52 protein-coding genes, 1 tRNA gene and 1 pseudogene are annotated in these 48984 nt (G+C 57.5%); 16 read left to right on the forward strand and 38 right to left on the reverse strand.

What is annotated here, in order from left to right; genetic code table 11:
- The first annotated feature begins 68 nt into the window (after positions 1 to 68).
- Positions 69 to 839: a phytanoyl-CoA dioxygenase family protein gene (locus tag OC610_RS00750; protein WP_264426114.1), complete on the forward strand. Its 771-nt coding sequence runs from the start codon at positions 69 to 71 to the stop codon at positions 837 to 839.
- Here the strand turns inward: OC610_RS00750 and OC610_RS00755 are convergent.
- Positions 727 to 1350, reverse strand: a complete 624-nt coding sequence (locus OC610_RS00755) for an SMI1/KNR4 family protein (protein ID WP_264426067.1) — start codon at positions 1348 to 1350, stop codon at positions 727 to 729. The two genes, OC610_RS00750 and OC610_RS00755, sit on opposite strands and share 113 nt — an antisense overlap.
- The gene (locus tag OC610_RS00760; protein ID WP_264426068.1) at positions 1347 to 2387 is read right to left on the reverse strand and encodes a sterol desaturase family protein; all 1041 of its coding nucleotides are present in this window, start codon (positions 2385 to 2387) and stop codon (positions 1347 to 1349) included. The genes OC610_RS00755 and OC610_RS00760 overlap by 4 nt, the downstream gene beginning before the upstream one ends.
- A gap of 112 nt (positions 2388 to 2499) precedes the next feature.
- Between OC610_RS00760 and OC610_RS00765 the strand changes: the two genes are divergently transcribed.
- Positions 2500 to 3075 carry a nucleotidyltransferase family protein gene (locus OC610_RS00765; protein ID WP_264426069.1) on the forward strand — a complete coding sequence of 192 codons (576 nt, stop codon included), beginning with the start codon at positions 2500 to 2502 and terminating at the stop codon, positions 3073 to 3075.
- A 92-nt stretch (positions 3076 to 3167) separates the two neighbouring features.
- Here OC610_RS00765 and OC610_RS00770 read toward each other — a convergent pair whose 3' ends face one another.
- The gene (locus OC610_RS00770) at positions 3168 to 3746 is read right to left on the reverse strand and encodes a GNAT family N-acetyltransferase (RefSeq protein WP_264426070.1); all 579 of its coding nucleotides are present in this window, start codon (positions 3744 to 3746) and stop codon (positions 3168 to 3170) included.
- A gap of 161 nt (positions 3747 to 3907) precedes the next feature.
- Between OC610_RS00770 and OC610_RS00775 the strand changes: the two genes are divergently transcribed.
- Together OC610_RS00775 and OC610_RS00780 are read left to right on the forward strand one after the other, a co-directional pair.
- A complete protein-coding gene (locus OC610_RS00775; RefSeq protein WP_264426071.1) occupies positions 3908 to 4408 on the forward strand; it encodes a DUF3916 domain-containing protein in 501 nt (166 codons plus the stop codon).
- Positions 4405 to 5372 (forward strand): annotated as a pseudogene (locus OC610_RS00780) (DMT family transporter). The gene OC610_RS00775 and the pseudogene OC610_RS00780 overlap by 4 nt, the downstream one beginning before the upstream one ends.
- Before the next feature lie 16 nt (positions 5373 to 5388).
- Here OC610_RS00780 and OC610_RS00785 read toward each other — a convergent pair.
- The 6 genes from OC610_RS00785 to OC610_RS00810 all read right to left on the reverse strand — a co-directional run bounded on the left by OC610_RS00785 (position 5389) and on the right by OC610_RS00810 (position 10513).
- Positions 5389 to 6030 (reverse strand): helix-turn-helix domain-containing protein, encoded by a 642-nt coding sequence (locus OC610_RS00785; RefSeq protein WP_264426072.1) that lies wholly within the window; start codon positions 6028 to 6030, stop codon positions 5389 to 5391.
- On the reverse strand, positions 6027 to 6359 hold the full coding sequence (locus OC610_RS00790) for a type II toxin-antitoxin system HigB family toxin (RefSeq protein ID WP_264426073.1): 333 nt from the start codon (positions 6357 to 6359) through the stop codon (positions 6027 to 6029). The genes OC610_RS00785 and OC610_RS00790 overlap by 4 nt, the downstream gene beginning before the upstream one ends.
- A gap of 218 nt (positions 6360 to 6577) precedes the next feature.
- Positions 6578 to 7534, reverse strand: a complete 957-nt coding sequence (locus tag OC610_RS00795; protein ID WP_264426074.1) for a 2-hydroxyacid dehydrogenase — start codon at positions 7532 to 7534, stop codon at positions 6578 to 6580.
- Positions 7535 to 7564: 30 nt separating this feature from the next.
- Positions 7565 to 8323 carry an SDR family oxidoreductase gene (locus tag OC610_RS00800; RefSeq protein WP_264426075.1) on the reverse strand — a complete coding sequence of 253 codons (759 nt, stop codon included), beginning with the start codon at positions 8321 to 8323 and terminating at the stop codon, positions 7565 to 7567.
- Positions 8324 to 8365: 42 nt separating this feature from the next.
- Complete coding sequence (locus OC610_RS00805) at positions 8366 to 9061, reverse strand: fumarylacetoacetate hydrolase family protein (protein WP_264426076.1); 696 nt, start codon at positions 9059 to 9061, stop codon at positions 8366 to 8368.
- 102 nt (positions 9062 to 9163) lie between these two features.
- On the reverse strand, positions 9164 to 10513 hold the full coding sequence (locus OC610_RS00810; RefSeq protein WP_264426077.1) for an MFS transporter: 1350 nt from the start codon (positions 10511 to 10513) through the stop codon (positions 9164 to 9166).
- Between the two features lie 546 nt (positions 10514 to 11059).
- Between OC610_RS00810 and OC610_RS00815 the strand changes: the two genes are divergently transcribed.
- On the forward strand, positions 11060 to 11992 hold the full coding sequence (locus tag OC610_RS00815; protein WP_264426078.1) for a helix-turn-helix transcriptional regulator: 933 nt from the start codon (positions 11060 to 11062) through the stop codon (positions 11990 to 11992).
- 25 nt (positions 11993 to 12017) lie between these two features.
- Here the strand turns inward: OC610_RS00815 and OC610_RS00820 are convergent, their stop codons facing one another.
- Together OC610_RS00820 and OC610_RS00825 are read right to left on the reverse strand one after the other, a co-directional pair.
- Positions 12018 to 12518: a nuclear transport factor 2 family protein gene (locus tag OC610_RS00820; protein ID WP_264426079.1), complete on the reverse strand. Its 501-nt coding sequence runs from the start codon at positions 12516 to 12518 to the stop codon at positions 12018 to 12020.
- 119 nt (positions 12519 to 12637) lie between these two features.
- The gene (locus OC610_RS00825) at positions 12638 to 13660 is read right to left on the reverse strand and encodes a UV damage endonuclease UvsE (protein WP_264426080.1); all 1023 of its coding nucleotides are present in this window, start codon (positions 13658 to 13660) and stop codon (positions 12638 to 12640) included.
- Between the two features lie 357 nt (positions 13661 to 14017).
- On the opposite strand from OC610_RS00825, the gene OC610_RS00830 reads away from it, so the two are divergent.
- The 4 genes from OC610_RS00830 to OC610_RS00845 all read left to right on the forward strand — a co-directional run bounded on the left by OC610_RS00830 (position 14018) and on the right by OC610_RS00845 (position 16817).
- Positions 14018 to 15487 (forward strand): site-specific integrase, encoded by a 1470-nt coding sequence (locus OC610_RS00830; protein WP_264426081.1) that lies wholly within the window; start codon positions 14018 to 14020, stop codon positions 15485 to 15487.
- A 76-nt stretch (positions 15488 to 15563) separates the two neighbouring features.
- A complete protein-coding gene (locus OC610_RS00835; protein WP_264426082.1) occupies positions 15564 to 15881 on the forward strand; it encodes a hypothetical protein in 318 nt (105 codons plus the stop codon).
- A gap of 53 nt (positions 15882 to 15934) precedes the next feature.
- The gene (locus OC610_RS00840; RefSeq protein WP_264426083.1) at positions 15935 to 16369 is read left to right on the forward strand and encodes a hypothetical protein; all 435 of its coding nucleotides are present in this window, start codon (positions 15935 to 15937) and stop codon (positions 16367 to 16369) included.
- 55 nt (positions 16370 to 16424) lie between these two features.
- Entirely contained in the window at positions 16425 to 16817 is a 393-nt protein-coding gene (locus tag OC610_RS00845) for a hypothetical protein (RefSeq protein WP_264426084.1), read from the forward strand.
- Between the two features lie 272 nt (positions 16818 to 17089).
- On the opposite strand, the gene OC610_RS00850 is transcribed toward OC610_RS00845, so the two are convergent.
- From OC610_RS00850 to OC610_RS00890, 9 genes are all read right to left on the reverse strand, one after another.
- The gene (locus OC610_RS00850) at positions 17090 to 17644 is read right to left on the reverse strand and encodes a tyrosine-type recombinase/integrase (protein ID WP_264426085.1); all 555 of its coding nucleotides are present in this window, start codon (positions 17642 to 17644) and stop codon (positions 17090 to 17092) included.
- A gap of 129 nt (positions 17645 to 17773) precedes the next feature.
- The gene (locus tag OC610_RS00855) at positions 17774 to 17992 is read right to left on the reverse strand and encodes a hypothetical protein (RefSeq protein WP_264426086.1); all 219 of its coding nucleotides are present in this window, start codon (positions 17990 to 17992) and stop codon (positions 17774 to 17776) included.
- Between the two features lie 296 nt (positions 17993 to 18288).
- Positions 18289 to 18684 (reverse strand): Rap1a/Tai family immunity protein, encoded by a 396-nt coding sequence (locus OC610_RS00860; RefSeq protein ID WP_264426087.1) that lies wholly within the window; start codon positions 18682 to 18684, stop codon positions 18289 to 18291.
- 244 nt (positions 18685 to 18928) lie between these two features.
- Positions 18929 to 19972 carry a hypothetical protein gene (locus tag OC610_RS00865; protein ID WP_264426088.1) on the reverse strand — a complete coding sequence of 348 codons (1044 nt, stop codon included), beginning with the start codon at positions 19970 to 19972 and terminating at the stop codon, positions 18929 to 18931.
- A 487-nt stretch (positions 19973 to 20459) separates the two neighbouring features.
- Positions 20460 to 20759, reverse strand: coding sequence for a hypothetical protein (locus tag OC610_RS00870; RefSeq protein ID WP_264426089.1), 300 nt, complete (start codon positions 20757 to 20759; stop codon positions 20460 to 20462).
- 4 nt (positions 20760 to 20763) lie between these two features.
- Entirely contained in the window at positions 20764 to 22968 is a 2205-nt protein-coding gene (locus OC610_RS00875) for a hypothetical protein (protein ID WP_264426090.1), read from the reverse strand.
- Positions 22965 to 23522 carry a hypothetical protein gene (locus OC610_RS00880; RefSeq protein WP_264426091.1) on the reverse strand — a complete coding sequence of 186 codons (558 nt, stop codon included), beginning with the start codon at positions 23520 to 23522 and terminating at the stop codon, positions 22965 to 22967. Before OC610_RS00880 ends, OC610_RS00875 begins: the two co-directional genes overlap by 4 nt.
- Before the next feature lie 112 nt (positions 23523 to 23634).
- Positions 23635 to 23793, reverse strand: coding sequence for a hypothetical protein (locus tag OC610_RS00885; RefSeq protein WP_264426092.1), 159 nt, complete (start codon positions 23791 to 23793; stop codon positions 23635 to 23637).
- The gene (locus OC610_RS00890) at positions 23780 to 24322 is read right to left on the reverse strand and encodes a hypothetical protein (protein WP_264426093.1); all 543 of its coding nucleotides are present in this window, start codon (positions 24320 to 24322) and stop codon (positions 23780 to 23782) included. Before OC610_RS00890 ends, OC610_RS00885 begins: the two co-directional genes overlap by 14 nt.
- 674 nt (positions 24323 to 24996) lie before the next feature.
- Here OC610_RS00890 and OC610_RS00895 point away from each other — a divergent pair.
- Entirely contained in the window at positions 24997 to 25482 is a 486-nt protein-coding gene (locus OC610_RS00895) for a hypothetical protein (protein ID WP_264426094.1), read from the forward strand.
- Between the two features lie 183 nt (positions 25483 to 25665).
- On the opposite strand, the gene OC610_RS00900 is transcribed toward OC610_RS00895, so the two are convergent.
- A tRNA-Ser gene (locus OC610_RS00900) sits at positions 25666 to 25755 on the reverse strand.
- A gap of 307 nt (positions 25756 to 26062) precedes the next feature.
- On the opposite strand from OC610_RS00900, the gene OC610_RS00905 reads away from it, so the two are divergent.
- The 3 genes from OC610_RS00905 to OC610_RS00915 all read left to right on the forward strand — a co-directional run bounded on the left by OC610_RS00905 (position 26063) and on the right by OC610_RS00915 (position 28923).
- Positions 26063 to 26752, forward strand: coding sequence for a crotonase/enoyl-CoA hydratase family protein (locus tag OC610_RS00905; protein WP_264426095.1), 690 nt, complete (start codon positions 26063 to 26065; stop codon positions 26750 to 26752).
- Positions 26753 to 27093: 341 nt separating this feature from the next.
- Complete coding sequence (locus OC610_RS00910) at positions 27094 to 27816, forward strand: lysophospholipid acyltransferase family protein (protein WP_264426096.1); 723 nt, start codon at positions 27094 to 27096, stop codon at positions 27814 to 27816.
- Between the two features lie 135 nt (positions 27817 to 27951).
- Positions 27952 to 28923 carry a magnesium and cobalt transport protein CorA gene (locus tag OC610_RS00915; RefSeq protein WP_264426097.1) on the forward strand — a complete coding sequence of 324 codons (972 nt, stop codon included), beginning with the start codon at positions 27952 to 27954 and terminating at the stop codon, positions 28921 to 28923.
- 90 nt (positions 28924 to 29013) lie between these two features.
- Here the strand turns inward: OC610_RS00915 and OC610_RS00920 are convergent, their stop codons facing one another.
- The 3 genes from OC610_RS00920 to OC610_RS00930 all read right to left on the reverse strand — a co-directional run bounded on the left by OC610_RS00920 (position 29014) and on the right by OC610_RS00930 (position 33203).
- The gene (locus OC610_RS00920; RefSeq protein WP_264426098.1) at positions 29014 to 29748 is read right to left on the reverse strand and encodes an amidotransferase; all 735 of its coding nucleotides are present in this window, start codon (positions 29746 to 29748) and stop codon (positions 29014 to 29016) included.
- Between the two features lie 83 nt (positions 29749 to 29831).
- Positions 29832 to 31973: a 3-hydroxyacyl-CoA dehydrogenase NAD-binding domain-containing protein gene (locus tag OC610_RS00925; RefSeq protein ID WP_264426099.1), complete on the reverse strand. Its 2142-nt coding sequence runs from the start codon at positions 31971 to 31973 to the stop codon at positions 29832 to 29834.
- Positions 31974 to 31997: 24 nt separating this feature from the next.
- Positions 31998 to 33203, reverse strand: a complete 1206-nt coding sequence (locus OC610_RS00930; protein WP_264426100.1) for an acetyl-CoA C-acetyltransferase — start codon at positions 33201 to 33203, stop codon at positions 31998 to 32000.
- Positions 33204 to 33812: 609 nt separating this feature from the next.
- Here OC610_RS00930 and OC610_RS00935 point away from each other — a divergent pair.
- Positions 33813 to 34625, forward strand: coding sequence for a c-type cytochrome (locus tag OC610_RS00935; protein ID WP_264426101.1), 813 nt, complete (start codon positions 33813 to 33815; stop codon positions 34623 to 34625).
- 170 nt (positions 34626 to 34795) lie between these two features.
- Here OC610_RS00935 and OC610_RS00940 read toward each other — a convergent pair whose 3' ends face one another.
- The 12 genes from OC610_RS00940 to OC610_RS00995 all read right to left on the reverse strand — a co-directional run bounded on the left by OC610_RS00940 (position 34796) and on the right by OC610_RS00995 (position 43851).
- Complete coding sequence (locus tag OC610_RS00940) at positions 34796 to 35599, reverse strand: transglutaminase family protein (RefSeq protein ID WP_264426102.1); 804 nt, start codon at positions 35597 to 35599, stop codon at positions 34796 to 34798.
- Between the two features lie 308 nt (positions 35600 to 35907).
- Positions 35908 to 36249, reverse strand: coding sequence for a ribonuclease E inhibitor RraB (locus OC610_RS00945; RefSeq protein WP_264426103.1), 342 nt, complete (start codon positions 36247 to 36249; stop codon positions 35908 to 35910).
- A 202-nt stretch (positions 36250 to 36451) separates the two neighbouring features.
- Complete coding sequence (locus OC610_RS00950; protein ID WP_181287982.1) at positions 36452 to 36688, reverse strand: hypothetical protein; 237 nt, start codon at positions 36686 to 36688, stop codon at positions 36452 to 36454.
- A 136-nt stretch (positions 36689 to 36824) separates the two neighbouring features.
- Entirely contained in the window at positions 36825 to 37433 is a 609-nt protein-coding gene (locus OC610_RS00955; protein ID WP_264426104.1) for an START domain-containing protein, read from the reverse strand.
- A gap of 55 nt (positions 37434 to 37488) precedes the next feature.
- Positions 37489 to 37743, reverse strand: coding sequence for a YkgJ family cysteine cluster protein (locus OC610_RS00960; RefSeq protein ID WP_264426105.1), 255 nt, complete (start codon positions 37741 to 37743; stop codon positions 37489 to 37491).
- 146 nt (positions 37744 to 37889) lie between these two features.
- The gene (locus OC610_RS00965) at positions 37890 to 38366 is read right to left on the reverse strand and encodes a translation initiation factor 2 (protein WP_264426106.1); all 477 of its coding nucleotides are present in this window, start codon (positions 38364 to 38366) and stop codon (positions 37890 to 37892) included.
- Between the two features lie 85 nt (positions 38367 to 38451).
- Positions 38452 to 39894 (reverse strand): aminotransferase-like domain-containing protein, encoded by a 1443-nt coding sequence (locus tag OC610_RS00970; protein ID WP_264426107.1) that lies wholly within the window; start codon positions 39892 to 39894, stop codon positions 38452 to 38454.
- A gap of 200 nt (positions 39895 to 40094) precedes the next feature.
- The gene (locus tag OC610_RS00975) at positions 40095 to 40904 is read right to left on the reverse strand and encodes an OmpA family protein (protein ID WP_264426108.1); all 810 of its coding nucleotides are present in this window, start codon (positions 40902 to 40904) and stop codon (positions 40095 to 40097) included.
- Positions 40901 to 41260, reverse strand: coding sequence for a DUF4398 domain-containing protein (locus tag OC610_RS00980; protein WP_264426109.1), 360 nt, complete (start codon positions 41258 to 41260; stop codon positions 40901 to 40903). Before OC610_RS00980 ends, OC610_RS00975 begins: the two co-directional genes overlap by 4 nt.
- Positions 41261 to 41269: 9 nt before the next feature.
- Complete coding sequence (locus OC610_RS00985) at positions 41270 to 42094, reverse strand: substrate-binding periplasmic protein (protein ID WP_264426110.1); 825 nt, start codon at positions 42092 to 42094, stop codon at positions 41270 to 41272.
- Between the two features lie 75 nt (positions 42095 to 42169).
- Positions 42170 to 43099 (reverse strand): electron transfer flavoprotein subunit alpha/FixB family protein, encoded by a 930-nt coding sequence (locus tag OC610_RS00990; protein ID WP_181287974.1) that lies wholly within the window; start codon positions 43097 to 43099, stop codon positions 42170 to 42172.
- 2 nt (positions 43100 to 43101) lie between these two features.
- Positions 43102 to 43851, reverse strand: a complete 750-nt coding sequence (locus tag OC610_RS00995) for an electron transfer flavoprotein subunit beta/FixA family protein (RefSeq protein WP_007908338.1) — start codon at positions 43849 to 43851, stop codon at positions 43102 to 43104.
- Positions 43852 to 44396: 545 nt separating this feature from the next.
- Here OC610_RS00995 and OC610_RS01000 point away from each other — a divergent pair.
- Complete coding sequence (locus OC610_RS01000) at positions 44397 to 46061, forward strand: electron transfer flavoprotein-ubiquinone oxidoreductase (RefSeq protein WP_264426111.1); 1665 nt, start codon at positions 44397 to 44399, stop codon at positions 46059 to 46061.
- 183 nt (positions 46062 to 46244) lie between these two features.
- On the opposite strand, the gene OC610_RS01005 is transcribed toward OC610_RS01000, so the two are convergent.
- A complete protein-coding gene (locus OC610_RS01005) occupies positions 46245 to 47135 on the reverse strand; it encodes an AraC family transcriptional regulator (protein WP_264426112.1) in 891 nt (296 codons plus the stop codon).
- A gap of 180 nt (positions 47136 to 47315) precedes the next feature.
- On the opposite strand from OC610_RS01005, the gene OC610_RS01010 reads away from it, so the two are divergent.
- Entirely contained in the window at positions 47316 to 48368 is a 1053-nt protein-coding gene (locus OC610_RS01010) for an NAD(P)-dependent alcohol dehydrogenase (RefSeq protein ID WP_030137734.1), read from the forward strand.
- Positions 48369 to 48374: 6 nt separating this feature from the next.
- Here the strand turns inward: OC610_RS01010 and OC610_RS01015 are convergent.
- Positions 48375 to 48984, reverse strand: a 610-nt coding sequence (locus OC610_RS01015) for an IclR family transcriptional regulator (protein ID WP_264426113.1), incomplete at its 5' end; no start/stop codon positions are given.

Raw genomic sequence — 48984 nt, forward strand, 5'->3', positions numbered from 1 at the left:
AGGGTTCAGCGGTTTTCTGATCGGAATACTAACCTTCCAGATGCCCACACATGGACGTCTCGAAAACCATGCCCGACCGCAAACAACTCCAGCGAGAGGGCTACGCCCTGCTCCACCAAGCCATCCCGGCCGAATGGCTGGACCACCTTCGCGCCGTGTTCGATGCAGGTGTGAGGCCGTCGGAGCAATGGCCCGTGCCGCGTGACAGGGATTGGCGCTATTCGATGCTGGACGATGACCCGAAGATCCAGGCCGTGTGTCGGCTGCCCCAGCTTTTGGCGGTCGCGGGCGAGTTGATCGGCGAGCGGTTCTTCCTTTCGCAAGTGGAAGGACGCGAGCCCGTTGCCAATGGCGGCCACCAGCAGTTGCACCGCGACTTGTCGGCCCAGCGGCCAGGCGACATCGCCGTCGCCCTGGCTTTTTTTGACGATTACGGCCCCGAGAACGGCGCGACACGACTCGTTCCTGGCAGCCATCGCCCCGTGTCGGACGCACTACCTTTCGACTTCCACGACGAGTCACGCTCCGTACAGCTTTCCGGCCGTGCCGGTGACATCCTCGTGTTCGATGTCGATCTGGTGCACGCGGGCAGCCTGAACCTGACCGGCAAACGCCGACGCTCCATTCTGATCAGCTATTTCTCAGAGGCGTTATACGCGTCACACCTGGAAACCGTGGGGCTGCGCAATATTCGCATGGACACCCATGAGCGATTCGAACCAGGTTTCAGATCAGCCGATCCACAACCCGCGCATTCCACAACGCCCGATATCGCTCCCGCCACCCTGGACTCCCCTTGTCCAGCCACTCCAATGTCGCCTCGATACTCTCAGGACTGATCATGAAATGATTGATGTGCTCTTCGATCCGCTCTTGCGATAGAAACAGCGAGTCCAGGTAACCGTTGAAAGAATCGGCCAGCACCACGTACTCATCGCCCTGCTGACGGCGCCCAGTCCAGGCAGGCAAGCCCGCCACCATCGCCGCCACGTCCTGACGCCCTTCCCGCAGATCCAGCAGCAAGATACTCGCACCGCCGTCGCGACCGATCGGCAGCAATCCCGTCGTGGGGAAACCGGGCTGAGTGCGCAGTTGCTCCAGTTCAAAGGGGTTGGATTCATACCCTTTGTCCGGATCCAGCCCGTACAGCGAAAAACTGAGCAATTCCTCATCGCCATTGGCCGACCTGGCCAGCACATCGTATTCCAGGTAGGCGCCGTTGCAGATCTTGAGAAATTCGCGATAGTCGCCCGGCAAGCGGGCGCCGAGGCTGGCTTCGAGTTGCGCGATGGCATGTTCGGTGGCGCCTTCACGGGTGTCGTCGAGGATGAGTCCGCGGTAGTCAGTCATTCAACATCTCGCAATGGTGTTGGGGCCCCGCTGTCAGTAATCTTCAGCGCATGCAAGCACTTGCGAGCCGTTTCGACGAAAGGCGTGACAATCAGGCCATAAACCGTCAGGTAGCGCTGCTGGTCCTGTTCTCCAGTGCCGAAACGCAAGGGCTCGGGCTGGAACCGGGTGACGTAGAGCGTGCCGAACATCCAGTCCCACAGCGACAGATTGATGCCGAAATTGCGGTTGAAATGACGAGGGGCATCGCTATGGTGAATCTGGTGCTGGGCCGGGCTGTTCAGCACATGTTCCAGCACGGGTCCAAAGGACAGCCAGACATGGGTGTGACGCAGGTTCGCCGCCAGGCTATTGAAGATGAACACCAGGTACGTCACGCCGAACAACGTGTAGCGGCTGACCTCACCGCCACAAACGTACAGGAAACAACCCGCGAAGAGGCCCAGGCAAGCAATGACGCCAAGCTTCTCGGCGACCTTCTCCACAAAGTGCACCCGACTCGCCGTGGCCGGCACCAACACGGGCGCCGAATGATGCACCTTATGAAACGCCCAGAGCCAGCGCGAGTGAAACGCCCGGTGCACCCAGTAATGGGCGAAATCCTTCACCAGGAAAACACCTAGCCCATAGACCAAGGCGAGCGCAAGATTCTCGCCCAGTCGCGGACGCGCGCCCCACAGGTTGCCGAAGAAAGCCGCGTAGTCCCCGGCGCGCAGGATGTACGGATCGACCAGGTGGACAATCGGCAATACCAAGGCAACCTTGAGAACCGCCCGGATAAGGTAGTAGCGATAGTCCAGCAGCGCCGAACGATGCAGATTCACCCGACTGCCACCAATGAATTGCCAGAACGAACGGGCGTCGGTCAGGCCATGGCGCTTCCTGTAACGGAACAGGCCATAGGCGACACCGTAGGAAGCGCAGAGAAACAGAATTCCGAACCGGCCGTTCAAGTTGAAAATGCCGAGGAATTGCTGGGTGATGGGCCCGATTACCCATGCGCTCAGGTAGTGATAGACAAGGGAGAACGCATCCACGAATGCCAGCCTCTGCCGAAGGAGGGGTATTGTAGATCAGCGGGTTGGGACAGGCTTGGGTTTTCAAATATCTAACGGGTCGCCAGACCAGATCGACTCCAAAAGGATGAATATGACATTGACCGTCGAACGTTTGGTCAGCATAGCCATGACCAATCCAATCAACGCCTGCATCACCGCGCGCCTGCCTTCGCTCGGTTTGAACCAATGCATGCTCACCGCAGGCTGCCTGTTCCAGGCCGTTTGGAATCATCAGTCGCAGCGGCCAACGGCCTGGGGCTTGAAGGATTACGATGTTTTTTACTTCGACGCTGACCTGTCCTGGGAAGCCGAGAATGAAGTGATCAACGCCGCCCAACGTCTTTTCCAGGATCTCGACGTCAACATCGAGGTCAAGAACCAGGCTCGCGTTCACCTTTGGTACGGCCAGCGGTTTGGCAAGCCCTACCCTCAGCTTCAGTCGGCCAAGGATGGCGTTGATCGCTATCTGGTTGCGGGTACGTGTATTGGACTGGATGTTGAAACGGGTGAGGTTTATGCGCCCTACGGCCTGGACGACGTGGAGCAAGGCATTCTTCGTATCAATCCAAAGAATCCACAGCCAGATTTGTTCGATGAAAAGGCGAAGAGTTATCAGGCTCGGTGGCCGTGGCTCAGGATTCTGGAGAAAGGATGCAAATCTCCATAATCTATTAAGACTACGCATGTACTTGCTGCCGCCTTCGCGAGCAGGCTCGCTCCCACGGCAGATCGGCGGCGGATAGCCGCTCCCACCTGGGCTCATTCGGATAAAAACGGGCGTATCTTTTGCGCAGCTTCGTTCCTGGACCACTCCTCACGCGTCAGCTCCCAAACCTCCTTGAGCAACGACCCACAAACAAAATCCCCCTGCTGCGTCCCGATCATGCGCATCCCCTCGCGCTCCGAAATCCTGCGCGAAGCCAGGTTGCCCACCGCCTTCGGCACTCGCATGACCGGACGCTCCAGCGCTTCAAACCAATAGGCATTGATCGCCTCGCAAGCCTCGCGCATGTAGCCTTTTCCCTGCCACTGCGGCGCCAGCCAGAAACCTCGGTTGTTACCTGGCTGGTCGTACAGGCTGATGCTGCCGATGCATTGCGCGGGATCTTCGATAATACGGATCATCCAGTGCCACTCGCGTCCGGCGGCGACAGCAGGCAGCGCATGGTCACGCACGTAGGTCAGCGCGCCGTCATCCGGGTAGGGCCAGGGCACGCGACTGTCGAGGTAGCGGACCACTTCCCAATGTGGGAATAGCCGTTGAATTGCCGGTGCGTCCGTCAGTTCAAGGGGCGTGAGGATGAGGCGGCGGGTTTGGAACGTGGGGATGGGGTCCAAGGCGAATTCCTTTTCTAACGTTATGACGTCCTGTGAGCGGATGCTGCCAGCGTAGGTCCGATAAACCAAGCTGCACATCCAGCCACGGCGAACGCCAATCACATCGTTTCGCGGCCTACACTGGATACGCTCAGTATCATGAACCCTATAAGGACATCGCCTTGCGACAAATTGCCCTCAGCGATAGAAAACTCCGAGGTATTCCCCGCCGTCTCCGCGCGCTGGAGCGCTGGGCCGCGAAATTTGACGGCCAGTTCTACCCTCACGTCCATAAAAGCGAGCGCTACGCGCATTGGAAAATCCCAGTCATCAGTTCACTCGTTCAAGGTCCGCAGGCGCAGATCGAAGTGCAGGCCTTCTGTATTCAACAGTTGCTGGAAGCAGCCGAGCATCTTTCCCGTGCGGCGGATCGCAGCCAAGGCTATTACCGCATCGCCTGCCTGCTGGTTTGGCCCTGGGTCCACCAAAGTGAAGTTACAGTGTTCTACGACCGTGATTACTACTTGAGCTTCCTGGGACAGCACAACTCCCTTGCGCCATTGCGCTTGAGCGACAGACTTGCCTTGGATGTGCCCGAATACTTCATCGAGCATGGACACGATGTAACCCAGAGCGACGATGAAGTCGACGTTCATTGGTGGTGCATCGGGGAGCCTGCCTGACAGTGAAGACACACTCAAACCTCATCGCCGGTTTGACCCTGGCGATAGTCGCGACGCTGAGCTGGGCGTTGAACTTCATTGCGCCCTACGTCACCGGCGCCTACACCATTTATGACCTGCTGATCGTGCGGTTCCTGATGGCCGGTGCCCTGGGCCTGGGTGTGGTGGTGCTCTATCGAGCCCAGCTTCGGCGCCTGCGCCGTAATCAGGTGCTGCTGGCTGCGAGCCTGGGCGTGATCGGATACCTCGGCTATAGCGCATGCATCGCCGCCGGCATCATTTTTGGCGGGCCGGTGCTGACCCCGGCCTTTATTGGAATGGTGCCGGTGTTGCTGGCGCTGTTGGGCAACGCCACGGCCAAACTCTCCCGTGGCGCAAACTGGCAATCCCATTGGTTTTCTTGACGGTTGGACTGCTGCTGTCGAATCTCGGCGCTCTCCATCAACCCGTTGCAGGTGATGGTGCGTGGCTGATGGGTTTGTTGTTTTCAATCGGTGCCGTGATCTTGTGGCTCGCATTCAGTTGGTTGAACCAACGCGCCTTGCTGAAGCTGCCACCCCATGCGTCAGGCGTATGGACCGGCCTCATGATGGCCGGTGCGGGAGTGGGAACCTTGTGCTTGTTACCGACCGTGCATGCGTTGGATCTGCTCAAACTGCCCAGCCGGGGTTTCAGCTTACCCATGGCGGGACAGTTATATCTCTGGGGCTTCGTGATCGCGATGATGTCATCGGTCATCGGAGCCTGGGCTTGGAACGCCGCGTCCCGGCGCCTGCCCATGGTGCTTTCCGGACAATTGATCGCCTTGGAGTCGCTGTTCGCGACCCTACTTGGCTTGTGGTTTCATCATCGGCTGCCGACGCTCCTGGAGGCGTCAGGTCTTGCTGCTGTGCTTATCGGAGTCTTCATGGCGGTGCGGATCATCCTGACGACGCGGGAATCGACACCCGTCCCCGCCCCTTGATCAGCAAGTAATTGCCCTACCCCTTGTCCGGCCCTTTGGCTGCCTTCGTGCGGCCCTTCGAGGTCACGACGTTGTATTCACCGGCACCGGCCTCTTCCACTGAATAGGCGGGCGAAGCGTTCTCGTGCAAAACGTAATGAGCTGAGGTTGTGTTGACGGAAAGCGGGACAGTTTCAATATGAGCCGCCACCTTTGCCGAGGTCGCTGACAAGAAAGCACTCGGCTCCATCCCAAACCGCTCTGCCAGCGCATAAGCCATCTTGTGACTGATAGGCCGATCGCCATTGAGTACTTTGGACACCGCTGTTTTGTCACCGATTTCGGGAAGGTCTGAACCGGTGAGTCCGTGCGTCTCCATCAGGTCCTTGATCAGTTGCACAGGCGTGCAGGTCGCCTCAAAAGCAGCATTCGATTCGCGAAACTGGGCGGAGTCGCGCTGGTAGGCCAGGATTTCGTCCTCAAGCTCAACGAGAATCCGCTCCTCGACCTTGCTCAGCTCGCGCCCGTCGGTGAGTTCATCGAGCAAGTCCGTCGCGCGTTCATAGTCGGCGGGGGTCCTGATGCCGTGTACAAACTCACCGCGCAGGCGATCCAGTACCGCGTGCAGTTCGCCAAGCGTCGCGATCAGGGTTTGGAAGTCGTTACGGGCTGCGCTCATCGTCTTGTCCCTTTGTTTCTTGCATACCAACCGTTGGCAACGTCGTAATCGGCATGGGTGTAGATGTGTTTGACGTAGAACTTCTGCCGGGCATAGTTGACGCCGCCTATCACCCTGAGATTATTGCCGCCTACGTCGATCACCACCCAATTCATTGCGGCCCTGGGCTTGAACAAGTCAACGCCGTGGGTACCGAAAAGCTTTTGCAGGTCCGCAAATGCCTTGGGGCGCGCCATCCTCAAAATGCGCAGGCAACGATCAAGACTGGCCTTGTCGTTCGGGTACCGAATCGCAGCGTCGTCAAAACGTGAAGGCGTGAGTATATCCATGGGCGTCCTTGTCTTTGGGCCGATGGTACTCTAGTTGTGTTTTTTAACAACTCTGATTGATTGGCAGTAGCGGGACGCATGCTGTGGCACTTAGGCGATTCGCGCCGGCTGCATTGGGGCCAGCGGGTTATCGCCTACACATCCAGAGACAAAATGAACCCCGCCGACCCAACCCGCCTGAAAATCTGGCAACCAGCGCCCCTGAAGGGGCAAACCTTTTACCCCGTCACACACCCCTGCGGCACTCTTCCTGCAAAACTGTCCACCAGGCTCGCCACCACCATCTCCCCCATCCGCGTGCGAGTCTGCAATGTCGCACTGGCGCGGTGGGGTTGCAGCACGACTTGTTCATTGCCGAACAATGCCTCAGGCACGTGCGGTTCCTCGACAAACACATCCAGCGCCGCACCGGCGATGTCTCCCGCGGCCAGCGCTGCCACCAAGTCGGCCTCGTCTACCAGTTTCCCGCGTGCAACGTTGATCAGGTAACCGCCCTTGCCCAAGGCACGCAGCACCTTGGCATCGATGATGGCTTCAGCCTTGTCGGCGGCCGCCGCGAGGATCAGGGCGTCGCTGTCGCGGGCCAGTTGCTCCAGGTCAGCCACGAAGGTGTGGTTCACGTCGCCCATGGGCCGCAGGTCGGTATAGCTGATCGGGCAACCGAACGCGGCGGCTCGGGTTGCCACGGCGCGACCGACCCGGCCCATGCCGACGATGCCGATGCGCATGCCGGACACCTGCCGCGCCAACGGCAGCGGTGCCAGTGGCGTCGGGCTATGGGGCCACTGACCGGAGCGCACGTAGCGGTCACCGGTGCATACCCCGCGACACACGGCAATCAACAAGCCAATGGCCAGGTCGGCGACGTCTTCCGTCAGCGCTCCAATGGTGGCTGTCACACGGATTCCGCGATCCCGGGCATAGGCCAGGTCCACCGCATCAGTGCCCACGCCGTTGACCGCAACGATTTCCAGCCTGGGCAGTTGCGCCATGAGCGCTTGGCTGATGCCCGTGTGCCCACCAGTGACCACGCCGCGAATGTTGCCGCCGTGCTCGCGCAAATAGGCGGGTTTGTCGGCCTGTTCGAAATAGCGTCGAACAGTGAACAGCTCATTGAGCTGGGCGTTTATTTCGGGAATCAGGATCGGGCTGAGTTGCAAGACTTCTGGCTTCATAGTGACCTCGTGACGAATTGGAAGGCGGGCTCAACCGCGACCGGCAAACGGCATGGCCGTGGCCATGACGGTCATGTTCAGGACGTTGGCCGACAGCGGCAGGCCGGCCATGTAGCGCACGGCATCCGCCACGTGCTTGACGTCCACCATGGGTTCCACCGCGATGCTGCCGTTGGCCTGGCGTACGCCCCTGGTCATGCGCTCGGACATTTCGGTGAGGGCGTTGCCGATGTCGATCTGGCTGCAGGCGATGTTGTACTCGCGCCCGTCCAGGGCCAGGGATTTGGTCAGGCCCAGCACCGCATGTTTGCTCGCGGTGTAGGCGCTGCTGAACGGTCGTGGGGTGTGCGCCGAAATCGAACCGTTGTTGATGATGCGTCCGCCCTGTGGTTGCTGTCGGCGCATCAGGCCGAAGGCGCCACGGGCACACAGGAAAACGCCGTTGAGGTTGGTATCGATCACGTTTCGCCACTGCTCAAACGTCAGTTCATCCAGCGGCACGGCGGGGGCGTTGACCCCGGCGTTATTGAAGATGACGTCCAGGCGTCCGTAGGACTCTTCTATGGTTGCGAACAGCGCATCGACGCTGGCCGGATCCCGCACGTCAGTCGGTACCGCCAGCGCTACGCGCCCCTCGGTTACCGCCAGGTCGACCAACGCCTGCAACGGTTCCGCGCGGCGTCCCGCCAGGACCAGGGTGTACCCGTCCTGCAACAACCCCAAGGCCACGGCGCGGCCGATCCCGCTACCGGCGCCGGTCACCAGGGCAACTTTCAAAGTGTTCGACATGTTGTGTATTCCTTTTAAAAAATCGGTACGGCGAGGCCAGGTTCAGGGGCGCGGGCCGACGCGCACTTCCAACTGCCCGACGCCATCGATGCCGGCGTTGATCACGTCGCCTGGATGCAACACATCAACACCGGACGGGCTGCCCGTCATGATCAGGTCGCCGGCCCGCAGCGCCACCGATTGGGAAATCCTGCTGATCATTTCACTGACCGACCAGATCTGGTTGTCGAGACTGTCACGCTGGCGCTCCTGGCCGTTGACGCTCAACCAAAGCTCGCCATCCGGATGCCCTGCCTTGGAGACCGGCACGATGGCGGTCATTGGCGCAGCGCCATCGAACACCTTGGCCCCTTCCCAGGGCAGGCCGTCGCGCTTGGCCGCCAGCTGGACGTCGCGTCGCGTCAGGTCAAGCCCGGCCGCGTACCCCCAGACATACGCCAGGGCCTGGCTCTCCGGGATATTCGCACCGCCCTCGCCGATGGCGACGACCAATTCGATTTCGTGGACGAACGCCTCTGTCATCGTCGGAAAAGGCACCTCCCCGACCGCATCGATCACACAGCTGGACGGCTTCATGAAAAACACCGGAGGCAGGCGGTTCTGGCCGCCCTGGGCGTCCGGCCACGGATAATTGCGACCGACACAAAACACCCGGCCAACGGGAAAACGCTGAGAGGTGCCGAACACCGGCAGGGCGACGGGCAAATCCGGAGTAAAGACGTATTCGGGCATGTTCATCCTGTTGAAAGTCCTGTTGGAAGCATCAGCGTACGGCGGCAATTTCCGACAAAGTTGGACGAATGCCGCCTCGTATTGGAAAAAAACAGTTTTTTCCTGTGCTCAGCGCGCCTTCAATTCGATGCGATACAAACGGCCGAGCAGCAAGGAATAAGACAAGGTGCCGACCAGCGCCACGCCACCGATGAACCAGAAGGCCAAGGCAAACGAGCCGGTCTTGTGGACGATCGCGCCGATCACGATGGGCGTGACGATGCCGCCGATGTTGGCGGCCAGGCTGGTTATCCCACCGGTCAGCCCGATCAGCTCCTTGGGGGCGACTTCCGACACCGCCGCCCACGAGGAGGACGCGATCCCTTGGGCGAAAAAGGCGACGGTCAACACCGCAATGCAGATCACGTTCGAGTCGGTGAAATTCACCAGGACGATGGACATGCCCAGCATCGATCCCACCACCAGCGGCAACTTGCGGGCGAACGACAACGAATAGCCGCGGCGGATCAACAAGTCGGAAATGATCCCGGCCAGCAGGATGCCCACCGTCGCGCCCACGAACGGCAGCACGGCGAAGATCCCGGCCTTGATCATGGTCAGGTGACGCTCCTCGATCAGATACGTCGGGAACCAGGTCAGGAAGAAATACAACGCCGACGTGCTGGCGAACTTGCCGATGCAAATCGCCCAGACCTGGCGGTAGCTGAACAGCTCGACGATCTGCCGCCAGTTGAACCGGGTGCGCTCCTGGCTGCTCTTGACCAGCCCTCCCCCGGCTTCGATGTATTTGAGTTCTTCTTTGCTGACCTTCTTGCAGTTCATCGGGTCGCGGTACAGGTACAACCAGGCGATGCCGAAGACGATGCCAAGCGCACCGGTGCTGTAGAAAACGTGCCGCCAATCGTAGGTCGTCGCCAGCCAGAGCAGCGCTCCGGTAAACAGCGCCGTTCCCAAATACTGGCCACAAACGTAGATGCTACTGGCCAGGCCTCGTTCCCGCGCGGGAAACCACACCGTGACCGCCCGGCTGTTTGCTGGAAATGCCGGGGCCTCCATCGCACCGACAGCCAGCCGCAAGCCGAACAGCGAAGCAAAACCCGTGGCGAAACCCTGGCACACGGTAACGGTGGACCAGCTGATCAGCGACACCCCGTACGTGAACCGGGAACCGAAGCGATCGGCAATGAAACCAGCGGGCACCAGGGCCAGCGCGTAGGTCCAGGCAAACGCGGAGAAGACCAGGCCCATTTCGATCTTGTCGAGCCCCAGGTCCTTGGCCAGGAATGGCGCGGCAATCGAAATATTCACCCGGTCTATGTAGTTGATGATCGTTGCGATCAACAGCAACGACAGCATGAACCAGCGCCGCCGCGACGGCAGTCGCTCGGGCACCACGGCATCCCGGGCGCCGGCAATACCCGGCGGCGCAGTGGTCTGGGAGGTGTGTGAATTCGACATGAGGGGACCTCGTTATTGTTAGAAGGGTCGAGATATTGCGGACAGCCGAAGCCATTGCCCTCGATCTCCGGGGCAGGACAATCACAACGTGATGGGGGCTTGGTCAGCCGTTGTCAGGCGTTCGCAGCGGCCAGGCGACAGCGTTGGCCAGGAGGATCGGGGAGCAGTGGGAGGACATTCATGATGGGCGCACCTTGGGTTGTTTTTGGATGGGTCGGGTTGCGTTGCCCCAACAGTGGTCGTACAACCAATCGAAATCAACCTGAGCGTTAGATCATTTTTTCCTGCAAAAACAACGTTGGACAAACCTGTCCAAAAAAAACGGTGCATACGGCAACCGCCGGTAGTGTTTTATTATCCTAATAAACCTTTGTTTTTTAAGTAAAAAACCCAACCATTATGAACGTAGCCATTTTGGACAGCTTCTCCAATCGCCTCCCTCTACAAAAAGCCCCCTTCCCGGATGTCATCGTATAACCACTTGTAAATCTCACGTCCCCTTGGCCACAATCCGGTCATCAAGCGCTTGTCGAGGATTCCAAGGCGATGTCATTACCGAACCGAGTCCCCACCTACGTCATGCAACAACGCAGCGAATTGACGGACTTCTATATCCGCGACAAAAAAGGACGACGCGCCGAAACCAGCCCGCACCGCCACGAATATTTTCAGATCCAGATCAACCTTGGCGGCGACACCGTGCAACACATCGGCAACGTCCAACGGCCGTTCCCGCGCAACACCCTGGCCTTCATCCTGCCCCACCGGGTGCATGTGATTCCGCACCCGGTGGACAGCAATTTCGTGGTGATCAATTTTTCCCAGACCTTCCTCCTGCCGCATTTGCAATGCGACCCGATGGACCTGGAAGAAGTCTCGATTCTGCTGGCGCCTGAACTGTCGCCGTTCCGCTTCCAGGAACACCTGGACTTTGTCCTGAGCGACGAGGCATTCGCCCAGATACGTGCGCTGATCCAACAGATGCGTGCACTGGACGAGAACCGTCAGTTCGGCACACGCGAGATGCTCAAGGGCTTGCTGCTGCAACTGATCGGCAGCGTCTGCGCCTTGTATGCCGAACCGCTCAAGCGCTTGGCCGAAGAGAACGCCGCCGAAGTCAGCCGGCGCGATGCATTGGGCAGGATGTCCGAATACCTGCGCAAGAACATTGCCGACCCCGACCTGAACCTGATCAAGGTGGCTGCGGCGACCTACCTGTCGCCGACGTACCTGACCCACTGGCTGCGCAAGGAAATCGGCAAGACCTTCACTGAACTGGTACTCGAACGCCGGATGCATGCGGCGCGCAACTACTTGCTCAACGGAACACGGCCAGTGGGCGAAGTGGCGAGGTTATGCGGCTTTGCCGACGAGGCTTACTTCTCCAGGCGTTTTCGCCAGATACACGGCCAACCGCCAGGGCAGTTCAGGCGCCAGCAGTTGAATCCGGACAGTCCGCAGTTGCCGTTGAATACCTGAACCGCAGCGTCATGTTTCGGGCGGATCACTGGTGTGCGGGTTCTACGCGTCGCATGAGATCATCCAGCACGTAGGTGTCCAAGGACGCCGTTACATCAGTGATTTGCCCATTCTTGAACGTCATGTGCCATAGATAGGTGTTGTTGTAGGGTTTCTGATCCAGCGCCGTGGCCCTTCCGTGCCAAAGAACAACCACGACGTCATCCTCGGCAACGATGCTTTGCACCGTGGGGACAATCGGCGTTGCCAGTCGCGCAGTGATTGACCGCACGACTTGGGCCAACTCGGCCTTGCTGGCGTACACACCGGAAACGGGGCTCGTCCCTGCCACGGTCCATCTGGCATTGGGCGCCAACAGATCGAACACCGTGCCTTTGCCCTGCTGCCAATTTGTGAATGCCTCGCGCACCAGCGTCGCATTGGTTTGCTGGGTTGAAGTTTGCGACGCCCCAGCGATCGCTGTCGAAAGTGCTAGGCAGATGGCGATGGCATGAAGATGTAAGACTGAACTCATCGATAGTTTCATGATGTCTCTCGCAGCAATGCTATGGATTAAGGCTCTTTAAAAAGAACCTTAACGACATGCGCGCAGAAACCTTTGCTTAATACTGCTCGACGCTTGCCTGATGCTATTCGAGCCTGGTCTTAGCCATTCAGGACGTCTTCATAGAACGCCAGCGCAGCCACGTTTTTATCCTTCGCTTCCAACATGATGTCGAACCGGTCCAGAAACCTGAGGGCGTACTGGTTCGTCCAGCGATTCCACATTTGCGCGCTGTGGCCATACAGGTCTCGTTTGGACACGACCTTCAACAAAGCATCCATCTCAAGCTTGTCGTCTGCGTCGAAACCCAGTTCCTGTAGCCGCTCCGGAGGTTGCGAGTAATGCATGGTGGGCCGGACGCCACGCCAACTGTCGATGACGCGTTGGACTCGCGGGGAATCCGGCGCGATGTAGTCGTTCTCATTGATCCAGCCGTGATGAATGTCCAGCACGACGGGCGCAAGGTCGGCGAGTTGCAGACAATCATCCACGCCGTAGGTCTTTTCCTCGTTTTCAAACGTGATGCAGTTGCGCGCCACCTCCGACAAGCGCGGCCAGACCGAACGTATGCCCTCGCCCCCCAGCCGCCCGGCAATGTGCACGTTGCATTTGAAATCCTGGAAACGCCGACCGAAGCCCATCATCCGGATCATGTCGGCGTGGTACTCGAACTCGGCGAGGCTGTTTTCCACCACTGGCGGTTTATCTGAACCCAACACACAGTACTGGCCGGGATGAAAGGACAGCCGGATATCCGCTGAACGCGCCAGGTCGCCAATGGCGGCGAAGCGTTTGGCAAGTTGGCGCTGGATGCCAGGGTCTCGATAGAAAGCGCTCACCTTCGGATGACTGTAGAACGGCAACAGGTCGCTGCTCAGTCGAAGCATGCGCAGGGTCGGTGGCAGCTCGGCGACGTAGGCGATGAGGCGCAGCTGCGCGTCGAGATTATGCGTGACGATTTCCAGCAGCTTGTCGCGGGCGATTTGCGCGGAGACGCTGTCCATCCAGCGTAATGTTGTGGTGCGGGGGTTGAAGGGGGCTTCGATGGTCTTTAGCGCAGCCGCAGAAAGGCTGCGATCAGGGTGGCGGTATTGGCAGGCGAAGCCGATGCGGGGATGGGTCATGGGAGGTCCTGGCCGTTGAGTCCGTGTCGGCGGTAGACATCCTGGTGGTTGAGTCGTCGTTTTGGATTGGCTATTGGGTGATGAAGCTCATCTGTATGTTGCGCCGGGTATCGCTAATCAGGCCCCGTATTCCCATATTGTTCCCATATCGCCCTTTTTCAGACACCAAAAACCACAAACCCCCGACTTTCTCTAGGAAAATCAGGGGTTTGTGTATGCAGAATGTGGCGGTGAAGGAGAGATTCGAACTTAACGCATCTTCCGACCAACAAGGCCCGTACTACGGGGCTTTCAGCGTGCATAGTAGTACAACCCAGTGGTACAGTTGAGTGGTACACACGACCAGCAAGGTGCCACATGCCAGACAATCTGATTCAGAAGAAAGGTGAATCCACTTGGTATGTGAGGATGGCCGTTCCGCCCTACGCACAAGATGCGCTAGGGCGAAAGGTGCTGGTTCAATCACTCAAAACCGGGCTACGTAGAGAAGCGATGCATCTGCGCCTTTCTATCCTTGACGCGTGGAAAGCTCAGATCAAGTCCATACGAGACGGTGTTCCGATGCCTGCTGACTGGCAGGACAACTTCCTCACGAGATTGCACGACATCGATCAGCTCGTCACCAAGTCGCAGATGGATGCGATGCGAGGCGTGGAGATCGATACGTCTGAGCCAACAGATCAAGAGCTGGAGACGTTCGCAAAACTCGGGCCGGAAATTATATCGATACTCACCGACATTCACCGGATCAGGGAACAGCAACCCAGAGGTGATTTCCGGTTCATGGAAGACATGGGGCAGTTCTCTAAACTGCTCGCGAAGGCCAAGCTCACCAGCGGGCACAACGTCACACCTGAACAAGACGCTGAAGCTTACGCTCTGATCGCTGACCCTGCGAGCCACAAAGCCAGGTCTCCCATCACCACGGCACGACTGAAGACCTACCGTGAATTCAGGGAAAGCCGAGGTGGCGCCCCGAAACACGTAGATCAGCAAGTGGGCAAAATGAAACGACTGTCAGACTTCCTCAAGAAAGAGGGACTGCCACTCAACTTTGACACGGTAGACGCATGGCTGAAATCGCTGGATCGTGCACCAGCTACGTTAGGCCAGTACCTCATGGCTGGTACTGCGTTCTGGAAATGGGCGATGAAATACGATGCGGTGTGGCGGGAGGAATACAAAGACAAGGTGAACCCGTTCATAGGACACGAGTTGCCACAGGACGGTGGATCGGAGATAGCCGGACAAAGCAGGGAAATCTACACACGAGACGACACGCTCAAGCTGCATCAAGCCGCGTTAAAAAACAATGATCAACCGCTGGCCGACCTCATCACACTTGGTTGGTACACAGGCGGTAGGATCGAAGAATTGTGTAGGCTCACCAAAGACAGCGTGATCACTGTTGATGGCATCCGGTGCTTCGACTTCCCTAGAAGCAAAAGCAAAGCTAGTAAGCGCGTGGTGCCGATACACCCAAGCTTGTTATCCATTGTGGATCGACTCAGCAACGACTCCACAGACAGCTACCTGATCCCCATCAAGGCAGTCGGACCCTACGGCAAACGCTCGCACGCAATATCAAAGGCCTTTAGCAGGCTGCGCATAGCAGCGGGCTTCAGCAAGCTCCATGTCTTCCACAGCTTTCGACACACCATAGTCACTGAGCTGATCAGAGCTGACGTGCCAGATGCCTTGGCGAAGGAATTGGTTGGACACGAAACGGGGTCAGTAACCCACGACGTGTACTCGAAAGGTGCGAGTACGAAACAGAAGCTAGCGGCAATATCCAAGCTTCCCACCCTAACGACCGACGCCACCTAGCCACCCATCGCCCACAGATTGAAAAGCTTTGCCTGTACCGATACTGTTCATTTGTACAGTATTTGGTGTGATGGCAATGCATGACGATCTGATCGATGACACTGGTTTTGAGCTTGGGCTACCTAGCCGTGAGGAGATGCTTAAGCATCAAGTGGACATACTCTGTTCAGACCTGGAGCTGACCCGCCGCAACCTCAGAGCATCCCACAGGGAGCTTGCAGGGCTGATCGTCATGTACCGGGGGGCACTGAAAGAGATTGGGACGTTGAAGGCTGAGAACGAGAGGCTGAGGTGGACGCTGAGTGACATCTACCACAGGCAAAGCCAGGAGGCGACCAAGAAGATTGGGTATGCCTACGGGGACCACACACCTAAGGCCAATCCGTCGGCGTGATAGCAAATAGGCATAGCAACCGCTAAGCTATCCGTAGACAAGGAGCGGCACATATGACGGAAGAGCTAGATCGAACCGACCATCTGACGGTCATGCAGATGACAGCCGCCAGCAAACTAGACTACTTCATTCTTGGGGTAGCTTTGGCAATCTCTGCTTACTTGGCTCAGACAAACCCCTACGCCCCACTAGGCATTAATAAGGAAACATTTCTCCTTCTAAGCCTGCTGATCTTCGCTGCAAGTGCAGTATGCGGCTTCTTACGATTGGAGTTCAAAGTAAAGGAAATGGGCGCCTACATTCAGGTTCATGAATCTCCAACACTGGAGGGCCGCGTCAAACCAACACGTGTCACTGCGAGATATTTCAGACGGGGACGCAGGGCATACAGATCACGAAATTTTCTGCTATTAATCGGACTGGCTTGCTACGTGACTACTAAAATAGGAGCCAGCTATCAAAGTAGCGGCTGGATCATGGTGCAATAGTTGCTCTGGCGAGCTATTTATCACGACCCAACATCCGCATCGAAGGAGAGCCCAGATGAAGTCCCCATCGGATCTGAAAATACTTAAAACCATATACCGCATGTATTACAAGGATTTCGAAAACTACACCGTAGACGGTCCGAACACGAGAGGGAGTAAGATTTACGTTCCTATCGACTGCAAGAGAGTCGCTGAGAAGCTGAACGTCGATAGCGACATCGTCTTTGGAAGGCTTTACTACCACCTACAAGAAAAATATGGCTACAGGAAAGACGCTCCGTTCTTCACTATGCAAGTTAATAATGACCGCAAGTGCGTTCATTTCCCGCTTTTGGCTTCAGTCCTAGCAGGACTAGAAGAAGAAAATAGTAAGGCCCGCTGGGCAACGTATCTATCCATCGCCGCCACCGCAGTGTCACTAGTTGCGTTGTTCGCTGAAATGGCATAGGCCGTTTCTCTGAGCACCATGCCCCGCCCCAAAAATTTCAGACCACTTCCACACCAGCTTGGAATCGAGCCAGGAAAAATAATCTGTCGGTTCTGCCCGAGGGGCTAAGCGGTGTGCAGAGGGGGCAGATGGAAACGCGAGAAAAAAATAAATAAGTTGTCCGCCCTGGAGCGCTCTGTGAGCTGATTACGGACTGTCTTCCCGCACGTTTAAGCTATCTCCAAGAATGACAAAGCCCGCTCTGTGGCGGGCCTGTAGGCACTCTGAACCCGCTAGAAAACGAACTCATGGTAAGTGGCGTCAACCTCGGCCTGAGTGATACCGATGTAGGCCATGGTTACGGCGGGACTGCTGTGGTTCAGCACCTTGCAAATCAGCTCAATGCCTTTGCCGCTGCTGTACATCAGCCAACCACGAGTCTTCCTCATTGAATGGGTGCCAAGCTGGATACTCAGCTCATCGCCTACAGCCTTGAATGCGTTTGCTACAGCTACACGGCTCACAGCCTTGCCCTTGGCCCGGTTGCTATCCACCTGAAACAAAAATGTGTGATCAGGGTGTTCCTTCCTACGACGACTGATGATGGCCTTAGCTGAGCTATTGAGGTCGATAGAACGGGTTTTCCCAGTCTTAGCCTCCTTGAGTACGAGCTTATCGCCCTGGACATCGGCAAAGGTAAGACTGAGCAGGTCACTGATACGGAGAGCCGTGTTCACACCAAACCGCCATATGTCCGCATACAGCGTATTGCCTTTGGCATTGAGGGTGAGCTTACGAGAAATCGTCTCAGCTTCGCCCTCTGTTTTGACCGCTTCGACGATGTTCATTTAATTAACACTCCATGCAATTTTGACCAGATGTGTTAATTAGATCATGGCGAGAGGGCTGATAGCAAGGGATTTAAAGGCTCGGTTAATTTACAAAATAGCATTGTGTCAATTAGGAAGCCACCCTTGTCAGGATTGCCGTAGATGGTTGATCGCGTCTGTGACGGCTTGAGCATTGTCATCCAACACCTGAAGTGACGTTAGGGCGTTCTGTGTGGCGAACGCCCCGCCCTGACTCTTGATCCAGTTAGCTAGCTCCTCCAAAGCAGCAGCAATCCCATGCTGGTTATGAAGCAGAAGGGTTAGTGCATCAGCCGTGATGATGTGAGCTTCTGTATTGGTGGGCATGGCCGTTCATCCTTGATGTGGGAATGATCATCGTAGCCCAGCGATGGGCATGTGCTGCCTTGTCGGCTCTTGACAAATGCCCAGAGAGCGAAATGAGGCAACCTTGCACAAATATATAGATTACGGATGAATTATTCCATTTCCGTGCAAAAACACGAGTTTCGGTGCTATGGAAACATCCTGCTTCGCAACATAACACTCAAGCCCTTACAGAATCAGGGCCACAGGTGTGCTACAGAATTGGCGAGGGTATTCACTAGACGAGAAACCCCAGGTTTATGGAGAGTTATTTGAGGTTATTTACCTGTTCCACAGGGGAAGGCAGACACCAAAGCCAATGTGATCAACGTGGATTCGCCGAAATGAAGGCTCTCGGGATGCTCCTTCAAATACTTCACCACAATCCGCAGTGACTGGTCCTTGGTCACATTACCTTCGGGCCAACAGATGATTCGTTTGAGTTGCTTCTTAGCCTCCTGAGAATAGAGCATATGAGCGATGTCCAACCCATCAACCGTGCCGTTGATCGTGCCTAAACACATGGCTGCGTCGGTATTGTTATTGGCGGTTCCCCCGTCGAATATGGTCAATGCTTCTTGGCATTGCCGGAGCAGCTTCGAACCATCTGCCATCGCAGGAACGCCCCAGCAGCAAGCAAGCATTAGCAGAGCGAGCGATATCTTCGATTTCACGGGATCATTCCGTTGATTAGCAAGGATGGCAATATACCACCATAGGCGGCTTCTCTTCGAGTGCTCTCGCACTGAATTTAGGACACTTATGGAGGCATAAATATGGCTGGAGGCCACGTAGAATAAGGCCTGTAGCGATGACAACTCGTTGCGGCACCCCTATCAGAGATAGTAGCAGCAGGTGTGTCATCTTTTCTTTGAATAGAAGAAAGCCCCACCATTACTGGCAGGGCTTGAGGATGTATCAGAACGGTGGTAGATCTTGTGACGCCTCCCACACCGGGGCAACCATCGGACGACGATAACTGTGTTCTGAAGAATCACTATCGAGCATGATGCTAAAAGTCGCAAGCATCCTCAACGGAGTATCTTGCACGACAGCTCTCTGCACCGGGAAGCTGATCGGTGCATACGCTGGAATACGCTCCAAGACCTCTGGCGTGAAGTCACCACCAAAAGCGTTGATAGTGTCATAGTCGATAACTGGCATGTTCCTGTCTAGGAGGCTATCGAGAGCATCTTGCACATCTGCAACAGACCTGCCGTGAAGCAAGTCAAACAGTGCGCGTTCCTCAGACGATTCAATCGTCCAAGAATTTTTATAGCTCTTCAACTCATTGACACGATGCAATTCATCAAACACCTCTTTTAATTCTGGACGGTATTGGGCATGGCGCTCCAATTCATGAAAGAGAACGTCAAACGGTTTGAACAAATATGTCTTAATGGCGAATGTACTAACCGACTTACCCTGCAATTCTTTCTTTAAATTAGACATAGTCACAGTGCTCATAGCCGGTAATCCCGCAATGTACTTCCGATGCTCTGGGTTCGCTGGATCTAGGTGAGCGGTCAGCCAATCGAGATGCTGAAGCCTTTTAGAGGGCTGAAGTTTAGCAACCCGAACGATATCATCGACGAACTGTTCGCCTAGGTAAGCGATCACTCGATCAAGCACTACACTCTCAGGCTCATCCGGGCTTACATAGTTCTGAGATTTAATGCTTGATCGACTGATACTCTTACCGTGGCCGAAATACTGCGTACCGTGAGCCTTGTTCAAAGCCTTGGGAGCGACACACAAATTCTCTGGGTGAAGCAGGCCAATCGTGAAGCGTCCATCAACAGCAGATATGTGGGAAAGTTCGAAGTCTCGACGCGTACCGTACTGGTTCGCCCTGAATGCATACTTCCACAGCTCATACAACGCCACAAAAGACGCTTCGGTATGCCCACCCACCACCTCCAAGTACCCGGCCCGCTTCACTTCCCGAGCAACATAGAACATGAACGGTGTTCGTCTAGCCTTATCCAGCCGGTTGACACGAGGGCGTTTCTTGTTTTGAACCTTAGAGGAACAACTAGACTTGCAGTACAGCTTTCTAGACGAAGGGGAAACCTTGAATTGTTTTTTGCAGTTTGGATTCTTACAGTAGCGTGATTGGCGTGCGGTCTTAGTCTTGGTCGGTTTTGTTGCTGTGGTCATGTTGTGTCCCCTCTGGGTTGACTGGATTGGATTTCTTTAATGTTGCGTCACTGGCGTGGCGGCACGCTGGTGAACAGAATGGTTTGAACTTCTTCGATGCAAAGACATGGAAGCAGGTACGACAAGTGAAGTTCTTCATACTGTAACCTCCTGTAGTGCGATCTGAGTGTCGCTATTGAAAGAGACAAGCCAACGCATTGCTCCGTACCTACTCTCGACTGCATGACGCCATACACGCCTTCCTGTTTGTTGAGCGATACTGTATGCAACATGCATTGCCAGATTTGGATCACTGTAAATTGTATTCATCTTCCTTCTCCTGTTGTTTGAATGCCTGGTGGATCTTCAGGCCAATTCTTTTATCGATAAAAATGTGTAAGTCATCGCGCTCTGCACTTCGCTCTTTCTGGAGCTGGTTGTAAAAACGGAGGGCTACATCATCCGCATGAGCTTCTGCATGAGACTGAGCTAAGACAGCGAAATACGCCGCCTCATATGTTGACCGGTGGTAGACAAAACCAATCACGAAACATAAGGCGACGATCTGCACAACAGAGGCGATGATTACCGCCTTGACTATGGAGTTCATTAACTTACTGACTCTCTGAGCCGAGAGCGGCGTTAGCGTGTTGAAGCTGCATCTTCAAGGCATCATTAACTTGCAAGCTGATTTTCTTAGCGAGTTCGTTATCATCCGTATTCTTATCGGATGTAACTGACACATTGATCACCGGACTATTGTTGATGGTCTTAACATTGGTGATTGTGTTGTTTACCGTGGAAGCTCTTTGAGCATCCGTGGAAGTCACAATACCAGTGGCCTGCGGAGATCTATCAGCATCCTCTACCGCCATCCTAGCAAGCCCTTTCATCAAAGGTGTTTGCATCAACTCTTCCAGGTGTTTTGGCAACTGACTGCTATCAAGCTTTGAAGTGTCGAGGCTAGGGATAACCGGGGTCAGCGAGGATGGAACGGGAACCTTCAGTTTCTCAGCGTCACCTTTGGAGTAATCCGGCAAATCAAGCAACCAGTTGTAAAACTTACCGATTGGGCCACCTTGGCGGTGGGTGCTTCCGTTTATATCTGAGTAGTCATGCGTCCCTACCATGGCCGTATCGACGGTAGTGTCACCCGTGGACATACGCTCTTGCATGCGTTGCTGCTCCGGTTTCATCGTTCCATCTGTATTTCGTCCCGCACCGAATCGCAGCATCTGGGTTGTTAACTGGGTCAGCCCCAGGTCGAAGGATGCTAGAGTCTGTTGGAGTGGCTGAAGTGCCTCATTCAACTCACGCTCAGCTCTGATCCTCTCACCAATGACACTAGCTAGCTCTTGGTCGGAGTTGATGTTGTTCTGACCAAGATACGCTTGGTTTTCCGCTCGCTGCTGTTGAGCTGCTACGCTGTTACGGTTACGTTCAAGAGAGGGCTCATTATCCTTAACAAGGTTATCCATCGCCTTTTCATACCAAGTATAACGAACTCCCTTGCCTCCCTTGAGGTCCTTGTTATACTTAGCAAGTCCATCGGTATACTTTCTTATGCCTTTCTCCTTCATATACTCCCGCACTACATACGGCGTGAGCATTGGAAGGCGATCATTGATGATATTGGCATCGGACGCTGCCCCAGTACCATCCGAGGCCATTTGACCGAGCTGCTTATTTAGCTCGCGGTTATCATCTTTTGTTGTCCCTGCTACAGCAAATGCCTTCTGACGAGTATTCCATGTTTCTAAGATCGTGGCTTGGGACTTGCCAGCAGCGGCCATGTTGATAGCAAGCGTCCTAAAATCCTTACTAGTTTCCGTATCGATTAGACCACCGTTGTCCATCTGACTCTTGATGAAGGCTTCCCGGTAACTCTTCACTATCTCCGGGTTTCGGCTGATCGACATAAACATGTTGTTGAAGCCTTGAGCCTCAACCACTCCCTCTTGCCTTTGGGTAACACGCTCATTCAGGTATCCAACACCCCTTACAAGGCCGTACAGGGCTGCTGTAGCCCCGCTCAAGCCCAACGCTAGGCCACCAAGCCCCATACTCTCCGGCTGGGCATCACGGGACTTCCAAGAGGCGTGGCGCTCCTGCGTCATTGCGAATCGCTGGGCCTGAAACTGGTGTTTCTCCGTTGCTCGGGCCTCACGGGCCGCTATCGCTGCCTGAGATGTCGCATGCTTCTCAGCGAGTTGGATCCCCCGCTGCCTTGCCGTCACTAGCGCATGCTCGGCACGTTGTAATGCTGTGGCGTGTGAGAGTTCTTGGCGCTGTAGCTGCTGGGAACGCTCTTGCCGCCGAATCAATACATCCTGAAGCTTGGCTTCACGGAGCTTCGCTTGTTGCAACGTCGCTGTTACCTTGGCTTCTCCCTGCTTCGTCCTCAGTTTCTCTTGAAGTAGCTTTTGTTCTTTCGCTGCTGCCACTGCCTGAGCTTGTTGGGCTTTTAATGCAGCGGTTTGCAAGAAGGCCTGTTCTCGCGTTCCGGCACTTACAAGCTTTTGTTGCGCAAGTTGAGCCCTGAAAACGGCTTCCTTGACTCGGGCATGCTTCTGCTCAAGGGTGAACTCCTTATCAAGCGAACGCTGATAGGCGGCTGAGGCTTTTAACCTATCACCGCCAGTACCCTTACCGTTTATGCCGAACACCTTATTTAACTTAGCTTGGAGCGCCTCAGCCTGCTTCCCGGCACGGGTCATAGCCACTTCTGCACTCTTAAGCATTCGCAGTAATTGGTGCAGCGGACCGGTTTGGACGTCGAAGACTAACTTGCCCGTTAAGCGTGCGATTTCTTCGTTCATGACTTAGGCCCGAGGTCGAACATAACGGTTTGGCGCGCAGTGCGTAATGCCTCAGCAACTTCCTCGCGAATCTTGGTTTCCTCTGCACGAGCTTCGGCGGCAAGCTGTTCGGCTTTCAGTCGTGCGGCATTAGCCAAGTGAAGTTGAACCTCACGTTCAATAATTAGATCGTTAGCAATAGCGACCTTCTCGCGCAACTTCGTCTCAGCCTCTGCATGCAACACTTTCAGGTCCTCTTTCTGCTGGGCAGTCGGCTTCATCAGGTAGACATTGAACAGTGCAGCCCCGATAGAGGTAGTGGAAGTGGTCGAGCGGGTCCAACCTTCACTAAGCTTCGATAGCACGATGTCTAACAACTCATCGGGTCCCGTTGAGGCTACGAACTCAACAATGGCCCCCAGGAACATACGACGAGGTAGATTTCCTAAACTATCCGGTACACCTTGGAAATCATAATCGAACCCTTGAACTCGATTCATGTACAACGCTTCGGCTTCTGCCTTTACTGTCTGAATGTCAAATTTTGTTACGGTCTTCAATACTGTGTTACTCATCTGTTAATTCCTTATAGATAAATGGTTTGCCCGAATTTGGGGCGTAGTTGCTCGCTGATCAGAAATGATCAGTCGAATTAGTTTCGGTTTACGTTACGGAAGGTAATGCGGTTTATCGACTTGCCCGAGGGAAATACAGGTCCACTACTCGAATATGCACCCCCAAAGCATCTGCAATTTCGGTGGCGGACATCCTGTGGCAATTCTTGTAGATGTATTCGCGGATCTGTTCAGCCGTGGCGGCGATACGTTGCTCTTCAGCTAATGTCATTCTGTTGCTCCTCTGTTGGTGACTGAAGGAAGCCCAAGGATGTTAACAAGGCTTCAGCTGTCGTCAGGTCTGACATGTCGATCGTCATGCTTGGATGCTTCGTCCGACACTCTGCGTATGCGGCATCAGCGAGTTGTTGACGCTCTTTCAGGATGCGGTTATGCCCTTCCTCACTGCCCTCGCCATCCTCTGGGACGTACAACCCTACCAAACGGCAGAGTTCTTCACGGGTAAGTTGAGCGATAATGGAACTGTGTATCTTGTTGTCTAATACACGCGGCACCTTGCCTTCGTTTGTTTCGTCAAGGTAACAAGTCACTAGAGCACGAACGATACTGGCGAACTCAGAACGCTCTTGTCCTGTCACACCGCCCATGTGCTTATTAAAAACAGCCAGAAGATCGTAGTACATGCCTTGCAGGTCGATAGCTGAATATGGGCGAGTCACATCCTTTCGGTAGTTTAACGTAAGCTGTGGCTGGGCTTGATAGCGAGCCATCCTTTCTTTATGCGTTAGGATTTTGCTCATGTGCTTCCTCCTGTCTTGACGGATTGATTGTGTCGAGGTTGATTAGTTTACGTTTCGCTGCACGGTGCATTTGCATATAGCACTTGTGACCACATGTCTTCTTACTCGCTCGCTGTGTTGTCATCGGTGTGCCGCACACGCAGCACGGCCTGACAGTGAATGCCATGTGGCCTCCTGTGTTTGTTTTAGGTTGGGTATGTGAGAATAAAAAACTGAACGCAACAAAAATGGATATGAAGTTTTGGCCTCATATCCATCTTAAATACATCTATGTTTTGATTCGATTGTGTTACGGAATTCGCGCACACCTGAGAGTAAGATTAGTCTCTCTACGTGGGATGTACTACCACAGTCGAGGTTAGGAACCACCCGCCTCTACCATGTTTCAGCCTACGTCACATGGTGAGACGCGAAGAACCCTTACGGGCGGCTGTTGGGTCTGACTTGGAATGATCAGCACCTAACTAAGAGGAAGGCTTTTCTTTCTTCACCCTTACACCAGAATCTTAACACGACACATGCTCGCTGTCAAGTAGCAACCATAACTTTATTCGCCCTGTCAAGCAAATATCTCAATATCCAAGCAGGTTTCGGTAGTTATAACTTTTACCTCAGCCAGCCCTTTGCGAGCTAGAGCAGCTACAATTCATCACCTCCTCCAATGAGTGAAACACATGGACCATGCTCAAATTATCTCTGTCTTCGGTATCGCGGTGCCCGTATGTAGCGTCGTCGTCGCCTGGTTCTGGAAGACACATCACGAAAGAAAGGCGGTAAAAATCGCGATTATTGCGGAAATACTTGCTTTAAAAGAAATAGCAACTGAGAGAGGTTATGAAACAGGTCTCATGCAAACGGCTGTCAGGCTCAGAGAAATAGCAGAAGCTGAACGAGAGAAGGTTCGGTGGCAGGTAGCAGTCCCCGAGCACTACTGTCGAGTTTACGTAGCAAACATAAGTAAACTCGGGGCACTGAAGCTGAGAGATGCCGGCTTAATCGTTAAGTTCTACCAGTACGCTGACAGTGTGATTAGAGATGTGTCGCAAGGAGGAATTCTATACAAAGGCTCGTCGGATCCACAGAGCTTTGAAGAGAACGCGGCCATCTTGAGGTTAGCACTGGATATTGCAGCCGAGCTTGAGGAACGAAACCCGATGTAGGCCCCTGCAATGCGATCGCCCTAATCCAACCGGCGGTCGTCGCCGACGAAGCCAGCCCAAATGAGGCCGAGGGCAGCGGTAATAGAAGAGATAGAACGGGGGAAAATGAGTAGTACAACTGAGTAGTACACTCAGAAACGAAAAAGCCCCATAACTCATTGAATTATGGGGCTTTTCTAAATGTGGCGGTGAAGGAGAGATTCGAACTCTCGATACAGTTTCCTGTATACACACTTTCCAGGCGTGCTCCTTAAGCCACTCGGACACTTCACCGTGTCTCGGCAAACTGTTCAGTCTGTCGAGGCGCGCTAATGTAGTCGAAAGCCTTTGCGATGGCAAAGGTTTTTTTCAGAATTTTCATGCGGTTAAGGCTGGCCCGGGTTTCAAACCGGCTGGGGCATGGCAAACCGGCCAAACTCTGGCCTGGTCTGTGGGCCGCGCGACGGAAACAGGCACGGCCCTTGGGGCGGGGCGGGCTGTTTATAGATGGCAGGGCTGACCGGTGAGTCAGTCACGGCGCTTTACCTGGCCTGCGACGGTGGGTAACGTCTGCTCCACTTCTCTTACAAGGAATAGCGTCATGAGCGACCTGATTGCCTACCATCTCGAAGACGGTATCGCGACCCTGACCTTGAACAACGGCAAGGTCAATGCCATTTCGCCTGATGTGATCGTCGCGTTCAACGCCGCACTGGACCAGGCGGTGGCCGATCGCGCGGTGGTGATCATTACCGGGCAGCCGGGGATTCTGTCGGGCGGTTACGATTTGAAAGTGATGACTGCCGGTCCCAAGGAGGCGGTAAGCCTGGTGGCGTCCGGCTCGACCCTGGCCCGCCGCCTGTTGTCGCACCCCTTCCCTGTCGTCGTCGCGTGCCCTGGGCATGCCGTGGCCAAGGGTGCCTTCTTGTTGTTGTCGGCGGATTACCGCATTGGTGTCGAGGGGCCATTCACCATCGGCCTGAACGAAGTGCAGATCGGCATGACCATGCACCACGCCGGTATCGAGCTGGCCCGCGATCGCTTGCGCAAGTCGGCATTTCACCGTTCGGTCATCAACGGCGAGATGTTTAATCCGCAGAGCGCGGTGGATGCGGGTTTCCTCGATAAAGTGGTCTCGACCGATGAGTTGCAAGGAGCTGCATTGGAAGCCGCGCGCCAGTTGAAGAAGATCAACATGACCGCCCACAAGAACACCAAGCTCAAGGTCCGCAAGGCGCTGCTGGATGCGTTGGACAGCGCGATTCTGCTGGATCAGGAGCATATGGGCTGAACCGTGGCGAGGGCGCTTGCTGCCGTTCGGCGGGACGTAGGAGCTGGCGAAGGCAGCGATCTTTTGGTCTTTCGTTCGCTTGAAATTCCAATGTCAGGTGAAAGATCGCAGCCTCGTTGCACTCGTCAGCTCCTACAGCCCAAGTGAACCCGCCGCGGGTCAAGCGGATCTTTTTCCCACCCAAGGTGGACCTGACCCTGCGGCCGCTCTAACCCGCTCCCTACGCGCTGTTTAGAAACATACGGTTAAACATCGCCTATCTCCTACCTATACAGGGGCAATTGCCGAAAACAGTGCACATCCGTACACTGCGCCACCTTTTGTCCCGACGGGGCTTGTTGATGCTGTTTACGTTGCGTATGTGTTTGATGGGCCTGCATTTTGTCCTGGCGGGTGTGTTGGGTGTGATCCTCGGGCTGTGCCGGCCGTTCAATCCAGACAACAGTCGTTTATGCGCTAGGTTGTACGCGCTGCCTGCCATGTGGTTCCTGCGCCTGCGGGTCAACGCCGAGGTCGACACACTGGTGAACAAATCCCAGAGCTGCGTGATCATCGCCAATCATCAATCCAACTACGATCTGTTCGTGTTCGGTAACGTGGTGCCGCGTCGCACCGTGTGCATTGGCAAGAAGAGCCTGAAATGGGTGCCACTGTTCGGCCAGTTGTTCTGGCTGGCGGGCAATGTGTTGATTGATCGCAGCAATGCGATCAAGGCGCGCAAGGCGATGCTCACCACCACCCATACGCTGCAGCATGAGGACACCTCCATCTGGGTGTTCCCGGAAGGCACGCGCAACCTGGGCGAAGCATTGTTGCCATTCAAGAAAGGCGCGTTTCAGATGGCGATTGCCGCCGGGGTGCCGATTGTCCCGGTGTGCGTCAGCACCTATATCAAGCACATGCGTTTCAATCGCTGGAGCAGCGGTGACATTCTCATACGCTCGCTGCCGCCGATTCCTACAACGGGCCTGAGCATGGATGACATGCCCCGCCTCATCGCCCAATGCCGCGAGCAGATGCAAGCGTGCATCGAGACGATGGACCGACAGTTGCAGGCCGCATGAAAAGAAAACCCGCCCATACGGCGGGTTTTCTTTTGCCGCGAACTCAGCGAATTTCACTGACTCTCAAGCACCATGGCGCGCTAAGCTGGACGCTGCCTGTCACTGCCAATTTCCAAGAAGAAGTGAACCATCATCATGGGTAGAGTCGTTGCTGCTGCGGTTTACAGCGCCGGTAAGAAAATCACCAATATTACCCTCGACGAAGGCAGCGCCTGGGCTGCGAAACCAGGACATTTCGTGTGGATCGGCCTCGAAGAGCCCAGCACGCTGGAACTGACCAATCTGCAGCGCCAATTCAAGCTGCACGAACTGGCGATTGAAGACGCCATGGAGAAACACAGCCGGCCGAAGCTGGAGACCTTTGGCGACGCGCTGTTCATCGTCACGTATTCGCCGGTGCGCAAGGACGGCAAGCTACAGTTCATCGAAACCCATATCTTCGCCGGCAAGGGCTACATCATCACTGCCCGCAACGGTCACTCGGCGTCCTACGCCCATGTCCGGCAGCGCTGTGAGGCACGTCCGATTCTGCTGGAGCATGGGGAAGATTTCGTGCTCTACGCCATCCTCGATTTCGTCATCGAAAACTACCAGCCAGTGGGCGAAGCCATTCATGCCGAGATCGATGAACTGGAGCGCAACGTGCTCTGCAGCGCCCTGAACGAGCGCGATATCCAGAACCTCCACAGTCTGCGCCGCGACGTGCTGCGCCTGCGTCGCTACGCGGCACCGATGGTGGAGATCAGCGAAGAACTGCAGCGCTTGGATTTTCCGTTCATCGACAAGAACATGGGCCCGTATTTTCGCGATGTGCAGATCCACGTCACTCGGCAGATGGAAGACCTCGCGACCCTGGCGGACATCGCCAGCCAGACCATCGAAATCGGCGTGCTGCTCGAAGCCTCTCGCCAGAGCGTGGTGCAACGCAAGTTCGCGGCCTGGGCGGCCATCCTGGCGTTTCCCACCGCGGTGGCCGGGATCTATGGGATGAACTTCCAGAACATGCCGGAGCTGGGCTGGCATTACGGGTACTTTGCCGTGCTCGGGTTTATTGCGGTGGGATGTACCGCGTTGTGGGGGAGCTTCAAGCGTTCGGGATGGTTGTAGGTGTTTTCCAGTGGGATTTGCGTGACCTTCATCGCGAGCAAGCTCGCTCCCACACTTGGTCAATCATCCAGTGCGGGAGCGACCTGAGCATCAGTCCTGAGCCGCTTCGGCCTGCGGCTTGTGCGCAACGAACCGCATCATCCATTCAGCCACCGTCGTGCCGTGGTGTTCCTGCTGGAGGCTTGCCACGCCCTGGCTGTAGATCTTTTCGCCGAGGTGCTGCTGGCGGATCTCCAGCAAGGCCCGGGAATAATCGTGGATGAATTCCGGGTGGCCCTGGAAGCACAGGACCTGGTCATTGATGTGATAGGCCGCGAACGGGCAGAAATCGCTCGAGGCGATGACCGTGGCACTTTCCGGCAGTTCGGTCACCTGGTCCTGGTGGCTGATCAACAGGGTCAACTCTTCCATCACCGGGCTCATCCACGGAGCCTTGGCCGCGAGTGTGTAGCGATGGGTGCCCACACCCCAACCCTGGCTGGCCCGTTCGGTCTTGCCGCCCAGCAGCAACGCCAACAGTTGATGACCAAAGCAGACGCCCAGCAACTTGTCACCACGCTGGTAACGGTCCATGAGATAAGTCTTGAGGGTCTGGATCCACGGATCGGTGCCGAAGGAATCGGCCTTGCTGCCGGTCACCAGGTACGCGTCGAACTGTTCGTCGTCGCTGGGGTATTGCCCTTGCATCACGTTGTAGACGATGAAGTCAGCGGCGATGGGCTGTTGCGAGAACAGGCGCTGGAACATCTGCCCGTAACCCTGATATTGGTCGACCAGTTCAGGACGCAGGATATCGGTTTCCAGTATGCAGATGCGTAACGACATAAAAAATACCTGACACGATGATGGGAATATTGCACACCCCAGAGCCTGCCTTGAAACACCGTCCCAAGGCAAGCCCCCCGCCGTCAGAACCGCGCGTGCCTGGCGGCTTTTTCCAACAACAAGGCCGGCGGCGAGAAACGTTCGCCATATTGTTCGGCCAAGTATTGGCAGCGGGCGATAAATGCCGGCAAGCCGTACTGGTTGATGAACTGCAACGCGCCTCCCGTCCAAGACGCGAATCCGATGCCAAGGACCGAGCCAATATTGGCATCAGCCGTTGAAGTGACGACGCCTTCCTCCACGCAACGCACGGTTTCCAGGGCCTGGATGAACAACAGTCGATCACGGATATCCTGAGCCGGAATCTGCCCGGCGGCGTTCTCGAAACGCGCCTTGAGTCCCGGCCAGAGGTGCTTTTGCCCTTGGGCTGGGTATTCGTAGAAACCGGCCCCGCCCGCCTTGCCCGGTCGCTTGTATTCGAGCAGCAGGTCGATCACGGCGAATGCGGGATGCTCCGTCGGCATTTTCCCTTGCGCTTGTAAGTCTTGGGCGGTTTGCTTGCGGATATGGCTCATCAGGCTGAGGGAAACTTCGTCGGAAACAGCCAACGGCCCAACCGGCATACCGGCCTTTTTCGCCTCGGTTTCGATCATGGGTGCACTCACGCCTTCGCCGAGCATGGCGATGCCTTCATGGATGAAGGTACCGAACACCCGCGACGTGAAAAACCCACGGCTGTCGTTGACGACAATGGGCGTCTTGTCGATTTGCCGAACGAAATCGAAGCCTCGGGCAAGGGTCTCATCGCTGGTACCAGCCCCCCGGATGATTTCGACCAAGGGCATCTTTTCCACCGGGCTGAAGAAATGCAGGCCGATAAACTTGCTTTCATCTGGTATGGCCTTGGCCAGGCCGGTGATGGGCAGCGTTGACGTATTCGACGCGATCACCGCATCAGGCCCCGCCACCGCTTGGGCTGCGGCGGTCACGTTGGCCTTCAGGGCACGGTCCTCGTAGACCGCCTCGATGATCAATTCGCAACCGGCCAGGTCGGCCTCGCCGTCGGTGGGGTGGATTCGCGCCAACGTGGCGTCACGCTGAGCAGCGGTGAGCTGGCCATGTGCGACTTGCTTGTCCAGCAGCGCCGCGCAACGAGCCTTGGCTTTTTGCGCGGCGGCCAGGTCGATGTCCTTGAGCACCACGTCTATGCCCGCCGCGGCACTGACATGGGCAATACCCGCCCCCATCATCCCGGCGCCGAGCACCGCGACTTTTCTTGTCAGAAAAGGCGCAAAACCGTGTGGGCGGGAACCGCCAGCCTTGATCTCGTTGAGTTGAAACCAGAAGGTGCCGATCAGGTTCTTCGCCACCTGGCCGGTTACCAGTTCGGTGAAATAACGGCTTTCGATCAGATGGGCCGCGTCAAACGTCACCTGCGCCCCTTCCACTGCGGCGCAGAGAATTTTCTCCGGGGCCGGCAGGCAACCCTGGGTCTTGCTGCGCAGGATCGAAGGTGCGATCGCCAGCGTCTGGGCGACCGCAGGATCGGACGGCGTCCCGCCGGGAATCCGATAGCCTTTCGTATCCCAAGGTTGCACTACGCTCGGGTTGGCGAGAATCCAGGCGCGGGCCTTGGTGAGCAGGTCGTCGCGGTCCGCCGCCAGTTCATCGATCAGGCCGGCCTGCAGTGCTTGTTGCGGTCGAATCCGCTTGCCCTCGAGCAGATATGGCAATGCCTTTTCCAAACCAAGCAAGCGCACCATCCGCACTACGCCACCGCCGCCCGGCAACAGGCCAAGGGTCACTTCCGGCAGGCCGATCAGCACCGACGGGTGATCCAGCGCCACGCGGTGATGACACGCGAGGCAGATTTCCCAGCCACCGCCCAGGGCCGCACCGTTGATAGCCGCAACCACCGGTTTGCCGAGGGTTTCCAGTGCGCGCAGTTGCGCCTTGAGACCCAGCACGGTTTCGTAGAAGGCCTTGGCCTGGGATGGTCCGACTTGAATCAGCTCGTTCAGGTCGCCACCGGCAAAAAAGGTCTGCTTGGCCGACGTGATGATCACGCCGGCGATCGAGTCTTTCTCGACGGCGAGACGCGCAACGCAGGCCGCCATCGCCTCGCGGTACATCGCGTTCATGGTGTTGGCGCTCTGGCCTGGCATATCCAGCGTCAGGACGACGATCCGGTCCGGGCCGGTTTCGTAACGAATGGCATCGGTCATGAAAATGTTCCTTGAAGTCCAGGCTCAGAGGCGTTCGATGATGGTGGCGATACCCATGCCACCGCCGACACACAGCGTCGCCAGGCCATAACGCAGGCGACGCGCCTCCAGCTCATCCAGCAGCGTGCCGAGGATGGCGCACCCGGTGGCGCCCAGCGGATGGCCCATGGCGATGGAGCCGCCGTTTACGTTGACCTTGGCGGGGTCGATAGCCATGTCCTTGATGAATTTGAGCACCACCGAGGCGAAGGCTTCGTTGACCTCGAACAAGTCGATGTCCTCGACCCGCAGCCTGGCTTTCGCCAAGGCCTTGCGGGTGGCCGGGGCCGGGCCGGTGAGCATGATGGTCGGCTCGGTGCTGATGACGGCGGTAGCGACGATTCGGGCCCGGGGTTGCAGGCCCAGCTCGCGTCCCTTTGCCTCGGAACCGATGAGCATCAGCGCCGCGCCGTCGACGATGCCCGAGCTGTTGCCTGGGGTGTGCACGTGATGGATCCGTTCGACATGGCTGTAGACCCGCAACGCCGTCGCGTCGAAGCCCATCTGCCCCATCGCCTCGAAACTCGGCCGGAGTTTGCCCAGGCCTTCCAGCGTCGAGTCGGCGCGAATGAACTCGTCGTGGTCCAGCAGCACGATGCCGCTCTGGTCCCGCACCGCCACCAGGGATTTATCGAACGAACCGTTATCCCGCGCCCGCGCGGCTTTATGCTGGGACTGCAATGCAAAAGCATCGACGTCCTCACGGCTGAAACCTTCGAGGGTAGCGATCAGGTCGGCGCCGATGCCCTGGGGAACGAAATGGCCATGCAGGTTGGACTGCGGGTCCAACGCCCAGGCGCCGCCATCGCTGCCCATCGGCACCCGTGACATGGACTCGACGCCGCCGGCCACCACCATGTCTTCGAAACCGGAACGCACTTTCATCGCAGCCAGGTTCACCGCTTCCAGGCCCGAGGCGCAAAAGCGGTTGAGCTGCACGCCGGGCACGCTGACATCCCAATCGGCCACCAGGGCAGCGGTCTTGGCGATATCCGCGCCTTGGTCGCCTGTCGGCGTCACGCAGCCGAGCACAATGTCGTCCACATGGCCAGTGTCGAGGTTCATGCGCTGGCGCAACGCGGTCAACAGGCCACTGACCAGGTTCACCGGCTTGACGGTGTACAGGGCGCCGTCAGGTTTTCCCTTGCCGCGAGGCGTGCGTAATGCGTCAAAAATCAAAGCTTCGGTCATGACATCCTCGAACCGCCATTGGGACAAAACCACACCTGCAACCATAAGCCCAGCGGCGCTGGATTCAATGACCCCAGTGCTCAACGGCGTTGACAGCCACGCTCAGACGAACGGTAGCGTGCTATCGGGTTAACCGATTCAGGTAAGCAAGCTGTCTAGCAAAAGGGCCGGCAGGAAGATGGCAATAAGCCTCATGTCATTTTTATAGCTAGCAACAAGGAGTCCATATGAATTGGATCTAAGCCAAGTTGGCTGCGGCCCCTAATGTAAAGCGTGTACAAGAAAAGTCGTCGGGTTTTGCCGGGGCGCTTGTCAGACAGGAAGTGCAACGCCAGCCGTCATGGAGTTATGCAGGCTGGCCTCAGGAAATAACAAAAAAGGCGGGTCAGCCATGTTCAAACATTCGAAAGTTCGCCAAGCCGGACTCATTCTCTTCGCCACTACATTGCTGTTGATTTTGCCGAATATCACCAAGGTCATCGGCTGACAGGCGCGTGGTGTCCACACCCTTCATGAGTTGCATCGTCCACGCCGGTAGGCAAACGCTGTTCCAGCGACGGTGGTTGTGCCACCCTTTACGCTTCCCTCTCGACATGGAAGGCGACTCATTTGAAAGTCCTCATCGTGATGGGGGCGCTGCTGCTCAGCGCGCCCCTTTATGCCGCACAGCTGGTGTTGGAGCTGGGCGCGAATACTCGTACGTGGCAAACCGAGGCGCTGCTCAAGCATCCTGAAGCCCGGACGGTCCAGATTGCCGAAGATGTCTCCTACAAGAAGCCGATGAGTTATCGCGCCGTGCCACTGGCCGCGCTGTTGACCGGCGTCCAGGCGAACGACCATCTCCAGGCCGTGGCGCTGGACGGCTTTGCCGCCGAACTGCCCGCCGCGCCGTTGCTCAACAAGAGCGGCGCCAGGGCGTGGCTGGCAATCGAAGACCCGGCCAAGCCATGGCCGCCGCTCGGGGACGGGAAGAAAAGTGCCGGACCGTTCTATCTGGTCTGGACCGATCCTCAAGCCGGCCACATCAGCCCTGAGCAGTGGCCGTACGCGGTGGCCAGCATCAAGCGCCTGTCGGCGGTGGCCGATCGCTTCCCCGCCCTGCTGCCTTCGCCTGCCCTGGCCAAGGATGATCCGGTGAACAAGGGGTTCGAGCTGTTCCAGAAAAACTGCCTGGCCTGCCACCGCCTCAACGGCGCGGGGGATGCGCAGTTCGGTCCGGACCTGAACATTCCTTTCAATCCCACGGAATATTTCTCGGGGGATTTCCTCAAGCGCTACATCCGTGACCCGCAGGGCATGCGTCATTGGCCCCAGGGGAAAATGCCCGGGTTCTCGGCGACGGTGTTGCCGGATTCGGAGCTGGATTTGCTGGTGGGGTATCTGAAGCATATGGCGGGGCGCAAGCAGCCGTTGAGTCAATAGATCAGCTTGTTTTGTCCCGCTGGCCCTTGTAGGAGCTGCCGAGCGAAGCGAGGCTGCGATCTTCTCCAGGCAATTGAGCCCAAGCCGAGGATCAAAAGATCGCAGCCTCGCTTCGCTCGGCAGCTCCTACACAGCGAGAGCAAGCTCCCTCGCCACCAGAGCTGGTTCAATTACTGCTGCTGTGCCGTAATCACCGGAGCCGACGTCACCAGCACCTTGGCGTGCATCTGTTCAAACCCGCCGCCACGGCGCATGCCACGCACCGGGCAGGCGTCCAGGTAATCCAGGCCTACCGCCAATTTCAAGTGTCGCTCCGGACGGGCCAGTTGGTTGGTCACGTCGAAGCTGTACCAGGCGTCATCGAGCCAGGCTTCGGCCCAGGCATGGCTGGCCAGGTGCTCGCTGTCTGCGTTGAACAGATAACCCGACACATAACGCGCCGGCACGCCCAGGCTGCGGGCGCACGCCAGGAAGGCATGGGCATGGTCCTGGCAAACCCCGCTGCGACCGGCAAACGCTTGGGCCGCGCTGGTCTCCACTTCGGTTGAGCCCAGCATGTAGGTCATGTGCTGGTTGAGCGCGTGCATCAAATCGATCAGCGCCGCGCGATCGCGACGTTGCTTGCATTGCGCCTGGGCAAAGGCGCGAAGGGCCTCGTCCGCTTCAGTGAGCCGGGTGAAACGCAGGAAGGGCAGCGCCGACTGGCTTTCGTGCTCGGCTTCACGCGACGGGTCGATATCCACCTGGCCACGGGCACCGATGATGATGGTTTCGTGGGGCTCGTCCAGCGTCAGCACATGAAGGATGTTGCCGAACGGATCAAGCTGCGACCGCACCGGCCTGGGCAGGTCCAGCTGCCAGCTCAGCACGTGCTGGCGTTCGCTGTCGTGCGGCGTCAGGCGCAGGTACTGGATGCTCGCGCGAACCTGGTCTTCATAGTGGTAGGCCGTTTCGTGGCTGATCGAGAGTCTCATATGACCTCCAGGTAGGAACTGTGGATGGCATCGCCCAATTCAGTTGCCGGGCGCCGGGGGCGCCCAAATGCCTCCGTCCCGCGTGACTCGTTTCATTGCGGCGCAAAACGCCGCTTCTGCTGAGCATAGTCGACTCGATGACGATGGTTGGCTGTGCCGCCTTCGCGACAAGCTCGCTCCCACAGAGGACCCGGGCGGACGCATATCTCTTCGCTACCCGGGATGGGAGCGAGCTTGCTCGCGACGGTTGCAGACATGAAAACGGCCGACACAAAGGTCAGCCGTTGCTGTGAGACAGAAGGACAATGTCAGGCTTGCAGGCGCCGGATCTCCTGCTTGACGCCCCAACCTTCGATAATGCCGCCCAAGGGCTCCACCACGGCTTCGAAGTTCAGCTCGAAATCGCCGATTTCATCATAAGTGGCATACATCACCCGGCTCAGCTCCAATGACCAGGCTCCGTCTTCGCGAGCACTGATCTGCGCATTCAACGATTCGCCGCGAAAATGACCCGCCGCCCTGCGCGCCCGCTCCTCGTCGGGGAAAATGGCGTAGAACTCGATGGGATGGAATTGGGAAAAATCGAAACCGCCTTCTTTCATACGGCGCAACACGCTGGTGCTGATGTCTTCTTGATAGGCTGTGCTCATGAAACGTCCTCCTCAGACCGATGGATAGACTTTCCGTCTTCCCGTGCATGCAACCTGCGGTTACGCGCGATACGGCATCAAATGACCGTCGGGACACAAGCATGTAGCTGACAAGACCGGACCTTGGCGATCCTTTCGCTGATCTCGATTGCAGAGTAGCTTCAAGTCATCACCACTGCCAAGCGGGACCAGACAAGGATTTTCATGAAATCGGTTTAATGCTGATAATTTCAATGCTGTTTTGGGACTTGAGACTTTTAAGCGTAGGGTCTTCGGTGCGACCTTCCAGGTCGTTGAGGTCAAGCTTGGCGGGTACGGGCAGCAACTTCTGCCGGATCAACTGGGCCGCCTGCTCCATGGTGGGCTCCTGGTCGTAATCGAACTGCTCGGCGATGGCTTCGCCGTGATCGTCAACGAAAGTGATTTCCCACTTTTGCATCAGTGTCTCCTTGATCAATTCATGGCAGGGCTTGCCTTTATCTCGACATTGGCAGCGAAACAATCGTTCCGCTGAGTCGCCGACGGCACAGATGAAAAAACCGCCTCGAGGGCGGTTTCTTTGTAGACGGTGGCCGTTATTTTTCGGCGCGTTCCTTTAATGCTTCGAGCGTATTGAACGGCGCGTCAACCACGAACTTGTTAGCCAGCCAGGACGGTACGTCGCCGCCCGGCTCGGTGTGGACCTGATACGTCACTTCGATCTGGTCCGTGCCCTTGGGAGTAAATTTCCAGAAGCCGTCGACTTGCGTCACTCGTACAAAGCCCTTCTCTTCCGGCACATAAGTCGGTACGCCCTTGAGCTTGCGAGTCAGGCTGCCATCGGCGCCCTCTTGCGTGGTGACTTCCAATACGGAATCGCGGGACGTCACCGGCCACGGCGTATTGAACTGCGTATACGTCCAGCTCTTGTTGCCTTCATGCTTGAGCAGTTTCTGGCTTTTGCATTCATGAATCCAGACGCAGGCGCCAGGCACGTCTTCCTGCAGCGCTCGCAGTTTCGCCATGGTGGTCTTCATGACGGTCACGCCACGGTAGGCCTTGTATTTGGAACCGGTCACTTCACTGAGTGACACCTGGATACCTTCCTTGTCCTTGACGACCTGCCAGTCCTCTGCCTGGGCGGTAGCCGTCGCCAACGACACGGTCAAACCACACAACACAGCCATACGATGCAGCGAACCCATAGGTTGTTTTCCTTATTGTCCAAGTTCGTTCATGTCAGTCTTGACGATTGCCCCACTACGCCGCCGTGACCTGCTCCCACCATCCAATCAACCGAATGGCTTCGTCGCTGCTGCTGCCGCAGACCTCGACGTCGGCTTCAAACGCCGAGCACACCGCCGGGCGTTCCGGTTGGCCGAAGATCTGGCACAAATTATCGACCGACAACTGCACACAGCGTTCTCCCGCCGGCTTGCCCTGGGGCATGCCCGGAATGGGCGAACTGATGGAAGGGGCAATGCAACAGGCGCCACAGCCCTCACGGCACTTCATGACGACAAATACCTCACGACAGGTAATGGTTGGTAACAACCACAGAGTAACGGCTAAAACAGGTGTTTTAAATTACCGTACCCGGGTTTTTTCGTAGAAGGTGCGATGACTGGGCAGTCAGCGACGAACAGCAGGGTTGCCCCGGCCTATTGCTTGAATTCGAACTCCAGCGCGGCGCCTTCCACCTCGTTGCGCTCCTGATTACGCAGCGGCAATTGCATCTCGTTGCTCAGCAGCCGGCCGTTGAGCTGGAACGGCCCGGGCTTCTCCCCGAACATCGCCGGCAGCAGCGGCTCGCGCTTGGGTAACGGCACTTTGCCCGGAGGCTGCAGCTCTTCGACCATGCCATGGGGCAGGCTCAAGTCCAGCTTGGCCGGCGGCAATGGCGTCTTGGCGACTTCATGGGCGGATTTGCTCTTGGAGGCGATCGGCGCGCGCTTTTTCTTAGCCGGGGCTGCTTTCTTGGCGGGGGGCTTCTTGACCGCTGCGGTTTTCTTCGGGGTGTCTTTGGTAGCGCTGGCGGCCGGCTTCTCCTGCGCTGAGGCGGCTACGGCGACGCCTCCCATGTGGAAGGCGCTCAACAGGCCGATCAAAACCCAGACAGCAGGGACAATGGTTTTCATAAACACAACGGCACTTACGGCAGAGACCCTAATGCTGGCCTGATAATGAGACGCTGACAAGCACAACGAAGCGACACACGGCTTGCTACAGAAACCCGCTGGCGGTCTCCTGGCATAACTGCTTGGCCAACAGCCCCAGCGTCATCAGGGCCCGCTCCGCCTCCCGGTTCCACGGCGTGCCGCAGTTCAGGCGGATGCAATGGTTGAACTGTTCGGTATTACTGAAGATCAGCCCCGGCGCGATACTGATGCCTTGCTGCAATGCCTGTACATGCAATTCCTGGGTATTGACCCGCCCCGGCAGGCTGACCCACAGGATGAAGCCGCCGGTGGGACGGCTCATTTGCGTGCCCTCCGGGAAGTACTGCTGGACCGCCAGTTGGAACGCGCTGAGGTTCTTGCGGTACTCCTGACGGATGTAGCGCAAGTGTCGATCGTAGCCGCCATTCTCCAGATACGCCGCGATGCCCATCTGCGTGACGCTGCAAGCCGAATGAGTGCTGAACGTCTGGAGCCGCTGGAGTTCCTGCTGGAACTTGCCGGCGATCATCCAGCCGATGCGTACCCCTGGCGACAAGGTCTTGGAAAAGCTCGAACAGTAGATCACCCGGTCCAGTCGATCATAGGCTTTCAGCGCCTTGGTACGGCCCTGCTCGAACATCAACTCACCGTAGATATCGTCCTCGACGATCTGGATATCGAAGTCCGACGCCAGGCGCAGCAGTTGCTTTTGCCGCTCCTCCGGCATGGTGCCGCCAAGGGGGTTGCTCAGCCGCGTGGTCAGCACCAGCGCCTTGATCGACCATTGGTTGGCCGCCAACTGCAGGGCCTCGAGGCTCATGCCGGTGACCGGGTCGCTGGGAATCTCGATGACCTTGAGGCCCAACAGATCCGCCAGTTGCAGCAGACCGTAATAGGTCGGCGACTCCGCAGCGATCAGGTCCCCTGGCCGGGTCAGCACGCGCAAGGACATTTGCAACGCATCCACGCAGCCGTGGGTGATCACCACTTCGGAAGGATCCACCACGACACCGGCGTCACGCATGCGAATCGCCACCTGGCGGCGCAACGGCTCGAAACCGGGGCTGAACATGTAGCTGAACGCCCGCGGGCTGTGGAAGCGCGTCACCTTGGCCAATTGCTGATGCAGCGCCCGAACAGGCAGGTAGTCGACGCTGGGTACCGCTGCCCCCAGCGGAAACACGCCTTCGCGGCGCGACTCGACCAATACCTGCTGGATGATACTGCTGCGCGTCACCAGGCCGGGGCGCTCGACCCGGGCGATGTCCGGCGTCGGCGCGGTCAGGGCCGGCGTCTGGTGCACGTAGTAGCCCGATTGCGGCCGCGCGCGAATCAACCCCTGGTCTTCAAGATTGGCGTACGCCTGCAGCACGGTGGCATGGCTGACGTTGAGCTGCGAGCTCATCTTGCGCACCGAAGGCACACGTTCACCGGGTTGATACACACCGCGCCGGATGTCTTCGGCCAGTTGCTGAGCAATACGTTGATAGAGCAGGAGATTGGTCATGACGCAGCACTCGATTTCACGGGCATTTTATTCTTGTCGGAAACTTTACCGGAACAGTTTAGAAGTGTACTGGGACAGTTGCCAGATTAACCGACAGTACAGCCCGGTGACAGCCCCAACTGTACTCATTGATCGCGCATCACCAGGCCTAAAAAAACCCGGCGCCTTTGCAGGGGCCGGGTTTTCCAGTGACGCAGCCCTTAGCGGGCGGCGCCGAGCTGGCCTTTATCGTCGGAGAACACAATCTCGACGCGTCGGTTCTGCGCCCGGCCGCGTTCGGTTGCGTTGACGTCTACAGGGTACTGATCGCCGTAGCCTTCAACCTGGATGCGCTTCTCGTCGATGCCCAGGTCCACCAGCACGTCGGCCACGGCCTGCGCGCGGTCACGGGACAGCTTGAGGTTCTCCTGCTTGCCGCCGGTGCTGTCGGTATAGCCTTCGATACGCACCAAGCGCTTGGGATTGAGCTGCAGGAATTGCACGATCTTGAGTACCACGCGATTGGCCGAGTTCTTCAACTCTGCCTCGCCCGTATCGAACAGAACGTCACCGAGGGTCATCACCAGGCCCCGATCAGTCTGGGTGGTGGCCATCGCCAGGATCTGCTCTTCCAGCACCTTGCCCTGCTGCTGGACGCTTTGCAGCTTGGATTCGCGCAAGGCCAGTTGCAGGCGTTGGCGCTCCAGCTCGAGTTTCAACGCGCGCTCCTCGTTGAGCACCTGGTTGCTGTGTTCACGAGCGATCTGGCTGTAGCGTTGGCTCAGGTAGGCGTAATGCTGCACATCATCGCCACTGCCCCAATACGTGGACAAGCGGTCGGCACGGGCCAGGGATTCGCCAGCGCGAATCACGTCCTTGGGGGCCGCACGCAATACGTTGGAGTCTTCCTTGACCTTCTGGAAATCGGCGCTCGCCTGTTCCAATGCCGCTTCGCTGCGCTGACCCGCGCAGCCATACAAACTGGCCAGTCCCGCGAGAACCAAACCGCCGAATACATGGGAGTGCTTCATTGGGCATCCTCCCTCAACTGTTTGCGCAAGCGCTTGATACGCGTATCCAGCACGTTCAGTTGCTCCTGGCTCTTGAGGGTCAGCACCTTCGCCTCGGCCAGGCGCGCATCCAGTTCGGCCTGTTCGGCCCGCATGCGTGCCTTCTTGTAGGATTCGTCGGCCATGTTGCCTTTGGCGCGGGTAAACTTTTCCTCGGCGAGTTTCAATTCAGGCACTTCATCGGCGGTGGCGCCTACTGCGTGGGCTTGCTCGATGGCCTGTTCAGTCAGGCGGATCTGTTCATTCGGCGCCGGATCGGCTGCACAACCCGCCAGAGCCAGAACGGCCAGGGCAGCGAAAAGAGGTCGAATAGTCACTAATGTTCCCTACTGTTTTGGGGCGCTGACAGTTGGTTGCAACTGTGTTCGCCAACGCTCCAGATTGCGCTGCAACACAGCCTCCGTCAGGCCGGACGCGGCCAATTCTGTCATCTTTTGCGCCAGCTGTCCGCGCAACCATGGGTCGTTGCAGGCGGAGTTATGGGAAACCGCGAGGAACAGCCCGGGTTTGTCCACAGGGTGCGGCGCAGCGTGCAGGTCATTCGCCATCCCCAAGGTCTGCGCCATCGCCAGGCCCGAGTAGCGCCCCGCCAGTACATATTCCACTTCACCCAGGAGCAGTTTCTGAAAGGCCTGGGTCAGGTTGGGTGTACGGGTCAGGGTGAGATTCTGCTCGGCGAAGACGCCAAATCCCTGTGTCATGCGGGCCTTTTCCGACAAGGCGCCGGGATGCCCGTGAAGGTCCTCTGGCCGCTCGATAACCAATGTCGAATCCTTGCGGGTCCACACCAGGTAGTCATTCTCCAGCAGGGGCGGATGCACGTAGTCCAGCACTTCCAGGCCCGTCGTGGTCAACGGGGCATCGGTGAGCAGGTCCATGCGTCCGCTGCGCACTTCGTCCAGCGCCTGGGCGCGCTTGCCGGCGTAAAGAATTTCAATCTTGATGCCCAGCGCTTTCGCCACTTGCTCCAGCAGATCGGCGCCAGCGCCAATCAAATGCTTGGGATCCTGAGGGTCTTGCCATAGATACGGAGGCGCATCCGGGCTGCCGGTGGCGATCAAGCGTTCACATTTGCCGGCGGCGACCGACAGGCCTGGCGCGCACCCCAGCGCCAACAGCAACGACCAGCCAGCCAAACGGCGAAGATCCATCGCACCACACTCCCGTCCGCAGAAAATAAAAAGCCCGGCCAAAGGGCCGGGCTCTTTATAAGTGAAGACGCCGGATTAGACCAGCTTCTCCAACTCAGGGACGGCTTCGAACAAGTCCGCGACCAGGCCATAATCGGCCACTTGGAAGATCGGCGCTTCTTCGTCCTTGTTGATCGCAACGATCACCTTGGAGTCTTTCATGCCGGCCAGGTGCTGGATCGCGCCGGAGATACCGACGGCGATGTACAGCTGTGGCGCAACGATCTTGCCGGTCTGGCCGACCTGCATGTCGTTGGGCACGAAGCCTGCGTCGACCGCCGCGCGGGATGCGCCAACGGCAGCGCCCAGCTTGTCGGCCAAGGCGTACAGGTGCTTGAAGTTATCACCGTTCTGCATGCCACGACCGCCCGAAACGACGATCTTGGCAGCGGTCAGCTCAGGACGATCGGACTTGGCCAGTTCTTCGTTGACGAAGCTGGAGATGCCGGCGTCATGGGCAGCGCCTACGGCTTCAACGGCAGCCGAGCCACCTTCGGCGGCAACCGGGTCGAAACCGGTGGCGCGGACGGTGATGACCTTGACCGACGCTGTCGATTGCACGGTGGCAATGGCGTTGCCGGCGTAGATCGGACGCTTGAAGGTGTCGGCGCTTTCGACCGAGATGATCTCGGAGATCTGGTCGACGTCTAGAGCAGCGGCGACGCGAGGCAGGATGTTTTTACCGTTGGAGGTCGCGGCAGCCAGGATGTGGCTGTAGCCCTTCCCCAGCTCGGCCACCAGCGGCGCAACGTTTTCCGGCAACTGGTGCGCGTAGGCGGCGTTGTCGGCGTTCAGGACTTTGCTCACGCCAGCGATTTTCGCAGCGGCTTCGGCAACGGCGCCAGCGCCCTGTCCGGCTACCAGAACGTGGACATCGCCACCGATTTTGGCGGCGGCAGCAACGGTGTTCAGCGTGGCCGGAGCCAGCGCCTTGTTATCGTGTTCGGCGATTACGAGGATAGTCATGATCAGATCACCTTCGCTTCGTTTTTCAGTTTCTCGACCAGTTCAGCCACCGACTTGACCTTGATGCCCGCGCTGCGTGCAGCCGGCGCCTCGACTTTCAGGGTCTTGTTGGTGGAGGCGGTGGAAACGCCCAAAGCATCAGGAGTCAGCACTTCAAGCGGCTTCTTCTTGGCTTTCATGATGTTTGGCAGGGACGCATAGCGCGGCTCGTTCAAACGCAGGTCGGTGGTGACGATGGCCGGCAGTTTCAGGGAAACGGTCTGCGCGCCGCCGTCGATTTCACGGGTCACGGCAACGCTGTCGCCGGACACTTCGACTTTCGAAGCGAAGGTGCCCTGGCCGTAGCCGCTCAACGCAGCGAGCATCTGGCCGGTCTGATTGTTGTCGCTGTCGATGGCCTGCTTGCCGAGGATCACCAGCTGTGGCTGCTCCTTGTCGACAACGGCTTTCAACAGCTTGGCAACGGCCAGGGAAGTCAGGTCTTCGGCGGACTCGACGAGGATGGCGCGATCGGCACCCAGCGCCAGCGCAGTGCGCAGTTGCTCCTGGGCGGTGGTCGGGCCGATGGAAACGACGACGATCTCAGTCGCCACGCCTTTCTCTTTCAGGCGTACGGCTTCTTCTACGGCGATTTCGCAGAAAGGGTTCATCGACATCTTGACGTTGGCGAGGTCGACGCCGGAGTTGTCCGCCTTGACGCGAACCTTGACGTTATAGTCGACCACTCGTTTGACAGCTACAAGAACCTTCATGGATTCCTCGTTACTCTCCGGTGAAAAGAAAGTCGCCCGGGCGAACCTGGCGGTTGATGATCATGGGCGCAAGGGCACCTCTAAAAACGCCGGCATGAACCACACATGACCTTGCTCACGGGAGTGAAGACCATTCGTCAGTGATGACCGATGAGTCATTCATTATCGCGGCGTGTAAACTGCGCGTCCAAACCTCGCAATTCGTCACTTTGTGCTGCCTTCGCCCTGTCTTTAGAGGTGCTCTTGAAACCAACAGTCAGCCTACGGCGAGCGCAAAACCGCCCGTATATTGACCGGAACGCCTATTCCGGTCAATACGGCAAAATGGTCAGTCATAAGCCGTACGTCAGTGATTTATCTGGGCTGCGGCGATTTCAAACAAACGTTTGTATTGGACCCTGAGAGTGGTGTAGATATAATGCGCCGCTTAGAGAGAGAGCCGCGTCTCATCCATTGTCGCTTTCGTCGCCTCGCGAAGGAAACAACGGATGCAACGCCAAACCTCCAATTAGAAAAAACTGTGAGCCTTGAGTAGGAGATAGCCTGTGGAACGCGAATACATGGAATTCGACGTGGTCATCGTCGGTGCCGGCCCCGCTGGCCTGTCTGCCGCTTGCCGACTGAAACAGAAGGCCGCCGAAGCCGGTAAGGAAATCAGCGTCTGCGTGGTCGAAAAAGGTTCCGAAGTCGGCGCGCACATCCTATCCGGCGCGGTGTTCGAGCCCCGCGCCTTGAACGAATTGTTCCCGGACTGGAAAGAACTCGGCGCCCCGTTGAATACGCCCGTCAAGCGCGATGACATTTATGTCCTGAGGAACGCCGAGGCCGCGAGCAAAATCCCTGACTTCTTTGTGCCCAAGACCATGCACAACGAAGGCAACTATATTATTTCCCTGGGCAACCTGTGCCGCTGGTTGGCCCAGCAGGCCGAGAACCTGGGCGTGGAAATCTACCCGGGCTTCGCCGCTCAGGAAGCCCTGTTCGATGAAAATGGCGTGGTTCGCGGGATCATTACCGGCGACTTGGGTGTCGATCGCGAAGGCCATCCGAAAGAAGGCCTCTATACCCCAGGGATGGAGCTGCGTGGCAAGTACACGCTGTTCGCCGAAGGCTGCCGTGGGCACATCGGTAAACAACTGATCAAGCGCTTCAACCTGGACAGCGAAGCCGACACCCAGCACTACGGCATCGGCCTGAAGGAAATCTGGGAAATCGATCCGGCCAAACATCAACCCGGCCTGGTGGTGCACACCGCCGGCTGGCCGCTGGACATCATGGGCACCGAGAACACCGGTGGTTCCTTCCTCTATCACCTGGAAAACAACCAGGTGGTGGTCGGCCTGATCGTTGACTTGTCCTACAGCAACACCTTCCTGTCGCCGTTCGACGAATTCCAGCGCCTCAAGCATCACCCGGTACTCAAGCAATATCTGGAAGGTGGCAAGCGCGTTAGCTACGGTGCCCGCGCCATCGCCAAGGGCGGCCTGAACTCGCTGCCGAAAATGGTCTTCAAGGGCGGCGCGCTGATCGGTTGCGACCTCGGCACCTTGAACTTCGCCAAGATCAAGGGCAGCCACACTGCCATGAAATCCGGCATGCTCGCCGCCGAGGCCGTAGCCGATCGACTGTTCGCCGAGTCCGAGGGCGGTGATGAACTGACTGCCTATGTCGACAGCTTCAAGAACAGCTGGCTGTATGAAGAACTGTTCGCCAGCCGCAACTTCGGTGCAGCAATCCACAAGTACGGCGCGATCGTCGGCGGCGGTTTCAACTGGCTCGACCAGAACATCTTCGGCGGCAAGATCCCGTTCACCCTGCGCGACACCACGCCGGATTACGCTTGCCTGAAACCGGCAGCCGAATGCAAGAAGATCGACTACCCGAAACCGGACGGCAAGCTCAGCTTCGACAAGCTCAGCTCGGTGTTCATCTCCGGTACCAACCACGAAGAAGAACAGCCTTGCCACCTGAAGCTGACGGACCCGAGCATCCCGATCAGCAAGAACCTGCCGTTGTACGACGAACCCGCCCAGCGCTACTGCCCGGCCGGCGTATACGAAGTGATCACCAAGGAAGACGGCGAGAAGCGCTTCCAGATCAACGCCCAGAACTGCGTTCACTGCAAGACCTGTGACATCAAGGACCCTGCGCAGAACATCACCTGGGTCACGCCGGAAGGCGCTGGCGGGCCGACTTACCCGAACATGTAAGCCGACACGCTGAACATCAAGGCTCCCGTAATGGGGGCCTTTTTGTTGCCTGCGATTCTGGAAACCGCACCGAACCAGTGTGGGAGCGAGCCTGCTCGCGAAAGCAGTTTATCATCCAACAACAATGTCGACTGAGACACCGCTTTCGCGAGCAGGCTCGCTCCCACAGGGTTCCTGAACAGCTCAGGCGACGCGCTCTTCCCCAGGGTTGCGCTCGAAGTAACGCTTGTACTCCCGGCTGAACTGCGACGGGCTCTGATACCCCACCTGGTGCGCGACCTGGGCCACGCCCATGCCCTCGATCAGCAGCAGCCGCTGGGCCTTGAGCAGGCGCAATCGCTTGAGGTACTGCACCGGCGACAACAATGTGCTGCGCTTGAAATGCTCATGAAAGGTCGAGGCACTCATGTTCGCGCAACTGGCCAGCGTCTCGACGTTCAGCGGCTCGGTGAAGTGCGCATGCAAATGGTTCAGGGCCACGGCAATCCGCGCGAACTGCCCTTGCTGTTCCACCAGCGCCCGCAACACATCGGCCTGAGGCCCGCGCAACGCGACGAAGAGCAACTCCCGCAGCCGCACCTGGCCCATGACCTGACATTCCAATGGATCGTGCAAGCAGCGCAACAACCGCTCGACAGCCCCACGCATGGCGTCGTCGAGCACCGCGCTGGTCATCGACTCCGGTGTCTGCGGCGGCAGGTTCCGACCGGGCATCAATCCCATGGCCAGCACCAGCTCCCCCAGCATCGCCCGATCGATCGCAACGGAAACGCCATACAGCGGAGCATTGGGCATGGCGTAGGTTTCGCATTCGAACGGCACCGGCAACGCTTGGATCAGATAATGCCCGGCGCCATATTCCAGCGTGCGTGGCCCCAGGTAGGCCAGTTTGCTGCCTTGGGCAATGATCACCAGGCTCGGCTCGTAGAGCTGCGGGCCACGAGCGACGTCCTGACTGGCCCGCAGCGCGTGCACGCCAGGCAGGCGCGTAGGGACGAAACCGTCACGGGTCGCCAAGGGTTCTATCAGCGAAACCAGCGTGGCATTGGCATCGAGATGGCGGGTCAACAACATGGGCAAAAACTTCACGAAAAAAGGGATGAAACCATCATCGCAGGTCTGGCGTCACATGAAATCAAATCCTGGCCAACGCCGGAGGATTAGGCATGACAGGCGTAGGAATCGCCATCGCCGCCTGCCGTCAGGACTCCCAGAATGGAACCCCTCACCGTTCACTGCTTAGCGAGGTCCATCATGTACACAGCCATCGGATATGCCGCCCAATCGGCCACCACTCCCCTCGCCCCGATGAAGTTCGAGCGCCGCAGCCCGCGCGCCGACGACGTGGCGATCGACATCCTCTACTGCGGGGTCTGTCACTCCGACATCCACCAGGCCCGCAATGAATGGGGCATCGCCGTTTACCCGTTGATGCCCGGCCATGAAATCATCGGAAAAGTCACCGCCGTCGGTGCGAATGTCACCGGCCACAAAGTCGGCGATCTGGTAGGCGTGGGCTGCATGGTCGACTCCTGCCGCGAGTGCGAAGCTTGCCGGTCCGATCTTGAGCAATACTGCCTGGAAGGCATGACCCAGACCTACGCCAGCCCGGACCGCATAAGTGGCGGCCACACCATGGGCGGCTATTCCGACAGCATCGTGGTCAGCGAGCACTTTGTGCTGCGCATCCCGCAAACGCTTGACCCGGCCAGCGCCGCACCGCTGCTCTGCGCCGGCATCACCACTTACTCGCCGCTCAAGCACTACGGCGTGAAGGCCGGTGACAAGGTCGGCGTGCTGGGCATGGGCGGCCTGGGCCACATGGGCATCAAGTTCGCCAAGGCCATGGGCGCGGAAGTGACGCTCTTTACCCGCTCGGCAAGCAAGGCTGAAGAAGCCCGTCGCCAAGGCGCGGACCATGTGATTGTGTCCACCGACGCTGAACAGATGGCAGCCGCGGCCGGACGCTTCAACTTCCTGCTGGACACCATTCCGGTGCAGCACGACCTCAATCCCTACCTCGACACGCTGCATTTCAACGGCGTGCACATCATCGTGGGCTTGGTCGAGCCGGTCGACCCACCGGTACACGCGGCAAAACTGATCCTGGGTCGCCGAGTGCTCGCCGGCTCGCTGATCGGCGGTATCGCAGAAACCCAGGAGATGCTGGATTTCTGCGCTGAGCACAACATCAGCTGCGACATTGAAATGCTCGACATCCGCCAGATCAACGAGGCCTACAGCCGCATGATCGCCGGGGACGTGAAGTACCGCTTCGTCATCGACATGGCGACGCTCAAGGCCTGACGCTCGTCAGACCTTGGCACCCAACTCCGCCGACAGCCGGGCTGTGACCCCTTTGACCAGGGGAATCAGCTCGGCCATTTTCTCCAGCGGCATGTACGGCACGGTGCTGGCGATGCTGATGCCGGCGACGATGCGCTTGCCGGCGTCGCGGATCGGCGCCGCCACACATCGGATCGACGGCTCGTTGTCCTCCAGGTCGAAGGCATAGCCCCCCGCCACATACGCCACCATTCGTTGCTGGAACTGCTCCCAGGATTGCTCCTGGTGTTGTGGCCAGAATTGATTCTTCCCACCCGCCGGCAGGCTGATTTCATACAAACGCTTCCATTGTTCCTGCGAGTCATCAAGCATCAGCGCCTTGCCGATCCCGGTCCGCGCCAACGGCATGCGATGGCCCACACGCGAGCGCATCTCCGGGCCGTTTCGCCCCGGATTCTTCAACAAGTACAAAACCTCGTCGCCCTCGCGGATCGCCAGGTGAACGGTGTCCCCGGTCAGCGCCGACAGCTCGTCCAGGTACGGCCCCGCCAGGCTCACCAATGGCAATTCTTCCCGGGCCTGGAAACCCAGTTCGATCAACTTCGGCCCCAGCAGGTAGCCCACTTGCGGCACCACA

Source organism: Pseudomonas agronomica (assembly GCF_025917275.1).
GTDB lineage: Bacteria > Pseudomonadota > Gammaproteobacteria > Pseudomonadales > Pseudomonadaceae > Aquipseudomonas > Aquipseudomonas agronomica.

Coding starts and splice junctions, on each gene's coding strand:
- OC610_RS00750 (WP_264426114.1), top strand. CDS start 69: ATGCCCGACCGCAAACAACTCCAGCGAGAGGGCTACGCCCTGCTCCAC.
- OC610_RS00755 (WP_264426067.1), bottom strand. CDS start 1,350: ATGACTGACTACCGCGGACTCATCCTCGACGACACCCGTGAAGGCGCC.
- OC610_RS00765 (WP_264426069.1), top strand. CDS start 2,500: ATGACATTGACCGTCGAACGTTTGGTCAGCATAGCCATGACCAATCCA.
- OC610_RS00785 (WP_264426072.1), bottom strand. CDS start 6,030: ATGAGCGCAGCCCGTAACGACTTCCAAACCCTGATCGCGACGCTTGGC.
- OC610_RS00790 (WP_264426073.1), bottom strand. CDS start 6,359: ATGGATATACTCACGCCTTCACGTTTTGACGACGCTGCGATTCGGTAC.
- OC610_RS00795 (WP_264426074.1), bottom strand. CDS start 7,534: ATGAAGCCAGAAGTCTTGCAACTCAGCCCGATCCTGATTCCCGAAATA.
- OC610_RS00800 (WP_264426075.1), bottom strand. CDS start 8,323: ATGTCGAACACTTTGAAAGTTGCCCTGGTGACCGGCGCCGGTAGCGGG.
- OC610_RS00805 (WP_264426076.1), bottom strand. CDS start 9,061: ATGAACATGCCCGAATACGTCTTTACTCCGGATTTGCCCGTCGCCCTG.
- OC610_RS00810 (WP_264426077.1), bottom strand. CDS start 10,513: ATGTCGAATTCACACACCTCCCAGACCACTGCGCCGCCGGGTATTGCC.
- OC610_RS00815 (WP_264426078.1), top strand. CDS start 11,060: ATGTCATTACCGAACCGAGTCCCCACCTACGTCATGCAACAACGCAGC.
- OC610_RS00820 (WP_264426079.1), bottom strand. CDS start 12,518: ATGAAACTATCGATGAGTTCAGTCTTACATCTTCATGCCATCGCCATC.
- OC610_RS00825 (WP_264426080.1), bottom strand. CDS start 13,660: ATGACCCATCCCCGCATCGGCTTCGCCTGCCAATACCGCCACCCTGAT.
- OC610_RS00830 (WP_264426081.1), top strand. CDS start 14,018: ATGCCAGACAATCTGATTCAGAAGAAAGGTGAATCCACTTGGTATGTG.
- OC610_RS00835 (WP_264426082.1), top strand. CDS start 15,564: ATGCATGACGATCTGATCGATGACACTGGTTTTGAGCTTGGGCTACCT.
- OC610_RS00840 (WP_264426083.1), top strand. CDS start 15,935: ATGACGGAAGAGCTAGATCGAACCGACCATCTGACGGTCATGCAGATG.
- OC610_RS00845 (WP_264426084.1), top strand. CDS start 16,425: ATGAAGTCCCCATCGGATCTGAAAATACTTAAAACCATATACCGCATG.
- OC610_RS00850 (WP_264426085.1), bottom strand. CDS start 17,644: ATGAACATCGTCGAAGCGGTCAAAACAGAGGGCGAAGCTGAGACGATT.
- OC610_RS00855 (WP_264426086.1), bottom strand. CDS start 17,992: ATGCCCACCAATACAGAAGCTCACATCATCACGGCTGATGCACTAACC.
- OC610_RS00865 (WP_264426088.1), bottom strand. CDS start 19,972: ATGTTCTATGTTGCTCGGGAAGTGAAGCGGGCCGGGTACTTGGAGGTG.
- OC610_RS00870 (WP_264426089.1), bottom strand. CDS start 20,759: ATGAACTCCATAGTCAAGGCGGTAATCATCGCCTCTGTTGTGCAGATC.
- OC610_RS00875 (WP_264426090.1), bottom strand. CDS start 22,968: ATGAACGAAGAAATCGCACGCTTAACGGGCAAGTTAGTCTTCGACGTC.
- OC610_RS00880 (WP_264426091.1), bottom strand. CDS start 23,522: ATGAGTAACACAGTATTGAAGACCGTAACAAAATTTGACATTCAGACA.
- OC610_RS00885 (WP_264426092.1), bottom strand. CDS start 23,793: ATGACATTAGCTGAAGAGCAACGTATCGCCGCCACGGCTGAACAGATC.
- OC610_RS00890 (WP_264426093.1), bottom strand. CDS start 24,322: ATGAGCAAAATCCTAACGCATAAAGAAAGGATGGCTCGCTATCAAGCC.
- OC610_RS00895 (WP_264426094.1), top strand. CDS start 24,997: ATGGACCATGCTCAAATTATCTCTGTCTTCGGTATCGCGGTGCCCGTA.
- OC610_RS00905 (WP_264426095.1), top strand. CDS start 26,063: ATGAGCGACCTGATTGCCTACCATCTCGAAGACGGTATCGCGACCCTG.
- OC610_RS00910 (WP_264426096.1), top strand. CDS start 27,094: ATGCTGTTTACGTTGCGTATGTGTTTGATGGGCCTGCATTTTGTCCTG.
- OC610_RS00915 (WP_264426097.1), top strand. CDS start 27,952: ATGGGTAGAGTCGTTGCTGCTGCGGTTTACAGCGCCGGTAAGAAAATC.
- OC610_RS00920 (WP_264426098.1), bottom strand. CDS start 29,748: ATGTCGTTACGCATCTGCATACTGGAAACCGATATCCTGCGTCCTGAA.
- OC610_RS00925 (WP_264426099.1), bottom strand. CDS start 31,973: ATGACCGATGCCATTCGTTACGAAACCGGCCCGGACCGGATCGTCGTC.
- OC610_RS00930 (WP_264426100.1), bottom strand. CDS start 33,203: ATGACCGAAGCTTTGATTTTTGACGCATTACGCACGCCTCGCGGCAAG.
- OC610_RS00940 (WP_264426102.1), bottom strand. CDS start 35,599: ATGAGACTCTCGATCAGCCACGAAACGGCCTACCACTATGAAGACCAG.
- OC610_RS00945 (WP_264426103.1), bottom strand. CDS start 36,249: ATGAGCACAGCCTATCAAGAAGACATCAGCACCAGCGTGTTGCGCCGT.
- OC610_RS00950 (WP_181287982.1), bottom strand. CDS start 36,688: ATGCAAAAGTGGGAAATCACTTTCGTTGACGATCACGGCGAAGCCATC.
- OC610_RS00955 (WP_264426104.1), bottom strand. CDS start 37,433: ATGGGTTCGCTGCATCGTATGGCTGTGTTGTGTGGTTTGACCGTGTCG.
- OC610_RS00960 (WP_264426105.1), bottom strand. CDS start 37,743: ATGAAGTGCCGTGAGGGCTGTGGCGCCTGTTGCATTGCCCCTTCCATC.
- OC610_RS00965 (WP_264426106.1), bottom strand. CDS start 38,366: ATGAAAACCATTGTCCCTGCTGTCTGGGTTTTGATCGGCCTGTTGAGC.
- OC610_RS00970 (WP_264426107.1), bottom strand. CDS start 39,894: ATGACCAATCTCCTGCTCTATCAACGTATTGCTCAGCAACTGGCCGAA.
- OC610_RS00975 (WP_264426108.1), bottom strand. CDS start 40,904: ATGAAGCACTCCCATGTATTCGGCGGTTTGGTTCTCGCGGGACTGGCC.
- OC610_RS00985 (WP_264426110.1), bottom strand. CDS start 42,094: ATGGATCTTCGCCGTTTGGCTGGCTGGTCGTTGCTGTTGGCGCTGGGG.
- OC610_RS00990 (WP_181287974.1), bottom strand. CDS start 43,099: ATGACTATCCTCGTAATCGCCGAACACGATAACAAGGCGCTGGCTCCG.
- OC610_RS00995 (WP_007908338.1), bottom strand. CDS start 43,851: ATGAAGGTTCTTGTAGCTGTCAAACGAGTGGTCGACTATAACGTCAAG.
- OC610_RS01005 (WP_264426112.1), bottom strand. CDS start 47,135: ATGTTGTTGACCCGCCATCTCGATGCCAATGCCACGCTGGTTTCGCTG.
- OC610_RS01010 (WP_030137734.1), top strand. CDS start 47,316: ATGTACACAGCCATCGGATATGCCGCCCAATCGGCCACCACTCCCCTC.